The sequence below is a fragment of the Agromyces aurantiacus genome (assembly GCF_016907355.1).
Classification (GTDB): domain Bacteria; phylum Actinomycetota; class Actinomycetes; order Actinomycetales; family Microbacteriaceae; genus Agromyces; species Agromyces aurantiacus.
In genome coordinates, this window is record NZ_JAFBBW010000001.1 from 3832920 (window position 1) to 3884057 (window position 51138).

The following is a 51138-nucleotide window of genomic DNA, read 5'->3' on the forward strand; positions in this document are numbered from 1 at the left end:
TTCGTGATCGAGCTGGTCGAGCGCACCGGCACCGCGGAGGAGCGGCTCGCCCGGCTCTACGACGTCATCGTCGAGCGCATGGGCGAGCGCGGCGGCGAGCGTACGCTCTACATCGGCGCCGGGGCCGACGGCGTCGCCGACGCGGTGGCGCGGGTGACCGAGCGACGCGTCTCGTACGTCGCGCAGCTGCTCGTCGACACCGGCTTCGACCCCGGCGAGGCTCGGCGCCGGGGTGCGGCCGTCGTCGCCGCGGTCATCGGGTTCCAGCAGCTCGCGGCGGGCGGATGGCGCGCGGGCCCGGGCGTCGGCACGCACGAGCTCACGGCGACGCTGCTGGCGATGACGCTCGGCCGCGAGCACGCCTGAGGCCCGTCCGGATGACGCGACGCCCTGCAGTACGCTGGCGTCCTGCCGCGCGGCGGACGAGGAGGCGCACATGACGGACACGGCCCCGAGCAGGCGCCCCGGGCTGCGCCCCTGGTCGATGGTGCTCGGCCTCGGCTTCGTGAGCCTCACGATCGACATGGTCTCCGACGGCGCCATCTCGGTCGGAGGCGCGCTGCTCGAGCAGCTCGGCGCCTCGGCCGCGCTCGTCGGCGTGGTCACGGGTGCGGCGACCGCCATCGCGCTCGTGCTGCGGCTGGTCACCGGGCCGTGGGCCGACCGCACGGGCGGGTACTGGGGCTTCACGATCGCCGGCTACGCGATGAGCGCCGTGAGCGTGCCGCTGCTCGCGCTCACCCCGGTGCTCGGCACGGCCTCGCTCGCGACCGCGAGCACGCTGATCGTCGTCGAGCGCACCGGCAAGGCCGTGCGCGGGCCCGCGAAGACGGTGCTGCTCGCCGACGCGGCGGGAGTCGTCGGCCGCGGCAAGGGCTTCGGCGTGCACAAGCTCCTCGACCAGGTCGGCGCGTTCGCCGGGCCGCTCGTGGTCGCCGCGATCGCCGCGCTCACCGGCGAGCTGTGGCCCGCCTTCCTCGCGCTCGCGATTCCGGCGGTGATCGCGATGGTGCTGCTCTGGTGGCTCCGGTCGCGCGTGCCCGACACGAGCGTGTACCGCGAGGCGCCCGAGCCCGACCAGCTCGGGGCCCAGCCGCGAGAGCGCGAGACCGCGCGCGAGAGCGAGCCGCACGCCGAGCCGTCGCCAGCGAGCCCCGGCGCGGCCGCGGCATCCCGTCGCACCTCACTCGCGTCGCGCCTCGCCGGACTCTCGGCGATCCCCGCGCACGTGCGCACGACGTTCCTGCTCTTCGGCACGTTCGCCGCGCTCACCACGTTCGGCCTGCTGAGCTTCGGCGTGATGTCGTTCCACCTGGTCGCCGCCGACCTCGTGCCCGTCGCGGGCGTGCCGCTCGTCTACGCCGCGGGCATGGCGGCCGCGGCTGTCGGCGCGCTCGCGACCGGATGGGTCTACGACCGCGCGGGTGCGTCGATCCTGCTCGCGGTGCCGCTGCTCACGGCGTTCGTGCCCGGCTTCACGCTCGCCGGCACGCTCGGGCTCGTGGTGCTCGGCGTCGTCGTGTGGGGCCTCGCGACCGGCGTGCAGGACTCGACGGTGAAGGCGCTCGTCGCCGACCTCGTGCCGGCCGAGCAGCGCGGCTCGGCGTACGGCTGGTTCGCCGTCTTCCAGGGGGTCGGCGCGCTCGCCGGCGCCTCGGTCGCGGGCGCCTTGTACGGCAGCGTGCCCGTGCTCATCGGCATCGTCGCCGCCCTGCAGGTGGTCGCGGCGGTGCTCCTCGTCGCGGTGCTGCGCCGTCACCGGGCCGAGCGGATGGCGCAGCCCGCGTAGCGCGAGCGGCTCACGCCAGGGCGGCGACCGCATCCAGCTCGTGCCGCAGCGCCGCGCCGAACACCCCCGCCGAGAGCGCGTCGGCGTCGCAGTGGACGCCGCAGCGCAGCATCCCGTCGTACGACAGCGCGGCGACGCCGAGCCGCACGTTGCCCTGGATCGCGCCGACCGGCCACACGCGCTCGAGCGGCGCCCCCGCGAGGGCGAGCGGATGGCGCGGGCCGGGCACGTTCGTCACGAACGTCACGATCAGTCGCTGGTATCGCACGAAGCGCCGGAAGAGCACGGTGCCGAGGCGCGTGCGGGTGAGCTCGAACTGCCCGCGCGCGCGGGCGTCGGCCTTGCGCGCCCGGGTCAGCGCGGCGATGCGCGCGAGACGCGCCGCGACATCCGGCTCGCCCGTCGGCAGCGGCACGAGCATGACGCCGACCGCGTTGCCCGACCGACCGCGCGCGGCGAGCGCGACCGGCACGCTCACGGGCAGCACCGGCGGCACGGGCTCACCCCGTGCGCGCAGCGCGGCCTCCGCGGCCGCGACGACGGCGGCCAAGAGGGCGTCGTTCACGGTCGCCCCGACCGTCGCCGCGCCCGCGGCGAGCGCGTCGAGCGGCGCGTCGACGAACGCGACGCCGCGGCGGGGGCCGATCCGGCCGAGCAGCACGGTGTGCGGCACGGCCGGGCGGAACACCGCGATGGTGCGCTCGATCCCCGACGCGATCGTCCGCATCCGCTCGCGCGCACCGCGTCGCGCCCGGTCGTCGGCACTCGTCGACGCGGCGTCGTGCTCCGACGACGTCGAGCCATCCGGCCCCGTCGCGCCGACGCCCGGCGCACGAAGCAGCGATTCGACGAGGCGCACGGCGGCGAGCCCGTCGGCCATCGCGTGGTGGATGCGCAGCACCACGCCGACCCGCCGCCGCGCGACCCCCGGCACGAGCAGCACCTCCCAGAGCGGCCGGTCGGTCGGCATCGCCGTGACCATGAGCCGGGCGCACAACGCCTCGAATCCGGCGAGCCCGTCGACCGGCGCGACGAGGCGCACGTGCGCCTCGAGGTCGACCGGCGCGGCCGCCCACGCGAAGCGGCGTCCGTCGGGCACGACGCGCTGCGAGAGTCGGGGCTCCGACGGGATCACGCCGGCGAACGATGCGCGCAGGGCCGCGACATCCACCTCGCCCTCGGTGCCGATCGGGCCGCCCGGGGCCAGCACGCCCGCCATCAGGAACGCATTGACCTGGTCGGGCGCGTCGATCACGATGTTCGACGCATCGGCGGCCGTGAGCCGTTCGCGTCGTGCCGCGCGGCTGCCCACGGCCGCAGTCTACGGGTGCCGGCGCCTCGCGGCCCGTCGTGCGGCGGCGACGCGAACGGAACGCGCGATCGGTAGAATCGAGGCATCCGCACCTCCCCCACCGAACGGAGCACCGCTGTGCCCACCATCGTCGTCGACGTGATGCCCAAGGCCGAGCTGCTGGACCCCCAGGGCAAGGCCGTGGCCGGCGCCCTCGCCCGCACCGGGCACGGCTCCATCTCGGGGGTGCGGGTCGGCAAGCGGTTCGAGCTCACGGTCGACGGGCCCATCGACGACGCGATCAAGGCCGAGGTCGCCGCGCTCGCCGAGAACGTGCTCTCCAACTCGGTCATCGAGGACGTGGTGGGCATCCACTACGAGCAGTCCAACGCCGAGCTCGCCGAGGAGACCGTCGCCGCCCATCACGACGGCTACGACGCCCCCGCGGGCGAGACCCACTGACCGAACCGACCACTCGCCCCGGAGGCCCCCGCATGCGCATCGGCGTCATCACGTTCCCCGGCTCGCTCGACGACCGCGACGCGCAGCGCGCCGTGCGGCTCGCGGGCGCCGAGCCCGTCGCCCTCTGGCACGGCTCGCACGACCTCGAAGGCGTCGACGCCCTGATCCTGCCGGGCGGGTTCAGCTACGGCGACTACCTGCGCTGCGGCGCGATCGCCTCGCTCAGCCCGATCATGACCGAGGTCGTGGATGCCGCGAACAAGGGCCTGCCCGTGCTCGGCATCTGCAACGGCTTCCAGATGCTCACCGAGGCGCACCTGCTCGAGGGCGGGCTGATCCGCAACGACCACGGCTCGTTCATCTGCCGTGACCAGGTGCTGCGCGTCGAGAACACCTCGACCGACTGGACCGGCGAGTTCGAGGCCGGCCAGGAGATCACGATCCCGCTGAAGAACGGCGAGGGCGGCTTCATCGCGTCGGAGGAGACGCTCGACCGCCTCGAGGGTGAGGGCCGCGTGGTGTTCCGCTACGTCGATGTGAACCCCAACGGGTCGCTGCGCGACATCGCCGGCATCTCGAACGAGCGCGGCAACGTGGTCGGCCTCATGCCGCACCCCGAGCACGCGGTCGAGCCGGGCTTCGGGCCCGACACGGCCGCCGCGATGCGGTCGGGCGTCGACGGGCTCGGTTTCTTCACGAGCGTCGTGCGCCGCACCCTCGTCGAGGCCTAGCCGCGCGACTGCGCCCGCAGTCGCGCGGTCGGCGCGGCGTCAGGAGCCGATCATCCCGACGCACGGTCCGATGAGCACCAGCCAGGCGGCGGATGCCACGATCAGGATGCCGACGCCGACGCTGCGGGTCCTGCGACTGAAGAGCAGGCCGATGCCCGCGAGCACGGGCAGCGCGCACGTGATCGTGAACAGGAAGCCGTAGCCGGCCCCCGCCGCCGCCGCGAGGAGCAGCCCGACCATGAACGCGATCCCGGTCGCGGCGCATCCGATGCCGGACCCGATGCCGATGCCGGCGCCGGTGCTCAGCCCCGGGGCGGGCCCGCGCTGGGAGGGCGCCGCACCGACCCAGGGCGTTGCACCCGGGGCCCCTCCACCGCCGGGTACCGGCCCCGGTTGCGGAACGGGCGGGACCCGGCCATCCTCCGCATCGGGCCCCTGAGGTTCGGGCGGCCCCGAGGGGCCTGGCGAAACCTCGTCGCCCGGCCCCGCCTGCCCGTCGTGGTCATCCGTTCCCGGCACCGCCCACCGTCCTTTCCTCGTCGATGTCCCGCTGCTCGTGGAGCGCATGGTTCGCCGCGTCGGGCACCACGCGGTCGAGGAATCGCCCGTGCGCGACCAGCCACGCGATGCGCGCGACGAACAACGGGATGGTCACCACGAGGAACAGCTGCGGTCTGGTCAGACCCATCCACACCACCTCGTTGCCCCGCACGAACTCGACCCAGAACCGGAAGACCGCGTACGCGCCGATGTAGAGGGTCAGGAGTTCGCCGGACGCGATCCGGGTTCGGCGCAGCCACAGCCACAGCACGCAGAAGGCCACCGCGTGGAAGGCGATCTCGTACAGGAAGCTCGGATGCAGCGGCACCCCCGCGGGAGCGGCGAGTCGCGCGGCGGCCTCCGGCGAGAGGACGACGCCCCAGTCGGCACCCGTCGGCGTTCCCGGGCGCTCGGTGAAGAAGCATCCGAACCGGCCGATAGCGAGGGCGACGGCGACGGCCGGTGCGAAGAGGTCGCCGGTGCGCTCCCGGTACCCGGTGAGCCGCTTGGCGACGTGCAAGCCGAGCCACGCACCCACCAGCGCGCTCAGGATCGAGGCGTTGCCGCGCGCGAGTTGCTCGAGGAGCGTGAGGTTCTCGCGGGGGTCGAGGTGCTGGGCCCACGTGCCCAGACGCGAGAACACGGCGGCGCCGAGCAGGGTCCCCGCGAGAAGCGCCGGGATCCGCGGGTCGGCGACCCCGCGGCGCCGCTGCTCTCTGAGGAACACCAGGCCGCCGACTGCGAGTCCGAGGGCGACGAACAGCGCGTGCGTGTCGATCGGGGGCAGTGCGCTCCAGAACGAGCCGAGCGTGGCGGCCACGCGTCAGCCGATCCCGTGGGTGAGCAGCGACATCCACATGCCGACCCAGAGCGGCACGGCCGCGACGGCGAGCACCACGAGCACCACGAGGTACGCGAGCACGTTGCGGGTGTCGCCGAGCTTGCAGCGCGACTGCAGCAGCCCGGCACGGCGGGCGCGGGCGTACCCGCGGATCGCGATGACCGAGAACACGAGCAGCGAGAGCGGCCCGAACACGCAGGTGAGGAGCGCGATCGTCGCGAACACGCACAGGCGCAGCGGGTCGAACGGAAGCCCGACGTGCTCGTCGTACCGGCGCAGCCCCGAATCGGTGGTCATCTCGATCGCCTTACTCCGGCCCGCCGACGGGGATGACCTCGCCGAGTGGTACCGGGGCACGGTCGTCGCCCCAGTCGGCCGCGTTGCGGGCGCTGGCCGTCGAGAGGCGCTGTCGCGCGAGGGGCGCCCAGGCCTGCAGGGCGCAGAACGGGGCGCACTGGTGCGCTCCGTTGTCGTCGTTGACGGTCGCGACGTGGACGCAGCACTGGGTGAGTCGCTCCTCGATCATCGTGTTCATGTCCATGAACGGTTTGACCGTGATCCGCAGGACGCGCTCGCCGAGGAACTTCCGCAATCGCGCGTGCTGGCCGGGCAGGGCCGACGTCGCCAGCTTCGTGAGCGTGCCGATGCCGAGGTCGCAGTTCGTGCAGATGTCGCGCCAGATGGCGGACATCGAGGGGTGCGAGAGGCTCGACTGCTCGCTGAACAAGTCGAGCAGCGAGTGCTTGACCGCCTCCTTCATCCGCGTGTTCACCTCGCTGTCGGCGATGCGGTTGGCGATGAGGTCGGGATTGAGGTCGAGGAAGCCCTTGAGCCGGTCATGCCCCATGATGCTCGTCAGCGATTTCCACTCCTTCGCGTCGTCGAGCAGGAAGTACCCCACCGAGCAGCAGTGCGGGTGCGAGCACGGCAGCGCCGTGAGGTCCCGCCAGGTGATCTCGCCGTTCGTCTGGGGCTCCAACCGCTTCAGCACGCCGCCGTGGGTGAGTCGATCCTCGGCGTCGATGCCCGAGTTGCGACCCGAGCCGAACACCGGCTGGATGGTCACGCCGCCGACGTACGGCGTCGTCATGGCCCGCCGGATGACCGCGCCGATCTCGTCGTCGTTGACGCCCTTCGCCGCGGTCATCGTGAGGGTCATGAAGACGCCGGCCGCGCTCAGCCGCTCGATCGCGCGTTCCTTGAAGCGGCGGATGTCGGCACCCCGATGGAACCGCGACGCCTCGGGGCTCTCGCCGTCGTACTGCAGGTACACCTCGACGCGCTCGCGGTGCAGCTTCAGGAACTCGACGAAGGCGTCGTCGTTCGCGATGCGCAGGCCGTTCGAGTTGATCAGGATGCGGACGATGGGCCGGGCGACCAGGTGCTCGACGAGCTGCTCGAGCCACGGGTAGAGCGTCGGCTCGCCGCCGGAGAGCATGAGCACGTCGAGTCGACCGTGCTCCTTCGCCAGCCGGTCGTCGACCGAGGCCAGCACGTCGGCGAGCGGTGCGGTCGCCGTCGCCGCCGGCCCGGACTCCGCGAAGCACGTGGGGCAGCGCAGGTTGCAGTGGTCGGTGAGGTCCTCGAGCAGGATGCAGGTGTGCTGCGACTGCATCGCCGGGAGCCCGTCGAGGTACGCGCCCGGCACGGGCCTGAAGTTGCGAGCGACGTCGGGGGCGTGCCACTTGGTCGGCGCGGTCCACTGCTCGAGGTAGGCCAGCACTTCGGCGGACTCGTCGTAGAGCGTGCGCACGAGCCCGTGCTCGGGGCATCCGCGCTCGAGCCACACTGAGTCGTCGTCGTAGGCGGCCAGCCAGCCGGAGAGGCGCTGGACGGTGTCGAGGTCCCGCTCGGGATCCTCCTCATGGCATCGCGGGCAGAACGCGTTCACGTACCGGTGGATGCGGTAGTTCCGCAACGTTCCCGCGACGTTCTGCACACCCACGTGAGACCTCCTGCGACGGACGACGAGGAGCCAACGCCCCACTCGGCTGTGACGAGACTAGGGCACCTCTGCCCTACCCGACGGGAGGTCCGCGAGCCGAGCATCGAGTCGCCAGAAATCGACCCATACCTCCGCCGTTGGGTCGATATTCGGCGGGTCGGCGAGGATCCCGGGCGACCTGTGGATGGGGCGAGGCCACCGGAAGCCGTGCTCGGGCATGGTGGGCGGATGCCGCGTCGCGTCGAGCTACCATCCCACCTCGCCGCTCGGGCGTTCTCGACCGCCGAGGCGCGCCGCGAGGGCGTGGGCGATGGGCGCCTGCGGGGCCGCGACCTCGCCAGGCCGTTCCACGGGGTCCGATCCGCCTACGCGCCATCCGACGTGCTGGATCGGTGCCGTACGTACCTGCCCCGACTCCGGAGCGGCCAGTTCTTCTCGCACGACACCGCGGCGCTGCTGTGGGGCATCCCCCTCCCTGGCGATCTCGATTCCGATGCGCCGCTGCACGTCTCGTCGTTCGCTCCGAACCGGCCGCCCCGCACGCGCGGGGTCGTCGGCCATGAACTGCGCACAGGGACGGCACGCGTGATCGACCGGCGGGGCCTGCCCGTCGCCGACGCGGTGTCCACCTGGGTGCAGCTCGCTGGGCACGCATTCGCGGCCTGCACCGTGCTCAGGCAAAGCTCTCGCATAGCGTCGTCGCCGAGCCTCGGATCACGCGGGCGTACCGTCCCGCACCGACGGCGCGAAGGACCGAGATGACCACCACGACCCCTCCGGCGGCGAATCCGCCGCTGTTCCACCCAGCCCCCGGCACCCCTGCCGGCGACACGCCGACCGCCGCGCTGCCGCCCGCGGCGGCGCGCACGCCCTGGTACCGCCGGGCCTGGGTGCTCGCCATCGCCGCGGTGATCCTCGCGCTGCTCTCGTTCGCGGGCGGCTTCGTCGCGGGCAACGCGGCGGCGCTTTTCAACGGCGTGCTCGGCGTGCCCGCGGGCGGTGCGACCCCGCCTGGCTGGAGCGACGGCGACCTCGACGGCGACGGGTTCGGGCCCGGCCGCCCCGGCTTCGGCGACCGCGACTCGCTACCGGGGCAGGGCGACTTCGACGGCGACGGCGACGAGAGCGGCACCACGTCGACGAACTGACGCTTCGCGCCCGCGGGACGCGTAGCCTGATCGGATGAGCCTCACCGAGCTCGTCGAGCTGCCCGGCGGCACGTTCCTCATGGGATCCGATCGGCACTACCCCGAGGAGGCGCCGCAGCACGAGCGCCGCGTCGAGCCGTTCGCGATCGAGCGGCATCCGGTCACGAACGCGCAGTTCGCCGAGTTCGTGGCGGCCACCGGGTACGTCACGGTCGCCGAGCGCGAGCTCGATCCGGCCGAGTTCCCCGGCGCCGACCCTGCCGAGCTCGTGCCCGGGTCGCTCGTGTTCACGCCGACCGAGGGGCCGGTCGACCTCGGCGACTGGCGGCAGTGGTGGCGGTGGGTGCCGGGCGCCCAGTGGCGCCATCCGCTCGGCCCCGGCTCGTCGATCGACGACCGGCTCGACCACCCGGTCGTGCACGTCGCGTTCGAGGACGCGTCGGCCTACGCCGCCTGGGCCGGCCGGCGCCTGCCGACCGAGGCCGAGTGGGAGTACGCCGCGCGCGGCGGGCTGGTCGGCGCCGAGTTCGCGTGGGGCGACGAGCGGATGCCGGGCGGCGCGGTCATGGCCAACACGTGGCAGGGCGCGTTCCCGTACCGCAGCGAGGGCTGGGGCGGCACGTCGCCCGTCGGCTCCTACCCGCCCAACGGGTTCGGCCTGCTCGACATGATCGGTGACGTCTGGGAGTGGACCGTCGACGCGTTCACCCCCCGGCACGTGCCGCCGGGTGCGGCCGCCGTCGACCGCGGCGAGCGGCGCGACCTGCTCGCCGGGCTGCCGGCCTCGCAGGCGATGCACGTCATCAAGGGCGGCTCGCACCTCTGCGCGCCCGAGTACTGCCGGCGCTATCGCCCCGCGGCTCGCTCCGCGCAGGCGGAGGACTCGGCGACGACCCACATCGGCTTCCGCTGCGCGCGCTGAGGCGCCGCGGCATCCGCACGCCGAACCCGGGCAGTGGGCCGGCTCAGCGGTACTCGGGGTTCGGGTGCTCGGGCGTCGGCACGTAGCCGAAGTGCTCGCCAGCGTCCCAGGCCGAGCGCACGTTGCCGATCGCCGGGAGGCCGCCCGCCTGCTTCAGGAGGTGCGCGAGGTGCATGAGGTTGTAGGTCATGAACGTCGTGTTGCGGTTGGTGAAGTCGTTCTCGGGGCCGCCCGAACCCTCGTCGAGGTAGCTCGGGCCAGGCCCTGCCTCGCCGATCCAGCCCGCGTCGGCGGCCGGCGGGATGGTGAACCCGATGTGCTGCAGGCTGTACAGGATGTTCGACGCGCAGTGCTTGATGCCGTCCTCGTTGCCGGTGATGATCGCGCCGCCGACCTTGCCGTAGTAGACGTACTGGCCCTTCGCGTTCTGCTCGGAGCTCATCGCGTAGAGCCGTTCGATGAGGCGCTTGGTGACCGAGGAGTTGTCGCCGAGCCAGATCGGCCCGCCCACGACGAGGATGTCGGCGGCCGCGACCTTCGGCCAGATCGCGTCGGGCCAGGCGTCGGCCGCCCAGCCGTGCTCGCGCATGTCGGGGTACACCCCGGTCGCGACGTCGTGGTCGACCAGGCGGAGGTGCTCGACCGACACACCGTGCTCCCGCATGAGGCGGATGCTGGAATCCATGAGGCCCTGGGTGTTGCTGACCTCGGGCGAACGCTTGAGCGTGCAGTTGACGTAGAGCGCGGTCAGGTCGGAGTAGTCCGGTTCGGCTGCCATGCGCCGAACGCTACTCCTCGGGCGAGCGGATGGCGCGGGCTTCACAGGCGACGCTCACCTCACGCGCCACGGGGCCGGCGCGACCATCGCGCCCCGCCCGGTCCGCGACGGGTCAGTACTGCAGCAGGCTGTGGATCTCGTACCGCCCGCCGAGCCGCTCGCGCCCGCCGAGCGCGGGCAGCTCGATCGCGACCGAGATGCCGGCCACGTGCCATCCGGCCCGCTCGACCAGGCGCGCCGCCGCCTCGACGGTGCCGCCCGTCGCGAGCACGTCGTCGACGATGAGCACGCGCGAGCCCGGCGCGAGCTCGCCCTCGTGCACCTCGAGCGCGGCGGTGCCGTACTCGAGCTCGTACTCCTCGCGGATCACCGCGCGCGGCAGCTTGCCGGCCTTGCGCACGGGCAGCACGCCCGCGCCGCACAGCGCCGACGCGGCGCCCGCGAGCAGGAAGCCGCGCGCCTCGACGCCCGCGAGGTCGTCGAAGCGTCCCGCGAACGGCGCCGTGAGCGACTCGGCGAGCGCGTGGAACGCCGGCCCGTGGGCGAACACGGGCGTGAGGTCGCGGAACACCACACCGGGCTCGGGGAAGTCGGGGATCGTGGCGAGCTTGGACTCGACGAGGGCGCGGACCTCGGATTCGTGCATCCGGCAAGGGTATCGCCCGGCTCAGTGCACGAGCGTGCTGAGCCAGATCACCAGCAGGCCGAGGCTCGCGGTCACGAGCGCGCTGAGCAGGCGCCATCCCCACGGCCCGCCGCGCCGGGCGGCCGTCCACCAGCCGATGACCGCGAGCACGAGCACGCCGACCCAGAGCGCGAGGTAGTACGCGACGTACTCGTCGAGCCAGCCGATCGCCGCGAGGCCGAGGAAGACGGTCGGCAGGATCATGGCGAGCAGGAGGCCCGACGAGTCCGCCGCCGAGCGCCAGGCCGCGCCGACGATCGCCCGCCATCGCGGTCGGCCCGATTCCGGCCCCTCCTCGCGCGCCACCGTGCCCGCGTAGACGTGCGCGAGCCAGAACACGGCCACCGCGCCGAGCGTGAACAGCAGCACCTCGAGGTCGGTGTCGTCCTCCCAGCCGATCGCGATCAGCGTGCTCACGAGCACGACGCCGTAGACCGCCGACTCGGTGCGGTAGGCGCGGAGGACGAGCCGGGCTGGGCGCGCGACCGCCGTGCGTCCGGCGGACTCGTGGTCGTGCATGCGGACCCCCTCCGGCTCCGTGCCGGGCTCGGCGGGCCGTCCATCCTTCGACGGATGCCGCGGTCGCCTGCCCTTGCGAGGATGGAGTCACCCCCCCACCCCAGGAGCATCGTGTCACCCTTGCGTCTCTTCCGCAGCCTCGCGATCGCCGAGGCGATCACCTGGACCATCCTCATCGCCGCGCTCATCCTCCGCGCGACCGCCGGCCTCGACCAGGCCGTGCTCGTCGGCGGATCGATCCACGGCTTCGTGTTCCTCGCGTACGGCGCGGCGGTGCTGCTCGTCGGCGTGAACCAGCGCTGGAGCGTCGGGCTCATGGCACTCGGCGTGGCCACGGCCGTCGTGCCCTACGCGACCGTGCCGTTCGAGCTCTGGCTCGTGCGCCGCGGCCGGCTCGAGGGCGACTGGCGCCGCGAGGCGACCGAGCACCCCGCCGACGGCAACGTCGTGAACCGGCTGCTGCGCTGGGGGCTCGCTCGGCCGGTGCTGCTCACCGTGCTCGCCGTGGTCGGCGTCGCGGCCGTCTTCACGGCGCTGCTGATCGTCGGCCCGCCCGGCGGCCGCGAGGCCTGAGTCCGGCCGGAACGGCCGATCGGGGCGGATGCCGCGCATCCGCCCCGATCGCCGCCCTGCCTACTCGACGGTGACGCGGTCGAGCGTGGTCGTGCCCTTGCCGGCGAATGTCAGGGAGTACCCCTGCACGTCGGTGAGCGTGAGCCCGTCGTCGGGCGCGCCCGCCGGCTGCTCGTCGGCCCGCGTGAACGCGTCGAACGGGATCGTCACCTCGTGCCATCCGGCCGTGCGGTCGACGATGCTCGCCGTGAAGCGCTCGGCGGTGTCGGGCGCCTGGTAGACGCGCACGTAGTCGACCGTCAGCGACTGCGGGAACACCAGGTCGTCGCCGGGCGTGCCACCGAAGTTGCCACCCACGGCGACGTTCGTGATGAGCGAGAACGGGTGGTCGAACACCCACTCGTTCGGGGCGACGTCGGCCGGGTCGGCCTCGTGGTAGACGATGCCGTCGACCTCCCACGTGATGCGCTCGGGCGTCCACTCGACCGCGAAGTCGTGCCATCCGTCGGGCACCGGCTGACCGAAGTCGTAGATGCCGCCGTAGGACTGTCCGCCCGAGTAGCCCGGGCCGTGGATGGTGCCGAAGGTCTCGTTCGGCAGCCGGCCGACGTACTCCATGATGTCGATCTCGCCGGTGTGCGGCCAGCCGACCTCGCGGAAGTCGGTGCCGAGCGACCACACCGCGGGCCAGATGCCGCTGCCCTCAGGCAGCTGCACGCGCGACTCGATGCGGCCGTACTCGAACTCCTGCTTCTGCTCGGTGATCAGGCGCGCCGACGTGACCTCGCACGGGCCGTACCAGCACTCGAGGTCGGTCGTGGCCGGGTCGACCTCGCGGGCCGTGATGACGAGGTTGCCGTCGCCGTCGAGCGCCGCGTTGTCGGTGCTGTCGGTGTAGTACTGGCGCTCGTCGTTGCCCCAGCCCCAGCCGCCGGTCTCGTAGGTCCAGTTCTCGGGGTTGGCGCGGGAGCCGGCCGGGCCGTCGAACTCGTCGCTCCATGCGAGCTCCCAGGTCGCCGGACCCTCGTCGGGCGCCGGGTCGTCCTGGATGCCGACGGTGAGGCGCGTGGGCTTCCCGGTGCCGTTCACCATCAGGCTGATGCCCTCGGCGTCCGACCAGTCCTGGCCGCCCGCGAACTCGCGCGATATCGTCGCCGTGCCGCGGTGCGCGAAGTCCGCGACCTGCTCGTACGCGTCCTGGCCCGGGTAGGCGTCGGCGTCGCCGGCCGCGATCTCGCGCGTGGTCAGCTGGGCGTTGTCGGTCGTGTCGAAGCGCCACGGGGTCGACTCGAAGTCGTCGACGAGGCCGGCGTCGGCCGGGTCGTCGTCCTGGATGCTGACGGTGGCGGTGCGGCCGAAGCCGAGCTCCGCACCCTCCGGCTCGGAGAGCCGCACGACGAACGTCTCGTCGACCTCGTGCTTGGCGTCCTCGAGCGTGGGCAGCTCGATCGAGGCCTCGCGCTGGCCGGCCGGGATCGTGACGGTCCCGCTCGCGGGCGTGAAGTCGCGGTCGGCCGTCGCCGACAGGTCCTCGGTCGCGGTGCGCGCCTCGGTCGCCGACGAGGCCCAGTCGACGGTCACGTCGGTCTCGGCGACGCGGTTCAGGCGGATGACGCCCGTGGCGGCCTGGCCCTCATCGACCTCGTAGCCGGCGCGGTCGAACCCGACCGAGAGGGCGGGCGGCTCGGCCTCGCCGTACACCAGCACGTCGTCGTAGTAGAAGGTCTGCGGCGTCGTCGTGCGCAGCGAGCCGAACGCGTACCCGTGCATCTCGGTGAGCGTCAGCCCGTCGTTCGGTGCGCCGTTGCCGATCTCCTTGCGCGAGAAGTCGTCGAAGTCGAACGTGAGGAAGCGCCATCCGCGCCAGTCGTCGGAGAAGGACACCACGAACCGCTCGGCGTCGTCCTTCGTCGAGCCCGGCGTGCGGTTGTCGAGCAGGTCGAGGAAGAGGTCGGTGCCGGATCCGTTGCCGTACATCCAGAACCCGATGCCCTCGTAGGTCGACCAGTCCTCGGTCGTCCACGCGTCGGCCGCCTCGTTCGTGAAGTTGCGGATGACGACGCCGTACGACGACACGGAGTAGTCGGCGCGCAGCGCGTGGTTGCCGGCGGGCGCGCCGGGAACCGGGGCGGGCGCGGCATCCGTGCGCTCGAAGGCGACCGTGCTGCTCGGGTCCTGCGCGGCGAACCAGCCGACGGGCACCCCGCCGGCCTGGCCCTCGACGAGCTCGGCCTCGTGGTCGTCGACGATCGTGGTGCGCCCGTCGGGCGGACCGACGACCTCGCCGTCGTCGTCGAGGATCGTGACCTCGAACGACGGCGTCGAGCCGAGGTTCGCGCCGCTCGGGTTCGCGAGCCCGAGCGTGAACGTCTCCGAGGGCTCCTCGGCGTCGTCCCCCGTGGTGGCCACCTGCACGGTGCGGCTGGTCTCACCCGGGGCGAACTCGATCGTGGTCGCGGGGTCGACGTAGTCCTCGCCCGCGACGGCCGTGCCGTCGGTCGCACCCAGCTCGACCGTCACGGGGACCGACGCGGCGATGTCCAGGCGCACCTCGACGTTGACCGCGTCGCCCTCGATCGCCGAGGCGGACGGGGCGGTGAACGACACCGACGGCGTGACCTCGGTGTCGGAGTAGACGGCGATGTCGTCGACGCGGATGGTGTCGGAGCCGTTCACCGCGGGGATCGCGTAGCCCCACAGCGAGGTGAGGCCGAGGCCGTCGTTCGGCGCACCGCCCGGCTGGTAATCGGTCGCGCGAGCGAAGGCCGACCACGGCAGGCGCACCTCCTTCCAGCCGTCGGTGTCGTCGACGACCGTGACGTCGAACCGCTCGGACGCGTCGGCGTTCGGGCCGCCGTCGAAGATCTCGACCTGGTACGCCGCGCCGTTGCCCGACCCGTCGACCATGAGGCTGACGCCGTCGAAGGCGCTGTAGTCGCGGGCCCCCGCGAACGTCTGGCCGACGCCGCCGAAGGAGCCGGGCGCCGTGACGTCCCAGCCGTACGAGACGACCTTCGTCGGGTCGGTCTGCCCCGGCTTGGCCTCGGGTGAGCCGGCGGCGACGTCGACGATGCCGAAGCCGGCCGAGCCGTAGGAGAAGAAGCCGTCGGGCGCACCGCCCTCGAAGTCGGCGATGACGGCGACGCTGCCGGCCGCGGATGCCGGGACGGCGGTCGCCAACGGGACGGCGACGACGGCGCCGGCCACCAGCGCTCCCACGCTCCGGCGTGAGAGCGCTCTCATTCTCGAGTCCATTCGTGCTCCATTGCAGTTGAGGGATGGATCGACCGAGGTGGTCTCGGACAGGCTAAACGGGTCGTGCGGCACGGCACAAGCCTGTTGCAAACATTGGCATCGCGGGCGCCGAGCGGTCCGGCGGGCATCCGGCCACGGGAAACCGTTCGCCACATGGCGCAGCTGAGAGAGCGCTCTCACAACAAATGCGCCACGCGCCCGCACGCGAGAATGGCGGCATGCCGATCCTCAACAAGGACATGCAGGTCTGCATCTCGCTCTCGGGCCGCCCGTCGAACCTCGGCACGCGGTTCCACAACTACCTCTACGACGAGCTCGGCCTGAACTTCATGTACAAGGCGTTCACGACCGACGACCTCGAGGGCGCCATCCGCGGCATGCGCGCGCTCGGCTTCCGCGGCTGCTCGGTGTCGATGCCGTTCAAGGAGGCGGTGATCCCCCTCGTCGACGTCATGGAGGAGTCGGCCGCGGCCATCGAGTCGGTCAACACGATCGTCAACGACGGCGGCCGGCTCTCGGCATCCAACACCGACTACGAAGCGGTCGCCCAGCTGATCGCCGAGCACGGGGTCGACCCCGCCGCGCGCGTGCTCGTGCGCGGATCGGGCGGCATGGCCAAGGCGGTCGTCGCGGCGTTCCGCGGCGCGGGATTCGGCGACCTCACGGTGCTGGCGCGCAACCCCGAGGCTGGCCCGGCGCTCGCGGCGAAGTACGGCTACGCGTGGACTCCCGACGAGCTCGCGCCCGAGTTCGACGTCATCGTCAACGTCACGCCCATCGGCATGCAGGGGGCGGATGCCGCGGCGCTCGCCTTCTCCCCCGCGTTCGTCGAGCGGGCCTCCGTCGTCTTCGACGTCGTCGCCTTCCCCGCCGAGACCCCGCTCATCGCGGCGGCGCGCGCCTCCGGCACGCGCGTGATCACCGGCGCCGAGGTCATCGCGCTCCAGGCCGCCCGGCAGTTCGAGCGCTACACGGGCGTCGCGCTCACGCGCGACCAGGTCGACCGCGCCTCCGCCTTCTCGCGCGCCGAGTAGCCTCGCCGTCTCGTCGTGAGGACCGTAGTTGCGGGTGCATCGGCGCCAGCACCCACAACGAGTGTCCACACCTGACGTGGGAGGGGTGCGGGGGCCGGAGCGCGACTGCTCACGTGAGCAGCGCGGGTAGACTCAGTGGGTCCGGCACCCGCCCCGCGGCATCCGCTCGCCGCCATTTTCTGGAGCTCGCCACCCGTGACCACTGAGACCTCGCCCACCGCTGCCAGCACCACCGCGGAGCCGGGCGGCCCGGCCGCGTCCGACGCCGAGCTCATCGAGGCGCCGCGCACCGCCACGCTCGACACCGTCGAGGTCGCCGCCGCGACCCCCGAGAAGGAGCAGCCGTACGCGGCGCTGGGCCTGAAGCCCGACGAGTACGAGCGCATCCGCAACATCCTCGGCCGCCGGCCCACGAGCGCCGAGCTCGCGATGTACTCGGTCATGTGGAGCGAGCACTGCTCCTACAAGTCGAGCAAGGTGTACCTGCGCCAATTCGGCAAGAAGGTCACACCCGAGATGAAGCAGCACCTCATGGTGGGCATGGGTGAGAACGCGGGCGTGCTCGACATCGGCGAGGGCTGGGCCGTCACGTTCAAGATCGAGTCGCACAACCACCCGAGCTACATCGAGCCGTTCCAGGGCGCCGCGACCGGCGTGGGCGGCATCGTGCGCGACATCATCTCGATGGGCGCGCGCCCGGTCGCCGTCATGGACGCGCTGCGCTTCGGCGCGATCGACCACCCCGACACGGCGCGAGTGGTGCACGGCGTCGTCTCGGGCATCAGCTTCTACGGCAACTGCCTCGGCCTGCCGAACATCGGCGGCGAGACCTGGTTCGACCCGGTGTACCAGGCCAACCCGCTCGTGAACGCCCTCGCGGTCGGCGTGCTGCGCCATGAGGACCTGCACCTCGCGAACGCGAAGGGCGCGGGGAACAAGGTCGTCCTCTTCGGCGCCCGCACGGGCGGCGACGGCATCGGCGGCGCGTCGATCCTCGCGTCCGACACGTTCGCCGAGGGCGGCCCGACCAAGCGCCCGGCGGTGCAGGTCGGCGACCCGTTCGCCGAGAAGGTGCTCATCGAGTGCTGCCTCGAGCTCTTCGCGAACGACCTCGTCGAGGGCATCCAGGACCTGGGCGCCGCGGGCATCTCGTGCGCGACGTCCGAGCTCGCCTCGAACGGCGACGGCGGCATGTCGATCGTGCTCGACGACGTGCTGCTGCGCGACCCCACGCTCACGCCCGAGGAGATCCTCATGAGCGAGAGCCAGGAGCGCATGATGGCGATCGTGAAGCCCGAGAAGCTCGCGGGCTTCCTCGAGGTCGTGCAGAAGTGGGACGTCGAGACATCCGTGCTCGGCGAGGTCACCGAGACGGGCCGCCTGAGCATCACCTGGCGCGGCGAGGAGATCGTCAACGTCGACCCGCGCACGGTCGCGGTCGACGGCCCGGTCTACGAGCGGCCCGTCCGCTACCCGTCGTACCTCGACGCGCTGCAGGCCGACACGGCCGCCGACCTGGCCCGGCCGGCCGACGACGCCGGCGACGAGCTGCGCGCGCAGTTCCTGCAGCTCGTGGGTTCGGCGAACCAGGCGGATGCCGCGTGGATCACGAACCAGTACGACCACTACGTGCTCGGCAACACGGCCCTGGCGTCGCCGGATGACGCGGGCATGATCCGCGTCGACGAGGAGTCGGGTCTCGGCGTGGCCGTCGCGACCGACGCGAACGGCCGCTACTGCCAGCTCGACCCGCGCGCGGGCGCGCAGCTCGCGCTCGCCGAGGCGTACCGCAACGTCGCCGCGACCGGCGCGAAGCCCATGGGCGTCTCCGACTGCCTGAACTTCGGCAGCCCCGAGAACCCCGAGGTCATGTGGCAGTTCGCCCAGGCCGTCGAGGGCCTCGCCGACGGATGCCTCGAGCTGGGCATCCCCGTCACCGGCGGCAACGTGAGCTTCTACAACCAGACCGGCGACGTGCCGATCCATCCGACCCCGGTCGTCGCGGTGCTCGGCGTGATCGACGACGTCGCCCGCCGCATCCCGTCGGGCTGGCAGGACGAGGGGCACAACATCTACCTGCTCGGCGACACGTACGCCGAGCTCGACGGCTCGGCCTGGGCGGGCGTGGTGCACGGCCACCTCGGCGGCCGTCCGCCGTACGTCGACCTCGCTCGCGAGAAGCAGCTCGCCGAACTGCTCCAGGCCGCGGCGCTCGAGGGTCTCATCGACTCGGCGCACGACCTCAGCGACGGCGGACTCGCGATCGCGCTCGCCGACGCCGTGGATCGCTTCGGCGTGGGCGCGCGCGTCGTCCTCGGCGAGGTCACCGAGGACGCCGGCATCGACCTCGCGACGGCGCTGTTCTCCGAGTCGACCGGCCGCGTCATCGTGACCGTGCCGCGCGAGGACGACGTGCGGTTCCGCGGGCTCTGCGAGGGCCGCGGCTACCCGGTCCGCCGCATCGGCGTGACGGATGCCGCGTCGAACGCGCTCGAGGTGCAGGGCGCGTTCACCGTCCCGGTCGACGAGCTCCGCGGCGTGAAGCGCGCCCCGCTCGCCGACGCGTTCGGCCCGGTCGTCGGGTACTGATCCACTCGGGCGGCCGACGATGACGACGGAACCGCGGCAGACCTATCCCGCGGCGTACGCCGCGGAGCACGGCACGTTCGCGCTGATCCCGGCCGCCTACGTGTTCCTCGTCGACAGCGACCGCGTGCTGCTGCAGATGCGCGAGGGCACCGGCTACTACGACGGGTGGTGGGCGGCGTCGGCCGCGGGGCACGTCGACCCGGGCGAGTCGCTGATGGCCGGTGCCGTGCGCGAGACGCACGAGGAGATCGGGGTCGAGGTCGCCGAGTCCGAGCTCGAACCCATCACCGCCATGCACCGCACCGCGCCGACCGGCCTGCCGATCGACCAGCGCCTCGACGTGTTCTTCGTCACTCGCACGTGGCGTGGCACCCCGGCGCTGCAGGAGGCCGACAAGGCGAGCGCGCTCGAGTGGTTTCCGCTTGACGGGCTGCCCGAGCGGCTCGTGCACCACGAGCGGTTCGCGCTCGAGGGCTGGCGCGACGGCGGCCTGCCGGCGATCACGGCGTTCGGATTCTGACGTGGACGCGGCGATCGGCATCCTCGCGGCCCTGTTCGCGTCCGCGATCGTGATCGGCATGACGGTTCGGGCGCTGCGCGCGCCGCGCGGCCAGCGGCTGCGCGCCGCGTTCGGGCCGCTGATGGGCGCCGGCGAGACCTACCAGGAGCTGCACACAGGGCAGCGCGGGCTGCAGGACTCGGTCATCGAGTCCATCGCCGAGCAGGAGCAGCGGCCGTCGCGCACCGACGCCGACGACCGCTGAAGCGCGGGCGTCAGGCGCCCTGGGGCGGGTGTGCGAGCAGTTCGACGCGCTCGGCGAGGTACGACGCGAGCGGGATGAGCGCGTCGGCACGCGACGGATCCCAGCGCACGCCCACCTGCGTCGCACCGTCGGCGCCGGTCATAGGCGCGAGCGCGCCCGATGGCGCAGCGAGCGCGTCGGCGTCGAGCGCGAGCGGGACTGCGTCGAACACGACGGTCGCGCCCTCGGGGATGCCGCCCTTGACGGCCGCCGCACGATAGGCGCGCTGCTCGGCGACCGACTCGGCGAGGACGCTCCGGCGCACCTCCCGCTCGGCGCGGACCACGCGCCCGGTCGCGTACAGGCGGCCGTCGGCGTCGAGCAGCAGCACGCCGAGCCGCCACACCGGGCCGATCACGCGCATGCGCGCCGCCCGCGGGATCCCGAGCACGCGCCGCGGCGGCATGTACTCGGCGAGGGTCTCGGTGCGAGCGGATGCCTCGGCGAGCGCACGCACGGCCGCGTCGACCGCGTCGCGCGCTGCCGCCGCCGCGGCATCCGTGGCCTCCATGCGACGAGCCTATCGACGTGCCTTTGGTCCCATGGCCCCGGCGGGTCTGGCCGATACCGTCGATCCGACGTGGGCGTGGCCCTCACATCCACGCGGGAAAGGGGAACGCCGTGCTCTACTCCGGGTCCAACACCTTCTGGGACTTCCTGGTCTGGCTCTTCTGGTTCTACGTGATCATCTCCTGCATCTGGATCTTCATCACGGTGTTCATCGACATCTTCCGGGATTCGACGCTCAACGGCTGGGCGAAGGCGCTGTGGGTGCTCTTCCTGGTCTTCTTCCCGTTCCTCGCGGCCTTCATCTACCTGATCGCGCGCGGCCGGAGCATGACGCAGCGGAACCTGGAGCGCGCGCAGGCGATGAACTCGCAGCAGGCCGAGTACATCCGATCGGTCGCGGGATCCGGTCAGTCGGCGGCCGCCGAGATCGAGTCGGCCAAGAAGCTGCTCGACAGCGGCGCGATCACGCAGGCCGAATACGAGTCGCTCAAGGCCAAGGCGCTCCAGGGAGCCTGAGCGACCGACGAACGGGCTCGCGGCGACCCGGGAACGGGCTCCGCGAGCCCTTCGTCACGGGCGGATGCCTCGGTGCGGGCCGGTCGGCCCGGGCCGGCGAACCGGAGGTCAGCGCGTGCGCTCGATCAGCGCGAGCAGCGCCATCCCGTACGCCTCGGCGGCGTCGGGGTGCTCGAACCGGCGCTCCTGCCCGGCCAGCTCGATCTCGACCTCGAACGCGTCGGGCAGGCGCCGCAGCACCCGGAAGGTCGCGCGGAGCAGGTCGCGCAGCTGGTCCTCGCGGGGCAGCCAGACGGCGTCGGCGAGCGCGACGGAGTCGAGCGCCCACTCGGTGGTGCCGTTGAACGCGAGGATCGTGCCCGTGGGATAGCGCCGGGTCTCGATCGTCATCTCGCTCACGGTGAAGGTGTCTGCTTCGACGTCGGACTCGACGTCGCTCGGCAGGTCGAGCTGGAAGCGATCGCCTGACTCGGGGTGCCAGACCAGCCCGGCGTCGCGCAGCTGCAGTGCGAGGTCGCGACTGATCATCGCGGCTCCCCCGAGTCGTCGGACCGCCGGCGGATGCGCGCGGGGCCGAGCCCCGCGGCGAGTCCGACGACGATGATGCCCGCGAACAGCAGCCCGTACCGCGCGGTCAGGACGCCGATGAGTCCGAGCGCGGCGCCGGCGACGACCATGACGCGCGTGATCCGGAGCCGCGTGCGCGGACTCGACCACCAGCGCCCCAGGGCGCCCCGGATCACGACCCCACCTGCCGGGCGTCGAGCCTCACGCCGGTCGCCTCCTCGGCGAACGCCCACACGCGCGCACCGATGCGGGGGTCGCGCGACGTCCGCGTCGGCGTCGCGAGCCGCGGCTCGCCCTTGGTCAGGAACCGCGGGCCCCAGAACTGCCCGCCCTCGACGTCGTCGGCGACGACGGCGTGCACGACCGGCTCGGCGCCGCGGTGCTTGCCCTGCGCGAACGGCGCCTGCAGCGCGTCGAGGAACCGGTCGATCCGGGGCGGCGCGCTCACGCCCGGGACCGACGGCGTGCGGCCCGAGATCGCGTAGCCCGGGTGGGCGACCACGCTGTGCACGCGGGGCGTCGCGGATGCCGCGCCGACCGCCTCCGCGGCGTCCTCCGCGGCACGCCGCAGGCGCCGGTCGAGCTCGAACGCGATCGAGGTCGCCGCGATCTTCGACTGGGCGTACGCGCGCCACGCGTCGTACGAGCGCCGCAGTTCCAGGTCGTCGACACGGAAGGTCGACAGCCGGGTCGACAGCGAGCCGAGGGTCACCACGCGCGCGCCCGCCGCGAGGTGGGGCAGCAGCCGCGCGATGAGGGCGAAGTGCCCGAGCACGTTGGTCGCGAGCACGAGCTCGTGCCCGTCGACGCTCTCGTGCCGCGACCCGGGCGTGTGCACCATGCCCGCGTTCAGCACCACCGAGGTGAGCGGGGCCCGGTCGAGCAGCCGCTCGACGCCGGCGTGCACGGACTCGAGCGACGACGTGTCGATGACGAGCGTGTCGACGGCGGCCCGCGGCATCCGGTGCCGGAGCGCGACGACGGCGGCCTGGAGCCGTTCGGGGCTGCGCCCCGAGAGCGTCACGTGGGCGCCGGCCCGCGCGAGCCGCGCGGCCGTGAAGAAGCCCAGGCCCGCGTTCGCGCCGGTCACGAGCACCGAGCGGCCCGCCTGCGACGGGATCGGCACCGGGTACCAGCTCACAGGCCCTCCGAGCCGGTCGTGTCGGCGAGCTCCTCGTGGTGGCGGATGACCTCCGCCACCACGAAGTTGAACCACTTCTCGGCGAACGCCGGGTCGAGGTGCGCGTCCTCGGCGAGGGCCCGCAGCCGGGCGATCTGGCGCTTCTCGCGCTCGGGATCGCTCGGCGGCAGGCCGTGCATCGCCTTGAGCCGCCCGACCTGCTGCGTGAACTTGAACCGCTCGGCGAGCAGGTGGATCAGGGCGGCGTCGATGTTGTCGATGCTCGAGCGGATGCCGAGCAGCTCCGTCATCGCGGCGTCTCGCTCGTCGATCGGGGCGGCGGGGGTCTCGGCGGTCATGCTTCGACCCTACGGCCACTCAGGGCCGGTCGCCTCCGACGGCGGAACGGAAGGCGCGCAGGCGAAGGCTGTTGCCCACGACGAACACGCTCGAGAACGCCATCGCCGCACCGGCGAGCATCGGGTTCAGCAGCCCGAGCGCCGCGAGCGGGATCGCCGCGACGTTGTACGCGAACGCCCAGAACAGGTTGCCCTTGATGACGCCGAGCGTGCGGCGCGACAGCCGGATCGCGTCGACCGCGGCGAGCAGGTCGCCGCGCACGAGCGTGAGGTCGGCCGCCTCGATCGCCACGTCGCTGCCCGTGCCCATCGCGATGCCGAGATCGGCCTGCGCGAGCGCGGCGGCGTCGTTGACGCCGTCGCCCACCATCGCGACCGACCGGCCCTCGCCCTGCAGCCGCGCGACGACGTCGGCCTTGTCGGCGGGGAGGACCTCGGCGATGACCCGGTCGATGCCGACCTCCGCGGCGACCTGCCGCGCGACCGTCGCGTTGTCGCCCGTGAGCAGGATCGGCTCGAGCCCCAGGGCGCGCAGGCGCGCGACCGCGTCGGCACTCGTGGGCTTCACGGCGTCGGCCACGGTGAGCGCGCCGCGCACGGCGCCGTCCCACGCGACGACGACCGCGGTGCGGCCCTCGGCCTCGGCGGTGGCGACGGATGCATCGACGCGCGCGTCGGGCTCGATCGCCCACTCCGCGAGCAGCGCCGGCCGGCCCACGAGCACGAGGTGCCCGTCGACGACGCCGTGCACGCCGAGCCCCGGACGGTTCTCGAACGACTCGGGCGTCGGCAGGGTGCCCACGCGTGCGGCCGCGCCATCCGCGATCGCCTTCGCGATCGGGTGCTCGGACGCGTGCTCGAGCGCACCGGCGAGGCGGAGCAGGTCGGCCTCGTCGACGCCGTCGGCCGGGAGGACGCCGGCGAGCGACATCCGCCCGCTCGTGACCGTGCCGGTCTTGTCGAGCACGATCGTGTCGACGCGGCGCGTGGACTCGAGCACCTCGGGCCCCTTGATGAGCACGCCGAGCTGGGCGCCGCGACCCGTGCCGACGAGCAGCGCCGTGGGGGTCGCGAGACCGAGCGCGCAGGGGCACGCGATGATCAGCACCGCGACCGCCGCCGTGAACGCGGCCGAGAGCGGGAAGCCGCCCCCGATCCACGCGCCGAGCGTGGCGACCGCGATGAGGATCACGACGGGCACGAAGACGCCCGCGACCCGGTCGGCGAGTCGCTGCACCTGGGCCTTGCCGGCCTGGGCGTCCTCGACGAGCCGCGCCATCTGGGCGAGCTGCGTGTCGGCGCCGACGCGAGTGGCGCGCACCACGAGCCGCCCGCCCGCGTTCACGGTCGCGCCGACGACCGCGTCGCCCGCCTCGACCTCGACCGGCACCGACTCGCCCGTGACGAGCGACGCGTCGACGGCGCTGCGGCCTTCGACGACCACGCCGTCGGTCGCGATCTTCTCGCCCGGGCGCACGACGAACTCGTCGCCCACCGCGAGCTGCTCGACCGGGATGCGGGTCTCGACGCCGTCGCGGAGCACCGCGACATCCTTCGCGCCGAGTTCGAGCAGCGCTCGCAGGGCCGCGCCGGCGGCGCGCTTGGACCGCTTCTCGAGGTATCGGCCGAGGAGCACGAACATCGTCACGCCCGCGGCGACCTCGAGGTAGAGGTTCGCGGCGCCGTCGCTCGGGGCGACGGTGAGCTCGAACGGGTGCACCATGCCCGGCTCGCCGGCGGTGCCGAGGAACAGCGCGTAGAGCGACCAGAGGAACGCCGACGTCACGCCGAGCGAGACGAGGGTGTCCATCGTGGCGGCACCGTGGCGCAGGTTCACGAGCGCCGCGCGGTGGAACGGCCAGGCTGCCCACGTGATCACGGGCGCGGCGAGCGCCAGCGACGCCCACTGCCAGTAGGTGAACTGCAGCGCGGGGATCATCGAGATGAGGATCACCGGGAGCGAGAGCACGACCGAGGCGATCAGGCGCGTGCGCAGCGAGCGCAGCTCGAGGTCGGCGCGCGTCTCGGCGGGCGCGCCGGCCGTGCCGGCCGCGCCGCCGCCCGTCCCCGCCGGAGCCGGCGGTGCGGGCACCGAGGCACGATAGCCCGCGGCCTCGACCGTCGCGATGAGCTCGTCCTGGTCGACGCCGGCGGGCGCGGTCACGCGCGCCTTCTCGGTCGCGTAGTTCACGGTCGCGGTGACGCCGTCGAGCTTGTTGAGCTTCTTCTCGATGCGCATGGCGCACGACGCGCACGTCATGCCGCCGATCTCGAGCTCGACCGTGCGGGCGTCGGCGCCGGAGGTGGCGAGGTCGGTCGTCATCAGTGGCCCTCCCCGTGCGAGTCGGTGTCGCCGTGCGTGTCGGTGCCCTCCTCGGCCGGCGCGTCGTGCGACTCGCCGCCGTCGTGGGCGTGGTCGCCCGCGGCATCCGTCGACCCGGCCGAGGCCGTGAGGACGAAGGGCACCGTGCGCACCTGCCCGTCGAGCTGGAGGTCGAGGTAGAGGAGGTACCGGCCCGCGGTGGGGGCGGTCGCCATGAAGGCGATCTCGGGGCCGGGCTCGGTCTCGCCGTCGCCCGGCTCTCCCATGGGGTGCACGTGCAGGTAGGCGAGGTCGCCCTGGCGGAGCGCCACGAGGTGCCCGTACGCGCCGAGGTACGGCTCGAGCGTCGTGACGGGCTCGCCGTCGCGGGTCACCGTGAAGGTGAGCTCGCTCTCGGCGCCCGAGACCAGCTCACCCTCGACCTCGACGGTCAGGCCGTCGACGGTCGTGATGGCGCGGTCGGCCGTGATGGGGGCGGGGGCGAAGCCCCCCGCGACGTCGACGGTGCTGGTCAGCGTCACGGTCTCGCCGTGCTCGCTCGGCACGAAGTCGGCGAACACCCGGTAGGTGCCGGCCGCGTCGAAGGCGAACGGGATGCTCCATCCGCCGTCGCCGTCGTGCCGGGGGTGCACGTGGCGGAAGTTCGCGCCATCGGCGCGCACCACGATGAGGTGCAGGTCCTTCTCGTGCGAGGTCTCGTAGTCGGTGAGCGGATCACCCGCGGCATCCGTGATGCGGAAGGCGAGCTCGCCCTGCTCGCCGGCTTCGCCCGGCGCGCTCAGGGACGTGAGGGTGTAGCCGGAGTGCGAGACCGAGAGGCCCCGCACGTCGTCGGCGGGCGAGGCGGATGCCGCGGCGGCGCCGTGACCGCCGTGCCCGGCGTCGGTGGTGTCCATGTGTTCGTCCTCGTTCGAGGTCCAGGCGGCCGATGCGTCGGCCGGGATGATGAGGGGGGCGGCGGTGAGCGCGACGGCGAAGACCGCCGCCGCGCCCGCCGCGTACAGCCCCAGCTTGGCTGCCGTGTGCATGTCGACTCCCGTCAGACGCGCACGGCGGCGTAGCCGGCCTCCTCGACCGCGGCGATCACGCCCGCGTCGTCGAGGTCGGCCGGGGCGGAGATCGTGAGCCGGCCCGCGGCGGCGGACACCTGGATGTCCGTCACGCCCGGGAGCTGCTCGACCTCTTCGCGCACCGACATCTCGCAGTGGCCGCAGGTCATGCCGGTCACCTGGTACTCGCGCTCGCTCATCGTGGACTCCCTCGTGGATCTCGTCGGTTCATGGTACCCGGATGGGGTATGTCACTTCCCAACGTTATACCCCCTAGGGGTATTCCACAAGCCGGCACCCACCGCAGCGCGCACGACGAAGGGCGCGTCACCCGCTCCCCCGAACGGATGCCGCGCCCTGCGAGCCGCGCCCCCTATCGCGGCGTCGCCCGCCGGATCACGAGGAATCCGGCGACGGCCCACGCCGACGCGACCGCCAGCAGGACCGTGAACCCGCCGACCAGGCCGACCGAGGCGAGCCAGGCGCCGATCCGCCCCCACGACTCGGTGAACGTCAGCAGGGCGATGATCGCGAGAATCAGGGCCATGCCGCCGAACGCCAGCGTGAGCATGCCCTTCATGCGCCACCGCATGAACACGGTCGTCACCCCAGCCCCGATGAACAGCACGAGCAACTGCAGCGCGAAGGTCGTGTAGAACGCGGTGAACCAGTCGGCACCGACGTACCAGAGCGCGTCGAACATGCCGGCGCCGATGCCCCAGCCGCCGGTGGCGCGCTCGATCATGAGCAGCGTCGCGACCACGACCGAGTACAGCACCGACGCGAGCACGAACATCAGGCTCGTGCCGAGCCAGTAGTCGCGACGCGTGGCCCCGAAGCCGAGCGCGAACGGGAACGTGTACGACACCGCCTGGACGCCGACCACGACGAGGTACCACTGCGGCGAGAGCACCGCCCAGCTGTACTGGAACCCCGTGTTCTCCATCGGCACGCCGGCGCCGTTGAGGATCAGCGCGATCACCATCGTGATCGCCCACGCGCCGCCGAGGACCATGGCCGGCACGCCGAAGAAGATCGACGGGTTCACCGTGTGCAGGCGGACGATCCGCCAGATCTCGTTCGGCCGCACGCGCGAGACGGACTGGCCGACGGGTGCGGGAGCGTTGACGACGGCGGTCATGCCGCCACCTCCTTCTCGGGCGTGCCGGTGAGTTCGGTACCGGTCAGGTGGACGATGAGCTGCTGGAGCGAGACCGCCGCGAGCTCGAGGCCGAGCTCGGCAGCCCGGGCGCGATCGGCGCGGTCGAGCCGCCCGTCGATCGTGACGGAGGCCAGTCCGCCGATGCCGTCGCGGCCGATGACGGGACGATCGGCGACGAACCGCTCGACGACCTCGCGAGGGCCGGCGACCGAGGTGGCCGAGCCGCGCACCTCCTCGGCATCGCGGTCGAGCAGGATGCGACCCTCGTCGATCAGGATGACGTGCTCCAGCAGGTTCGCGACCTCGTCGATCAGGTGCGTGGAGAGCACGACCGTGCGCGGGTGCTCCGCGTAGTCCTCGAGCAGGCGGTCGTAGAAGATGTGCCGCGCGACCGCGTCGAGTCCGAGGTAGGGCTCGTCGAAGAAGGTCAGGGGCGCCCGTGACGCCAGGCCCACGACGACCCCGACGGCCGACAGCTGGCCGCGCGAGAGCTTCTTGATGCGCCGCTTGACCGGCAGGCGGAAGTCGGCGACGAGCCGCTCGGCGAACGCGGCATCCCAGTGCTCGAAGAACCACGGCGCCGCCCGCAGTACGTGCGCCGGAGTGAAGTCCTCGGGGTAGCGCTGGGCCTCGGCGATGAAGCAGAGGCGGCGCAGCACGTCGGCGTGCTCGGCGGGCGGACGCCCGAACACCTCGAGCCGCCCCGCGTTGGGGAAGAGCTGACCGGTCAGCATCTGCATGACGGTGGTCTTGCCGGCGCCGTTGCGCCCGAGCAAGCCGTAGATCCGGCCCTCCTCGAGCGCGAGGTCGATGCCGTCGATCGCGGTGAACGACCCGTAGCGCTTCACGAGCCCCTGGGCTCGGACGACGGTGCTGGTCATGAGAGGATCCTTTCCCCGCGGAGCATGCCCGCGAGCTCGTCGACCCCGATGCCGAGCTTGGCGGCCTCGGCGATCAGGGGTCGGAGGTAGTCGGCGGCGAACTCGTCCCGCCTGCGGGCGACGAGCCGCTCGCGCGCGCCCGGCACCACGAACATGCCGACGCCGCGGCGCTTGGCGACGACGCCCTGCTCGACGAGCCGGTTGACGCCCTTCAGCGCGGTGGCGGGATTGATGCGGTGGAACGCCGCGAGTTCGTTGATCGACGGGATCGCGGCATCCTCGGCGATGGCGCCGACGACGATTTCGTTCTCGATCTGCTCCGCGATCTGGAGGAAGATCGGCCGGGTCTCGTCCATCCGGCTCCCGTCTCGAGTGGGTTGGTTAGGTACTTGAGTAACTAACCAACCAGCTCACGGAGCCCGTGTCAAGCCCTGGACGGCACCGACCGGTCAGGCGCGCGCGGGCGCGCGGCGCGACATCCGGATGCGACCCTGCGTGAGCAGGATCCCCACCATCACGACGAGGGCGCCGAGCGGCTCGTTCCACGAGAGCGGCTCGCGCAGGATCAGCACGCCGAGCAGCACGCCGACGACCGGCGTGACGTATGTCACCGTCGACGCGTTCGTCGGGCCCCACGCGCGGATCACGCCGATGTTCCACACGTACGCGAGGCCCGTGCCGAACACGCCGAGGATCGCCAGGCACACGATCACCGCGACATCCAGCCGCACCGGGCCGACGGCGAGCAGCGGCGTGAGCAGCAGCATGACCACGCCGCCCGTGCCCACCTGCAGGAACGCGAAGGTCGTCTGCGCGATCGGCCGGCCACTGAGGAACCGGCGCGTGTAGCCGAACATGACGCCGTAGCACGCGGTCGCGCCGAGGCACGCGAGCTGGCCCGCGATGCTGCCCGCGAGCGCGGCCTGCCACGGCGCGATGATGATGACGACGCCCACGATGCCGACGAGCACCCCGAACCACCGCGAGGCGTCGAGCTTCTCGACGCGGAACGCGAGCGTCGCGATGAGCGCCGTCATGATCGGCGTGGTCGCGTTGAGGATCGACGCGAGGCTCGAGGTCACCGACTGCTGCGCCCACGAGAAGAGCAGGAACGGGATGACGCAGCCCACGACGCCGATGACGAGGAAGTGCAGCCACACGATCGGCTCGCGCGGCAGCATCGGGCCGCCGTCGACCCGCGGCCGCACGGCGAGCACCACGAGCCCGAGCGTCAGCGCACCGAGTACCGTGCGCGACCACGCGACCTGGGTGAACGACACCCCCGTCAGCGCCACCGTCATGAACAGGAAGCTCGCGCCCCAGACGAGCCCGGCGCCGAGGAACTGGGCCCAGGTGCGCAGGCCGCCGGCGGCGCGACGGTCGGCGGATGCCGCGGGCGGGGCGGATGCCGCAGGCGCGGCCTGCGGCCGGGTGGCGGCGGAGTCGGTGCGCGTGTTCACCGGTTCACGGTACGTCCGCACCCGCGCCCGCCACGAGGGTTCCCGAACGCGATGTCCGGAACCCGCCGAACGTTGGCAGGAGGGCGCGCTCGCGCGGCTGCGCCGTCCCCGCCCTGTCCGCGCGGGGCGAGCCCGCCTAGGCTGGGCCGCATGACCAGCCATTTCGATGTCGTCGTCCTCGGCGCCGGCCCCGGCGGCTACGTCGCGGCCGTCCGCGCCGCGCAGCTCGGGTTGAAGACCGCCGTGATCGAGGAGAAGTACTGGGGCGGCGTGTGCCTGAACGTCGGGTGCATCCCGTCGAAGGCGCTCCTGCGCAACGCGGAGCTCGCCCACATCTTCCACGCCAAGGCCGCCGAGTTCGGCATCTCCGGCGAGGCCTCCTTCGACTACGGCGTCGCGTTCGATCGCAGCCGCAAGGTCGCCGACGGTCGCGTCAAGGGCGTGCACTTCCTCATGAAGAAGAACGGGATCACCGAGATCGACGGGCGCGGCGCGTTCCGCGACGCGAACACCATCGACGTGACCAAGGCGGACGGCACGACCGAGTCGGTCACGTTCGCGAACGCCATCATCGCGACCGGCTCGCGAGTGCGGCTGCTGCCGGGCGTCGAGCTCAGCGCCAACATCGTCACGTACGAGACCCAGATCCTCGAGCGCGAACTGCCCCGGTCGATCGCGATCGTCGGCGCGGGCGCAATCGGCATGGAGTTCGCGTACGTCATGCGCAACTACGGCGTCGACGTGACGATCATCGAGTACCTCGACCGCGCGCTGCCCAACGAGGACGTCGACGTCTCGAAGGAGATCACCAAGCAGTACCGCAAGCTCGGCGTGCCCATCCTCACCTCGACGAAGGTCGAGACGGTCGTCGACCAGGGCTCGTCGGTCACCGTGACCTACACGGGCGCCGACGGGCAGCCGGGATCGCTCGAGGTCGACCGCGTGCTCATGGCCGTCGGCTTCGCGCCGAACGTCGACGGCATCGGGCTCGAGGCGGCCGGGGTCGCGCTCACCGAGCGCGGGGCGATCGCCATCGACGACTACATGCGCACGAACGTGCGGCACATCTCGGCGATCGGCGACGTGACCGCCAAGCTCATGCTGGCGCACGTCGCCGAGGCGATGGGCGTCGTCGCGGCCGAGGCGATCGCCGGCGCCGAGACCATGCCCTTCGACGACTACCGGATGATGCCGCGCGCGACGTTCTGCCAGCCCCAGGTCGCGAGCTTCGGCCTCACCGAGCAGCAGGCGCGCGACGAGGGCTACGACGTGAAGGTCGCGACCTTCCCCTTCAGCGCGAACGGCAAGGCGCACGGCCTCGGCGAACCCACCGGGTTCGTCAAGCTCATCGCCGACGCGAAGCACCTCGAACTGCTCGGCGGCCACCTCATCGGCCCGGATGCCTCGGAGCTCCTGCCCGAGCTCACCCTCGCGCAGAAGTGGGACCTCGGCGCCCTCGAGCTCGCCCGCAACGTGCACACGCACCCGACGCTCTCGGAGGGGCTGCAGGAGGCGTTCCACGGGCTCGTGGGGCACATGATCAACATGTAGCGGATCCGGGCGGATCGTGGACACCGAGCTGTTCGTGCACTTCGCGGAGATCGCGGGCATCTTCGTGGGCTTCGGGGCGCTGATCGGGCTGCGCAGCAGGGAGGGGCTCGACCTCCACGACGTCGTCTACCTGAAGTCGGTGCTCGCGATGGGTGTGTGGGTGGTGATCTTCGCCCTCGTCCCGATCGCCGTCGAGCGCTACGGAGTCGACGGTCACCCCCTCTGGCTCTGGTGCGCCGTTGCGGCGCTCGGCATCTGGCTGATCACCGTGTTCGGCTTGAACAGCACCGCCGACCTGCGGGCCTTCAACCGGAGCCGGGACCTCGAACGTGTGGACCGGCTCTTCCCCGTGGTCGGACTCCCCCTCCACCTCGTCATCGCGGGCAGCCTCGTCGTCATCGTCATCGGGGTGTGGCCCAGTGCCGAGGAGGCGCTGTACGTGACCGCGCTGACCGCCGGCGTCGTCTTCGCCGGCTACACACTCCTCGTGAGCGTCCTGAGCCGCAGGCACGTGTCCGGCCCGGAGCGCGAGGGGTCGTAGTGGTGCGCGTCGGAGCGGCAGGCCTCGCCGATCCGGGTCTCGAAGTACGCGCGGCGTCGTCACCTCACGCCGTCGGCAGCGGGTCGTAGCAGTCGTACGCCTCGATGCGGCGGATGAGGCCATCCTCGAAGCCGAGGCTGAGGACGCTGTAGGTGTGCAGTTCCGCGCCCTCGGGCACCGCCCCGAGCGGGACCGCGAGGACCGCGTGCCACTCGAGTTGGAGGACGAGGTCGTCGCCGGACTCGACCGCGCGGACCTCGCGGTAGCGCTGCGAGCGGAGCAGCCCGACCCCCGCGGCGCTCGCCTCGATCATCGCGTCGAGGCCGCGCCGACCGACGGTCGGCGCGACCAGGCTGGGGTACTCCACCTGCTCGACGGACGGATGGAAGAACGACCGGAGCTCCTCGCCGTGCGTTCCGGACTCGAGTGCGCGCATGAGCCGGCGCGCGGTGGCGTGGTTGACGCTGGGTTCGCTCTGCATATGCACAACCTTAGTTGCACAACTTCAGTTGTCAATGCCACGCTGGGACGATGAGCGTCGATCTCCCCTCGCTGATCTCCCTGGCCGCCGGCGCCCTCGAGCAGCGCGTCCTCGATCGGCTCGCCGCCGCCGGGCACCCGGCGCTCCGCGTCGCGCACGGGTACGTCTTCCAGGTGCTCCTCGTCGGCGAGACCTCGGTGACCGAGTTGGGGCGGCGCCTCGGCATCACCCAGCAAGGGGCCTCGAAGACCGTGAGCGAACTCGAGCGCCTCGGCTACGTGGCACGCCGACCGGACCCCTCCGACGCCCGCGCCCGCCGGCTCGCCCTGACCGACCGGGCCCGAGACGCGATCGCCGTCGCACGCGACGCCAGGGCCGAGTTCGTCTCGGCCCTCGAGGCGCGGATCGGCGCGGACCGCGTGCAGGAGGCCGCGCTCGCGCTCGAGGCGGCGACGGAGCTGCTCGGCATCGATCACGACATCCGACTGCGGTCCGTCCGGATGCCGGCCGGGCAGCACTGATCGCGCGCGCCACTGATCGCGCGTGCCGTTCGAGCTCGCCCGCGTGGTGCAGACCCAGCCCGGCCCGGCCGGATGGCCGCACGACGCGTTTCGCGGGCCCGTGGGGGAGATGATGAACGTGTCATCCGCCTGCTGCGGGTGAGGACGACGGGGAGGAGAGCACGAATGAACGGGTTCCTGATCGGCCTCGGCGCGCTCATGATCGTGGTCGGCGGGGTGTGGACGCTGCAGGGCGTCGGCGTGCTGCCCGGCTCCGTCATGAGCGGCGTGGCGCTGTGGGCGTTCCTCGGGCCGATCGTCGCGCTCGCCGGCGCAGCCGTGCTCGCGTGGGGGTTCATCCGCCGACGGCGCGGCTCGAGCGGGTAGGGCGGCGGGCCGGCTCGTCGGCGCGGCGCAACGACATGCGGTCCTGTTCGACCACGGGACGCAGCGCAACGAGGGCGGATGCCGGACTCGAAGTCCGCGGCATCCGCCCCCGTCGTGCCGGCGACGAGGCCCGGGCAGGCGTTCCCGCCCCGTCGCAGTCGTTCCCGGCGGCCGCCGCTGCTTCCCGGACAGCGGCGCCCGCCGGAGCTCCTAGTGCTGCACCGCCTTCTCGGCGCCGAGGCCGGTGAGCGAGCGCACCTCCATCTCGGCCTGCTTGACCGGGTCCTCGCGGCGCTTGTCGAGCACGCTCACGATCCAGCCGAGGAGGAAGGCCAGCGGGATCGAGATGATGCCGGGGTTCGACAGCGGGAAGATCGCGAAGTCGATCGCCTCCGTCTTCAGCATCGACGTCTCGGAGCCCGAGACCACCGGCGAGAGGGCGATGAGCACGATCGCCGAGATGAGTCCGCCGTACATGCTCCAGAGGGCGCCGCGCGTCGTGAAGCCCTTCCAGAAGAGCGAGTACACGATCGTGGGCAGGTTCGCCGAGGCGGCGACCGCGAACGCGAGTGCCACGAGGAACGCGACGTTCTGGCCGTTGGCGCCGATGCCGCCGATGATCGCGACGATGCCGATGATGACCACCGTGCGGCGCGCGACCTTCACCTCGGCGCCCGGCTCGGGACTGCCCTTCTTCACGACCGACGCGTAGATGTCGTGCGCGAAGGAGGCCGCCGCGGTGATGGTGAGGCCGGCGACGACCGCGAGGATCGTCGCGAATGCGATCGCCGAGATGAGCCCGAGCAGCAGCGGGCCGCCGAGCGAGAACGCGAGCAGCGGAGCCGCCGAGTTCGGGCCGCCGGGTGCGGCAGCGATGACCTCGGGGCCCACGAGGGCCGCGGCGCCGTAGCCGAGCACGAGCGTGAACACGTAGAAGATGCCGATGAGCCAGATCGCCCAGACGACCGACTTGCGGGCCTCCTTCGCGGTGGGCACCGTGTAGAAGCGCATGAGCACGTGCGGGAGCGCGGCGGTGCCGAGCACGAGTGCGAGGCCGAGCGAGACGAAGTCGATCTTCGAGACATCCGACACGCCGTACTTCAGGCCGGGGTCGAGGATCGCCGGGTTCCCCGCCACCTCGACCGCGCGGTCGAGCAGCGACGAGAAGTTGAACCCGAACATCGCGAGCACCCAGACCGTCATGACGCCGGCGCCCGCGATGAGCAGCACCGCCTTGATGATCTGCACCCACGTGGTGCCCTTCATGCCGCCCACGAGCACGTAGAGGATCATGAGCGCGCCGACGACCGTGATGACCACGGCCTGCCCGACGCCGTCGCCGACGCCGAGCAGCAGCGAGACGAGCCCGCCCGCCCCGGCCATCTGCGCGAGCAGGTAGAAGAAGCAGACGACCAGGGTCGTGGTCGCGGCCGCGATGCGCACGGGGCGCTGCTTCAGCCGGAACGAGAGCACGTCGGCCATCGTGAACTTGCCCGTGTTGCGCAGCAGCTCGGCGACGAGCAGCAGCGCGACGAGCCACGCGACGAGGAAGCCGATCGAGTAGAGGAACCCGTCGTACCCGGTCATCGCGATCGCGCCGACGATGCCGAGGAACGACGCCGCCGAGAGGTAGTCGCCCGCGATCGCCGAGCCGTTCTGGCCGCCCGTGAAGGAGCGGCCGGCCGCGTAGTAGTCGGCCGCGGTCTTGTTGTTCCGGCTGGCCCGGAACACGATGACCATCGTGATGGCGACGAACGCGCCGAAGATCCCGATGTTGAGCCAGGGGTTGCCGGGCGAGGTGCTCGCCGCTTCGAAGTGCAGCATCAGCGGGTCACCCCCTCGCCGTTCGCCGCGAGCCGCTCGGCGAACACGCCGGTCTCGATCTCGTCGCGGATGCGCTCGGCCTGCGGGTCGAAGTGCCGGTTCGCGAAGCGCACGTACCACATGGTCACCGCGAACGTCGTGACCACCTGCGCGAGGCCGAGGAGCATGGCCACGTTGATGCTGCCGAACACGCGCGTCGACATGAAGTCGACCGCGTACACGGCCAGCAGCACGTAGGCGAAGTACCACACCAGGCACGCGCCCAGCACGGGGAAGACGAAGCTCCGGTGGGTCCGGCGGAGCTCCTGGAACTCTGGTGATTGCTGCACGGCGGGGTAGTCGACGTGGCTCAGGTCGACATCCGCGCTCTGGGCGTCGTTGCCCATGGCGTCTCTCCTTCGAGGGGGTCGCGGCCGGGGCTGGCCCCGCGCCGCTGCGGTCGCAATGCGTCCATGGTGGTCGGGCGGATGTCGCGACGGGGCGCTCGACCGTTCGTCGTCGCCGAACGGCGGGAGCGGTGCGACGAACGGCGGGCGGGCACGACGAACGACGGCGACGACGCCGGGCGCGACCTCTAGAGTGACGTGCATGCCCGAGTCGATGCTGCTCGTCGCCGCCGCCGGCGTCGTCGCGGGCGCGCTCGCGGTGGGCGTCGTGGTGCTGCTGCGGCGGCTCGTGGTGCAGTCGCGCGAGCTCGGCACGGACGCCGAGCAGGCGACCTACCAGACCCTGCACCTGGCATCCCGGGCCGCGAAGCACCTCCGGGGTGACATGACCGAGTCCGATGCGGCGCGCGCCGCGCGTCAGCTGCGCGCGATGCTCGGCGCCGACACGCTCGCGCTCGTGATGGCCGGCGGCCCGGTCGCGGTCGACGGCGACGAGACGCTCGTCGCAGCGGCCGAGCGATTGGCCGACGAGGCCGTCGCGTCGGGCCGGCCGCAGGTCGAGCGGCGCGTGCCGACCCCGTCGGGCGAGACGGATGCCGCGGCCGCGCCGATCCGCGCGGGCGACGAGGTCGTCGGGGCCGTCGTGGCCTTCGCGCCGCGCGTGCGCGCGGGCCTCGTGCGCGCGACGGGCGAGGTCGCGGAATGGGTCGCCGCGCAGGTCGAGCTCGGCGAGCTCGACGCATCCCGCGCGGCGCTCGCCGAGCTCGAGGTGCGCGCGCTGCGCGCGCAGATCAGCCCGCACTTCATCTACAACTCGCTCAACGCGATCGCGTCGTTCATCAACACCGACCCGGCGAAGGCGCGCGAGCTCGTACTCGAGTTCGCCGACTTCACGCGGTACTCGTTCCGGCGGCATGGCGACTTCACGACCGTCGCCGAGGAACTGCGCTCGATCGACTCCTACCTCGAGCTCGAGCGGGCGCGGTTCGGCGACCGGCTGAAGGTGACCCTCCAGGTGGCGCCCGAGGTGCTCTCGACCGTCATCCCGTTCCTGTCGATCCAGCCGCTCGTCGAGAACGCCGTGCGCCACGGCCTCGAGGGCAAGGAGGGCGGCGGGCGTATCACGATCACCGCCGAGGATCGCGGCGCCGATGCCGAGATCACGGTCGAGGACGACGGCGTGGGCATCGACCCCGAGGTCGTCGCCGAGGTGCTCGCGGGCGGCACGCCGGGCGAGCACGTGGGCCTGCGCAATGTCGACCTGCGCCTGCGGCAGGTGTACGGCGACGAGCACGGACTCGTCGTCGAGACGAACGTCGGTGCGGGCACGCTCGTGCGGATGCGCGTGCCGAAGTCGCAGCCCGGCCGCAGCGCGGCATCCGTCGACGTCGGCGGCCGTGGCGCGGATGGGAGACTGGTGCCGTGATCTCGGTCCTCATCGCCGACGACGAGCAGCCCGCGGTGGACGAGCTGGCGTTCCTGCTCGGCCAGGATCCCCGGATCGGCACGATCCACCGCGCGACGTCGGGCTCCGAGGCGATCCGGATCCTCACGCGCGAGCCCGTCGACGCCGCGTTCCTCGACATCCACATGCCCGGCCTCTCGGGCTTCGACCTCGCCCGGGCGCTGCAGCGCTTCGAGCACAAGCCCGCGTTCGTGTTCGTCACGGCCGACGAGGAGGGCGCGCTCGAGGCGTTCGACCTCGCCGCGGTCGACTACCTGCTGAAGCCCGTGCGCACCGAGCGGCTGCAGCGATCGGTCACGCGCATCGTCGAGGCCATGCGGCAGGCCCAGCCCGGGACGACGGATGCCGCGGCCGCGCGCCCCGAGATGATCGCCGTGACCCTCGGCGGCACCACGCGCATGATCCGCCGCGACGACGTGCGCTACGTGCAGGCGCAGGGCGACTACGCGCGCCTGCACACCGACGAGGCGAGCTACCTCGTGCGCGTCCCGATGAGCGACCTCGAACGGCAGTGGGCGGATGCCGGGTTCGTCCGTGTGCACCGGTCGTACCTCGTCGCGCTCCCCCACGTGACGCGCGTGCGGCTCGGCGGCGAACGGCCCACCGTGGTCGTCGGGCAGGCCGAGCTGCCGGTGAGCCGGAGGCTGCTGCCCGGACTGCGCGACCGGCTCGAGCAGGCGACCCCCCGGGCCCGCCCATGAGCGAGCCCGACGCGCCGGAGCCGCCCCAGCACGGCGCGCCCGGCCCTAGGGCCGACGCCGAGGACCCCGCCGCCCGGCGCCCCGAGACGCCGGCTCCGCGACCGGCGCCACCCGGGCGCGTGCGCGTGACGGCGCCGCGCACCGAGGCGGCCGCGGCATCCGCCCGCCGTTCGACGGCCCGCCGCCGCAGCTCCGCGCCCGGCGCCGGGCCGACGAGCGACGTTCAGGCCGTGTACGTGCGCTCGCTCATCCGCTCGCAGCTGCGGCTCGCGATCGTCTGCGCGGTCGCGTTCGTCGGCGCGACCGCGGTGTTCGCGATCGGCGTCGCCGCGCTGCCCGCGCTCGACGAGACGTTCGTCGCGGGCGTGCCCGTGTCGTGGCTGCTGCTCGGGCTCGGGGTCTACCCGCTCGCGATCACGGTGGCCGCCCTGTACGTGCGCGCGGCGGCGCGGAACGAGGCGCGCTACCGGGCGCTCGCGGAGGACTCGTGAACCCCGCGGTCGGCTACGCCGCGATCGCGACGGTGGCCGCGGCATCCGTGCTCATCGGGGTCTACGGCCTGCGGATCTCGCGCACGACCAGCGACTTCTACGTCGCCTCGCGCACGGTGCGACCGTGGTGGAACGCCTCGGCGATCGGCGGCGAGTACCTCTCGGCGGCGTCGTTCCTCGGCATCGCGGGGCTCATCCTGCTGACGGGCGCGTCGGCGCTGTGGTTCCCGATCGGCTATACCGCGGGCTACCTCATGCTGCTGCTGTTCGTCGCGGCGCCGCTGCGGCGCTCGGGCGCGTACACGATCCCCGACTTCACCGAGGCGCGGCTCGAGTCGGGCGCGGTGCGCCGGGTGACGAGCGTGCTCGTCGTCGTGATCGGATGGCTCTACATCGTGCCGCAGCTGCAGGGCGCGGCGCTCACGGTGCGCATCACGACGGGCCTGCCGAGCTGGGCTGGGTCGGTCGCGGTGGCCCTGCTCGTCGCGGTCGTGGTCGCCGCCGGCGGCATGCGCTCGATCACGTTCGTGCAGGCGTTCCAGTTCTGGCTGAAGCTCGCGGCGCTCGCGATCCCGGTCGTCGCCCTGCTCATCGTCACGGGCGCGGTCGAGCCCGCGCTCGCACCGTCGGCGGCCTTCCCGGCCGAGGCCGGGCCGGCCGGCCTCGAGGTGTACCGCACGGTGTCGCTCATGGTCGCCCTGCTCTTCGGCACGCTCGGCCTGCCGCACGTGCTCGTGCGCTTCTACACGAACCCGGATGGCCCGGCCGCGCGCCGCACGACGGTCATCGTGCTCGCGCTGCTCTCGGCGTTCTACCTCTTCCCCACGCTGTTCGGCCTGCTCGGCCGCTCGTTCGCGCCCGACCTGGCGAGCGCCGGCGAGGCCGACGCGCTCGTGCTCGTGCTGCCCGACCGCCTCGTTCCCGGCCTCGGCGGCCAGCTGCTCACGGCGCTCGTGATCGGCGGCGCGTTCGCGGCGTTCCTCTCGACCTCGTCGGGCCTCGTCGTCTCGGTCGCGGGCGTCATCTCGCAGGACCTCCTCGGCGGCAGCGTGCGCGGCTTCCGGATCGCCGCGTTCGCCTCGACCGCGGTGCCGCTCGCGGTCGCGCTCGCGACCGAACCGGCGGGGCTCGCGGGCAGCGTCGGGCTCGTGTTCGCGTTCACGGCGTCGACGCTCGGCCCGGTGCTCATCCTCGGCATCTGGTGGCGCGGACTCACCGCGCGCGGCGCGATCGCGGGCATGGCGACGGGCGCGCTGCTCTCCGGTGCGGCGATCCTCGGCGGAGCGCTCGTCGCGGCGTCGGCGCCCGCCATCCGCCCGCTCGTCGAGCAGCCCGCGGCATGGACGGTGCCGATCGCGGTGCTCGTGACCGTGCTGGTATCGCGCGCCGACCGACGGCGCGTGCCGCGCGGGGTCGACGCGTTCCTCGCACGCCTCCACCTGCCGGAGCGCGGCGGCGCCTGAGCTTCTCCCACGCGCCGCGCCAGGCTGCGCGATGCGGGCTGCGCGATGCAGGCCGCGCGATCGGGCCGCGCGATCGGGCCGGTGCGAAGCAGACCGCGCGATCGGGCTGGTGCGAAGCAGACTGCGCGATCAGGCTGCGCCCCGCAGGCTGCGCGATCAGGCTGCGCCATCGGGCTGGTGCGATGCAGACCGCGCGATGCGGGCTGCGCCCTGCAGGCTGCGCGATCAGGCTGCGCAATCAGGCTGCGCGATCAGGCTGCGCACTGCAGGCTGCGCACTGCGGGCTGCGCAATGCGGGTGGGGAGCGCGTGTCGCCCGCGTGTCGGCTGGCTGTGGAGCCAGACACGCGCTCCGCACCTGCGTTGCGCAGGCGCGTGAGGCGGCAGCTCGGCCGCGACCTGCGGGGAGCGGATGCCGCGCTACGGCGCCGCGACGGCGCGTGCGAGCTCGACCGGGCGCTCGCCGCGTTCGGCCAGGCGGGCCTCGAGGCCGGCCCGCACCGCGGGCCACTCGTCGGCGAGGATCGAGTACACCGCGGTGTCTCGCCACGACCCGTCGGGGCGGCGCTGCACGCGGCGGAGCACGCCCTCGAAGCGCCCGCCGAGCCGCTCGATCGCCGCGCGCGAGCGGGCGTTCAGGGCGTCGGCCTGCAGCTTCACGCGGCCGAACCCGTGGTCGAACGCGAGCCCGAGCAGCAGCAGCTTGGCCTCGGGGTTCACGGCCGTGCCCCAGACGCGCGGGTCGTAGGCGGTCCAGCCGATGTGCGCCGACTCGTTGTGCAGGTCGAGATCCCCGAGCTTCGTCCCACCCACGATCGTGCCGTCGTCGGCACCGCCCCGGAGCCGCACGGCGAACGGCAGGGCGTCGTCGGCCGGCGTGTACGAGCGCGCGAAGAACTCCGCGAACGCGTCGGCGTCGGCCGGCAGGCCCGAGGGGCCTCCGCCGAACCCGTTCGCGAACACCTCGGGCCGGCGGATGGCGCGCTCGAGCGCGACCATGTCGGCCTCGGTCATGGGCGTGAGCGTGACGAAGCGGCCGATGAGCGGCGCGGACCGTGGGCGGCGAGCGGGCATGCCCCGAGTCTCGCACGTGCGCGATGGACGGCCCATGGCCCGGAGGCGTCGAGCAGGTCGACGCTGACCCGATAACCGAATGTTGCCTGTGGAAGCGGTGCGCGCACCATCCGACGCCCGTACGATGACCCCGGAACCGCCTACCGTCGCAGAGAAGGGACCCGGGGGAAATGGGAGCACTGGACGACCTCGCCAAGAACGCGCAGGAGTTCGTGGAGCAGAACAAGGACAAGATCGACGAGGCGCTCAACAGCGAGCAGGCCGAGGACATCAGCGACAAGGTCCTCGACGCGGTCTCGGACACCGCCAAGAAGGTCCTGCCCGACGAGCACGACGCCAAGGTCGACGAGGTGCGCGCCAACATCGACAAGTCGATCGGCACCGAGCCGTAGGCCGGCACTCGATCACGTGAGAGAAGGGCGGATGCCACGCGGCATCCGCCCTTCATCGATTCCCGGGTTCGGGCGGGTTCACCCGCACAATCACGGGACTCGCGAGACCAGACCCACGGGGACGGCGCCGCACGCCGCGCGCACCACCCACCGAACCCGAGTTTGCGCGAGTGCACCCACGCAAACACGGGACTCGCGCCCGACGCACACCCGTACCGCACACCGCGTGCGCCGCACACCCACCGACTCCCGGGTTCGGGCGGGTTCACCCGCACAAACGCGGGACTCGCGAGACCAGACCCACGGCGACGGCGCCGCACGCCGCGCGCAACACCCACCGAATCCCGAGTTTGCGCGAGTGCACCCACGCAAACACGGGACTCGCGCACGACGCACACCCCGACCGCACACCGCGTCCGCCGCACACTCACCGAATCCCGGGTTCGGGCGGGTTCACCCGCACAAACACGGGACTCGAGAGACCAGACCCACGGGGACGGCGCCGCACGCCGACGGCGCCACGCGCCGCATCCGCCGCACACCCACCGAATCACGGGTTCGCGTGGGTGCACCCGCGAAAACACGGGACTCGCGCAACCGCGGGACGCGGGAACACCCCGGCCCGCACCTGCCCGCACCTACCCCCGGCGCAGCGCGGCGCGGCGCGGCGGCTCAGTCGAGCAGGTCGTGCAGCTGCACGATCTCGTCGCGGCCCGGCCCGACGCCGATCGCCGAGAACCGGGCGCCCGACATCGCCTCGAGCGCGCGCACGTAGCTCTGCGCGTTGGCGGGCAGGTCCTCGAACGAGCGCGCCCCCGAGATGTCCTCGGTCCAGCCGGGGAAGTCCTCGTACACGGGCTTCGCGTGGTGGAAGTCGGACTGCGAGACCGGCACCTCGTCGACGATCGTGCCGTCGACGTCGTACGCGACCGCGACGGGGATCCGCTCGATGCCGGTGAGCACGTCGAGCTTGGTGAGCACGAAGTCGGTCACGCCGTTGATGCGTGCGGTGTAGCGTGCGATGGGCGCGTCGTACCATCCGGTGCGCCGGCGGCGGCCCGTCGTGGTGCCGTACTCGTGGCCGGTCTCGGCGAGGAACTCGCCCCAGTGGTCGAACAGCTCGGTCGGGAACGGGCCCGAGCCGACGCGCGTGGTGTACGCCTTCACGATGCCGATGACGCGGTCGATGCGGTTCGGCGCGACGCCCGACCCGGTGACGGCGCCACCCGAGGTCGCGTTCGACGACGTCACGAAGGGGTACGTGCCGTGGTCGACGTCGAGCATGGTCGCCTGGCCGCCCTCGAAGAGCACGGTCTCGCCGGCCTCGAGCGCACGGTGCAGCAGCAGCGAGGTGTCGGTCACCATCGGGCGCAGCCGCTCGGTGTAGCTCAGCAGCTCGTCGACGACCTCGTCGACGCCGATCGCGCGCCGGTTGTAGACCTTGACGAGCAGGTGGTTCTTCTGGTCGAGGGCGCCCTCGACCTTCTGCCGCAGGATGTTCTCGTCGAAGAGGTCCTGCATGCGGATGCCGACGCGGTTGATCTTGTCGGCGTAGGTCGGGCCGATGCCGCGGCCGGTCGTGCCGATCTGGCGCTTGCCGAGGAAGCGCTCGGTGACCTTGTCGAGCGTGCGGTGGTACTGCGTGATCACGTGCGCGTTCGCGGAGATCTTCAGCTTGGACGTGTCGACGCCGCGCGACTCGAGCCCCTCGATCTCCTCGAAGAGCACCTCGATGTCGACCACGACGCCGTTCGCGATCACGGGCGTGACGCCCTTGGTGAGGATCCCGGAGGGCAGCAGGTGCAGGGCGTACTTCTCGTCGCCCACGACGACGGTGTGCCCGGCGTTGTTGCCTCCGTTGAACTTGACCACGTAGTCCAGGCGCGAGGAGAGCAGGTCGGTCGCCTTGCCCTTGCCCTCATCGCCCCACTGTGCTCCGATCAGCACGACCGCGGGCATATCAGTCCTCTCCTGCCGCGTCGGCGGCGATCGGTTCGGCGACGGGGTCGCCGGTGTGCGCCTCGGCGCCGACGGCGGGGGCGAACGCGCCCGCGCCGGCACCGACGACGGTGATGAGCTGGGTGGGCGTGAACTCCGACGCGATGCGCGCGGGCGCCTCGGGATCGGCCGCGGCGAGATCGTCGGCGGCGCGCTCGGCGCGCGCGTCGAGGCCGAGGCGCTCGGCTGCGCGGCGCTCGGCGTCGAGGGCGCGCAGGTACGCGCGGTTGGGCTCCTCGGACCACGGCACGGGCGTGCCGGGGCTCCATCCGGATGCCGCGAGCTGCTCGCGCGCGAGGTCGACGGCGACGACGGCGTACGCGAAGGCGTCGAGCGCGCGCCCCTCGGAGTCGGCGAGGTCGGCCAGCTCGGCCCAGGCGAGCGGCGACGACGGGTGCTCCGCGACGACTCCGGCGACGCGGCCCCGGTCGGCGTCGGTCAACGCCTGCCGGACCTCGGGTTCGTCGGCGAGCACCGCCTCGCCCTCCACGGGGGTCTGTTCCTGAGTCACACTCAACGGTATCGCATGGGCATTCCGCGGCCCGGGCTCAGGGGAGCCCGCGCCGTCATCCGGTGCGCACGACCGGCTGCACCCCGGCGAGCGTGGGCCCGAGTCCGAGGTCGACGAGCATCACGCGCCCAGCGACCTCGACCGCGGGTCCGGACAGCAGCCCCGCCTTCACCGCGCCCATCGTGACGGTGACATCCGCGGGCAGCACCGTCGGGTCGGGCACGCTCCCGTCGTCGGGCGAGATCCCGCTCGGCAGGTCGACGGCGACGACGAGCGGATGGCGCGGCGCGCGCCCCGCACGTGCGCCCCACTCGGGCCCGAGCCGATCGAGCACGCGCGCCACGACCTCGCGTGCACGACCCCGAAGCGCGGGGCTCGCCGCGGCGCCGATCCCGAGGATGCCGTCGACGAGCACGTCGGCCCGCTCGACGACCGCGTCGAACCCGGGGTCGGCGTCGGGGTCGAGCTCGGTCGCGCCCGCGCGGCGCGCCGCCTCGGCGCCGGCCTCGTGCAGGCGCGAGCCGACGGCGACGATCCGCACGTCGGCGCCCCGGTCGGCGAGGTGCGCGCCGGCGAAGAGCGCGTCGCCCCCGTTGTCGCCCGACCCGGCGAGCACGACGACGAGCGGGCGCGGCGCGCCATCCGTCGCCGCGCCACCGTCCGCGGGGGTAGCGTCGCGGTCGCCCGCGGCGGTCGCTTCACGGTCGCCCACCGGGCTCGCGTCGCCGTTGCCGGCGGCGTTCGCCTCGCGGTCCCCCACGGGGGTCGATTCGCGAAGCGCGGACGGCGTCGGGCCCGTCGCGCTGTCGGGAAACGACCCTCCTGGGGCGGAACCGAGCAGCCGCCCGACCTCGTCGGCGAGCGCGCGGGCCGCGCGCTGCATGAGCGGCTCGCCGGCCGCGATCAGCGGGGCCTCGGCGGCCCGCACCTGCGCGGCCGTGTAGCCCTCGCGCGGCGATGGCGCATGCGGCATGGCGGCATCGATGCTCACGCGGCCGAGCCTACGCCGCCGCGTCATCCGTTCCGAGCCGCCGCGTCATCGTGGGCGGCCGGCACGGCAGAGGGGCCGGGCCCGCAGGCCCGACCCCTCACGCTCGCGTGGTCAGCGTGTCACTTGACGACGTTGTACGCGTTGACGTTGCCGGCTCCGTAGAAGCCGTTGCGCTCGCCGCCCGTGCAGGTCGCCGGGTAGCCGGGACGCGGCTCGTAGACGCCGTCGGGGCAGTCGAGCGGCGTCGCGGTGCGCTCGAGGAACGAGGCGAGCTGGCCGGGGTTCATGCCCGGGTGCGCCGAGAGCGCGAGCGCCGCGACGCCGGCCGCGTGCGGCCCGGCCATCGAGGTGCCCTGCTTGTAGCCCCATCCGTTGCCGGTCGTGGGGCTCCACGTGGTCGACAGGACCGCGTCGGTGATGGTCGACGACGCGCCGCCCGTCCGGAAGCGCGTGTCGCCACCGGGAGCGGTCACGTCGACCACGCCCTGGCCGTACGACGAGTAGTAGCTCTTCTGCTCGGTCGGGCCGACGGCCGAGACCGTCACGACGCCGGGCGCCTCGGCGGGGAGGTCACGGCACGCGCCGGTGATGGTGCGGTCCTCGACGGGGTAGCTGCCGTCGTTGGGGCTCTCCGAGTCGACGAACTTGTGCTGCAGGTCGACGTTGCTGTTGCCGGCCGAGGCGACGGTGAGCGTGCCCTTCGACTGCGAGTAGCTCAGCGCGCGCTGCACGGCCTGCCACACCGGACGCTGGCGCGGGTCGTTCACGCAGTTGAACTCCCACGGGTCGATGAAGTAGCTGTTGTTCGTGATCGGCATGCCGTGGTCGGCGGCCCAGAGGAAACCGCAGATGGCGGCCTCGGGGTAGATGTAGCCGTCGTCGTTGACGACCTTGACCGAGGCGACCTTCACGCCGGGCGCGACGCCCGCGATGCCGACGCCGTTGATCGCCGCGGCGATGGTGCCGGCGACGTGCGTGCCGTGGTCGGAGGTCGTGGGGTTCCATGCCGCCTCGTCGGTGTCGACGACGCCGCCGATGCACGACGCGCTCTGGTCGAACGCGATCTGCGACGCGAGGTCGGGGTGCGTCGACGAGATGCCCGAGTCGAGCACGCCGACCACGACCGACGAGTCACCGGTCGTGACCGCGTGCGCTTCGGGCACGTCGATCTGCTCCATGTCCCACTGGGAGCCCCAGAGCGGCTCGGCGGTGGGATCGCCGGTGGCCTGGACGGACGACTCGTCGAGCGCCGCGACGGTCTCGTCGTCCACCAGCTCGGTGCCGAGCCCGTCGGTCGATGCGACCGACTGCACGCCGGCACCCTGCACCGCGGTCTCGAACGCCGTGTTCGTCGACGTCGCCACGAGGACGCCGATCTGGTCGTAGCTGGCGACGACGGTGCCGCCGGCTGCCGCGACGCGCTTGGCGGCCGCGGTCGTGTTCGCGCCTTGCGGCGCGAGCACGAGGTAGGTGCTCTCCGGGCCGGCCGCGGCGGCGGGCACGGCGGCAGCCGTCCCGATCAGCCCCACGGCCAGGGCGACGGCGGATGCCGCGCCGATCACCTTGTGGTTCCTCATCCTGTCTCCGTTCGGTGTGGAGTTCCCCGCCGGACGCGGTCGACCGACGGGTCCGGCCGGTCCAGTGGTTGCGACGCGACGCAGCGACGGTGGTGCCGCGCAGCCGGTAGCGGCGAGCCTATCGATGCCCCCAGTCCGAGGGATAGACCCGGCGGGCCGGCATTCGATGAGCCTTCCTCGAGGCATGGCGGAACCCCCGTCGTCTCGTGCGCATCGACGCAAGTAGGCTTGAGGCCATGTCGAAGGTCCTCACCTCCCTGCCCGCCGGCGAACGCGTCGGCATCGCCTTCTCGGGAGGTCTCGACACCTCCGTGGCGGTCGCGTGGATGCGTGAGAAGGGCGCCATCCCCTGCACCTACACCGCCGACCTCGGCCAGCCCGACGAGCCCGACGTCGAGGCCGTGCCGGGCCGCGCGCTCGAGTACGGCGCCGAGCTCAGCCGCCTCGTCGACGTGAAGACCGCGCTCGTCGAGGAGGGCCTCGTCGCGCTGCAGTGCGGCGCGTTCCACATCCGCTCCGGCGGCAAGACGTACTTCAACACCACGCCCCTCGGTCGCGCGGTCACGGGCACGCTGCTCGTGCGCGCCATGATGGAGGACGGCGTCGACATCTGGGGCGATGGGTCGACCTACAAGGGCAACGACATCGAGCGGTTCTACCGCTACGGCCTCATGGCCAACCCCCGCCTGCGCATCTACAAGCCGTGGCTCGACAGCGCGTTCGTCACCGAGCTCGGTGGCCGCACCGAGATGAGCGAGTGGATGCAGTCGCGCGACCTGCCCTATCGGGCCTCGGTCGAGAAGGCGTACTCGACCGACGCGAACATCTGGGGCGCCACGCACGAGGCGAAGAAGCTCGAAGACCTCGACGCGGGCATCACCATCGTGGAGCCCATCATGGGCGTGCGCTTCTGGGATGAGTCGGTCGCGATTCCGGCCGAGGATGTCGCGGTCCGCTACGAGCAGGGCCGCCCCGTCGCGCTCAACGGCGTCGAGTTCGACGACCCGGTCGAGCTCGTGCTTGAGGCGAACCGCATCGGCGGGCGCCACGGCCTCGGCATGAGCGACCAGATCGAGAACCGCATCATCGAGGCGAAGTCGCGCGGCATCTACGAGGCGCCCGGCATGGCGCTGCTGCACATCACGTACGAGCGGCTGCTCAACGCGATCCACAACGAGGACACGATCGCCAACTACCACCAGGAGGGCCGTCGCCTGGGCCGCCTGATGTACGAGGGCCGCTGGCTCGACCCGCAGTCGCTCATGCTGCGCGAGTCCATCCAGCGCTGGGTCGGCTCGGCCGTGACGGGCGAGGTCACGCTGCGCCTGCGCCGCGGCGACGACTACACGATCCTGAACACCGAGGGTCCCGCGCTCAGCTACCACCCCGAGAAGCTCTCGATGGAGCGCGTCGGCGACCAGGCCTTCGGCCCGGAGGACCGCATCGGCCAGCTCACGATGCGCAACCTCGACATCGCCGACTCGCGAGCGCGCCTCGAGCAGTACGCGCAGCTCGGCATCGTGGGCGGCGCGACCGCACAGCTCGTGGGTGAGATCGCGTCGGGACAGGCCGCGCAGATCGCGGCGGGCGAGGCGACGACCGAGCTCGGCGTCGAGACGGATGCCGCGAACGAGGCCGCCGCGTTCGACCTCGGCACCGACTGAGCCGAAGGTCCTGACACCGGCGCGCGCCCGGTGCGATACTCGGGCATCGGCCGCACGCACCGACCCCCGGGCTGCGGGACGCAGACCTTCGGGGAGGGCGCGATGACCGTGCAGCTGTGGGCTCGAGCGAGGACCCGCGCGTGAGCGGCGGCGAGTGGACGGCGGTCATCGGCGGCATCGCCATCCTTCTCGACTGGATCATCCGCATCGTCGCGCTCGTGATCATCCCGCGCGACCGCAAGCCGACCGCGGCCATGGCGTGGCTGCTCGCGATCTTCCTGATCCCCTTCGTGGGCATCGTCCTCTACCTGTTGATCGGCAACATCCGGCTGCCGAAGCAGCGGATGGCGCGCCAGCAGGCGGCCGACCGGATGATCGCCGAGCGGGCGGCGGGCGTCGACCTCGTGGCCGATCACGACGCGTGGCCGGACTGGTTCGCGTCGACGGTCGCCCAGAACACGCGCCTCACGGGACTCCCCGTCACGTCGGGCAATCGCGCGAGGCTGATCGACGACTACCAGGGGTCGATCGACGCGATGGCGGCGGATGTCGCGACCGCGACCCGATTCGTGCACGTCGAGTTCTTCATCGTCGCGTTCGACGACACGACCCGCGACTTCTTCGCGGCGATGGAGGCGGCCGTGCGGCGCGGCGTGAAGGTGCGGCTGCTCATGGACCACATCGCCTCGGGCAAGGTGCCGCTGCACAAGGCCACGGTGGCCGAGCTCGACCGGATCGGCGTCGAGTGGCACTACCTGCTGCCGGTGCGGCCGTTCAAGGGCCAGTGGCAACGACCCGACCTGCGCAACCACCGCAAGATCGTGGTGGTCGACGGCGTGGTCGGCCACATGGGCTCGCAGAACCTGATCGATCGCACGTACGACTCGCCGAAGAACGTCAAGCGCGGGCTGATGTGGCAGGAGCTCGTCGCGCGCGTCACGGGCCCGGCGGTCGCCGAGCTGAACGCCGTGTTCCGCTCCGACTGGTACGCCGAGACGGGCGAGGTGCTCGGCGAAGAATGGAACACGCCCGCGACCGCCATCCCGGTCGCCACCGGGCCCGATGCACTCGACTGCCAGGTGGTCCCGAGCGGTCCGGCGTTCGAGAGCGAGAACAACCTCCGGCAGTTTCTGACGCTCGTGAACTCGGCGCAGGAGCGGGTCATCATCACGAGTCCGTACTTCGTGCCCGACGAGGCGATGGTCTACGCGATCACCTCGGCGAAGCTCCGCGGCCTCGACGTGCAGCTGTTCGTGTCGGAGATCGGCGACCAGGGCGGCGTCTGGCACGCGCAGCGGTCGTACTACCGGGCGCTCCTGACGGCGGGCGTGCGGATCTTCCTCTACCCGGGGCCCTACATCCTGCACGCCAAGCACCTCTCGATCGACGACGACGTCGCGGTCATCGGGTCGAGCAACATGGACATCCGCTCATTCGCACTGAACTTCGAGGTCACGCTGCTCGTGCGAGGGGCGTCGTTCGTGGCCGACATGCGCGAGGTCGAGGCGAAGTACCGCGAGCTGGGCCGTGAACTCACGCTCGAGGAGTGGGAGCGCGAGCCCGCGAGTGCGACGTTCCTCGACGGGATCGCGCGGCTCACCTCGGCCCTGCAGTAGGCGAGCGCGACCCCGCCCGGCCCCGCTCCGCAGCGAGCAACGAGGCTGGGCGTTCGCCGAGCGTCGGGCAGAACTTGCACACTGATGTGCAAGTTCGTCGTAGGCTGGTCGCATGCCGTCCGTCACCGACGCGGGCCGTCGCGTGCCACGTCGGGACGCGGCCGAGAACCGCGAAGCCCTGCTCACCGCCGCCGTCGGCGTGCTCGCCGCGACGCCCGACGCGTCGCTCGAGGCCATCGCCACGGCCGCCGGGCTCAGCCGGCGCGCGCTCTACGGGCACTTCGCCAACCGCGACGAGCTGATCGTCGCGCTCATCGAGCGCGGCGCCCAGCGCCTCAACCTCGCCGCCGTCGGCACCGACCACCCCGACGCCCCGGCCGCGATCGCGCTGCTCGGCGCCCGGCTGTGGGACGCGGTCGAGCACGTCCGCGTCCTCGCGCAGGTCGCGCTGCGCCCGCCGTACGTCGACCGGGTCGCCTCGGCGCTCGCGCCGGTGCGCGCCCGCCTGGCCGAGCTCGTCGAGCGCGGCGCCGCCGACGGCACGGTGCGCGGCGACATCCGCCCTCCTGTGCTCGCGCGCCTCATCGAGGAGTCGGCGATCGCCGTGCTCGAGGAGGCGGCACGGAGCGACCTGGCCGACGCCGAGGGCCGGCGACTCGTCGTGCTCGCCGTGCTCGGCACCGCGGGCCTGTCCTGGCGCGAGGCGGGCGCGCTCGTCGCGACCACCCCCGAACTCACCACTGCACCGACCGAGGAACCATGAGGATCGATCTGCGCGGCGTCGCCAAGGGACGCCGGGGCACCGCGCTGCCCGCCACCACCGTCGCCTTCGAGTCGGGGCGCGCGACGCTCGCGACCGCCGAGACCGAGCAGCGCCCCACGGTGCTCGGCCTGCTCGCGTCGGGCCGGATGCGGCCCGACGCCGGCAGCGTCGAGATCGACGGTCGAGCGGATGCCTCGGACCTCCGCCGCCGCGTCGCGCTCGTCGACGCGCCCGGCGTCTCCGATCCCGCCCCGAACGTGACCGTCGCGGGCGTCGCGGCCGAGGAGCTGATGTTCGCGGGCATCCCCTCGAACCCGATCTCGGTCGCGCGCTGGCTCGGCGACCTCGGTCTCGCGGACCTCGCACGCACGCCCATCGCCGACGTGGAGCCGGGGCCGCGACTGCGACTGCTGACCGAGCTCGCGCTCCTGCGCGACGGCGTCGAGGGCCTCGTCATCGTGGCACCCGACCGGCACGGCGGCACGCCCGACGCCTGGTGGGGCCTCGCGCGCGGACTCGCCGGGCGCGGGTACGCGGTGCTCGTCGTCGCGGGCGATGCCGCGGCGTCGGCGATCGCGGCATCCGACCTGCTCGACCGGCTCGCCGGCGCCGACGCTGACGCCGACGACGCCGACGACGCGCTCGCGCTCGCCGAAGGGGGCCTGGCGTGAAGGTCCCGCAGATGATCGCCGCCGAGCTCCGCCGCCTCACCTCGACGCGCATGTCGGTGCTCGCGCTGCTCGCGCTGCTCGCGGTGCCCGTGCTCTACGGCGGCCTCTACCTCTGGGCCAACCAGGACCCGTACGCGAAGTTCCCCGACGTGCCCGTCGCGCTCGTCGTCGAGGACGAGGGCACGCCGGCGACCGGCGACCAGCCCGCGCGCAACGTCGGCGACGAGGTGGCGGACCAGC

Annotated in this window: 55 protein-coding genes and 1 pseudogene (1 of these 56 cut by a window edge); 27 read left to right on the forward strand and 29 right to left on the reverse strand. The window is 72.6% G+C overall.

Going from position 1 to position 51138, the window contains the following annotated elements:
- On the forward strand, positions 1 to 366 hold the 3' portion of the coding sequence (locus JOD46_RS18105) for a TetR/AcrR family transcriptional regulator (protein ID WP_204395911.1). 195 nt of this gene lie to the left of the window's left edge; the window shows 366 of its 561 coding nt (coding positions 196-561); the start codon falls outside the window, past its left edge; its stop codon occupies positions 364 to 366.
- A 70-nt stretch (positions 367 to 436) separates the two neighbouring features.
- Positions 437 to 1789, forward strand: a complete 1353-nt coding sequence (locus tag JOD46_RS18110; protein ID WP_239562883.1) for an MFS transporter — start codon at positions 437 to 439, stop codon at positions 1787 to 1789.
- A 10-nt stretch (positions 1790 to 1799) separates the two neighbouring features.
- Here the strand turns inward: JOD46_RS18110 and JOD46_RS18980 are convergent, their stop codons facing one another.
- A complete protein-coding gene (locus JOD46_RS18980; protein ID WP_204395912.1) occupies positions 1800 to 3101 on the reverse strand; it encodes a wax ester/triacylglycerol synthase domain-containing protein in 1302 nt (433 codons plus the stop codon).
- 117 nt (positions 3102 to 3218) lie between these two features.
- Here JOD46_RS18980 and purS point away from each other — a divergent pair, with 117 nt between their 5' ends.
- Both purS and purQ read left to right on the forward strand, forming a co-directional pair.
- Positions 3219 to 3542, forward strand: a complete 324-nt coding sequence (purS, locus tag JOD46_RS18120; RefSeq protein WP_204395913.1) for a phosphoribosylformylglycinamidine synthase subunit PurS — start codon at positions 3219 to 3221, stop codon at positions 3540 to 3542.
- 32 nt (positions 3543 to 3574) lie between these two features.
- Positions 3575 to 4273, forward strand: a complete 699-nt coding sequence (gene purQ, locus JOD46_RS18125; protein WP_204395914.1) for a phosphoribosylformylglycinamidine synthase subunit PurQ — start codon at positions 3575 to 3577, stop codon at positions 4271 to 4273.
- Positions 4274 to 4312: 39 nt separating this feature from the next.
- Here the strand turns inward: purQ and JOD46_RS18130 are convergent, their stop codons facing one another.
- From JOD46_RS18130 to JOD46_RS18145, 4 genes are all read right to left on the reverse strand, one after another.
- Positions 4313 to 4513 (reverse strand): hypothetical protein, encoded by a 201-nt coding sequence (locus JOD46_RS18130; RefSeq protein ID WP_204395915.1) that lies wholly within the window; start codon positions 4511 to 4513, stop codon positions 4313 to 4315.
- A 262-nt stretch (positions 4514 to 4775) separates the two neighbouring features.
- Positions 4776 to 5633, reverse strand: coding sequence for a prolipoprotein diacylglyceryl transferase (locus JOD46_RS18135; protein ID WP_204395916.1), 858 nt, complete (start codon positions 5631 to 5633; stop codon positions 4776 to 4778).
- A gap of 3 nt (positions 5634 to 5636) precedes the next feature.
- Positions 5637 to 5951, reverse strand: coding sequence for a hypothetical protein (locus JOD46_RS18140; RefSeq protein WP_204395917.1), 315 nt, complete (start codon positions 5949 to 5951; stop codon positions 5637 to 5639).
- Between the two features lie 10 nt (positions 5952 to 5961).
- Entirely contained in the window at positions 5962 to 7599 is a 1638-nt protein-coding gene (locus JOD46_RS18145) for a radical SAM protein (protein ID WP_307835092.1), read from the reverse strand.
- Between the two features lie 228 nt (positions 7600 to 7827).
- Between JOD46_RS18145 and JOD46_RS18150 the strand changes: the two genes are divergently transcribed.
- Genes JOD46_RS18150 through JOD46_RS18160 form a run of 3 tightly spaced genes read left to right on the forward strand, consistent with a single transcriptional unit; the run spans position 7828 to position 9669 of the window.
- Complete coding sequence (locus JOD46_RS18150) at positions 7828 to 8361, forward strand: hypothetical protein (protein ID WP_204395918.1); 534 nt, start codon at positions 7828 to 7830, stop codon at positions 8359 to 8361.
- Entirely contained in the window at positions 8358 to 8747 is a 390-nt protein-coding gene (locus tag JOD46_RS18155) for a hypothetical protein (RefSeq protein WP_204395919.1), read from the forward strand. The genes JOD46_RS18150 and JOD46_RS18155 overlap by 4 nt, the downstream gene beginning before the upstream one ends.
- A 34-nt stretch (positions 8748 to 8781) precedes the next feature.
- Complete coding sequence (locus JOD46_RS18160; RefSeq protein ID WP_204395921.1) at positions 8782 to 9669, forward strand: formylglycine-generating enzyme family protein; 888 nt, start codon at positions 8782 to 8784, stop codon at positions 9667 to 9669.
- A 43-nt stretch (positions 9670 to 9712) separates the two neighbouring features.
- Here JOD46_RS18160 and JOD46_RS18165 read toward each other — a convergent pair whose 3' ends face one another.
- From JOD46_RS18165 to JOD46_RS18175, 3 genes are all read right to left on the reverse strand, one after another.
- Positions 9713 to 10447 (reverse strand): flavodoxin family protein, encoded by a 735-nt coding sequence (locus JOD46_RS18165; RefSeq protein ID WP_275588177.1) that lies wholly within the window; start codon positions 10445 to 10447, stop codon positions 9713 to 9715.
- A gap of 112 nt (positions 10448 to 10559) precedes the next feature.
- A complete protein-coding gene (locus JOD46_RS18170) occupies positions 10560 to 11093 on the reverse strand; it encodes an adenine phosphoribosyltransferase (protein ID WP_204395922.1) in 534 nt (177 codons plus the stop codon).
- A 21-nt stretch (positions 11094 to 11114) separates the two neighbouring features.
- Positions 11115 to 11651 carry a hypothetical protein gene (locus JOD46_RS18175; RefSeq protein ID WP_204395924.1) on the reverse strand — a complete coding sequence of 179 codons (537 nt, stop codon included), beginning with the start codon at positions 11649 to 11651 and terminating at the stop codon, positions 11115 to 11117.
- A 111-nt stretch (positions 11652 to 11762) separates the two neighbouring features.
- Between JOD46_RS18175 and JOD46_RS18180 the strand changes: the two genes are divergently transcribed.
- Complete coding sequence (locus JOD46_RS18180) at positions 11763 to 12224, forward strand: DUF3817 domain-containing protein (RefSeq protein ID WP_372432730.1); 462 nt, start codon at positions 11763 to 11765, stop codon at positions 12222 to 12224.
- Positions 12225 to 12284: 60 nt separating this feature from the next.
- Here the strand turns inward: JOD46_RS18180 and JOD46_RS18185 are convergent, their stop codons facing one another.
- Entirely contained in the window at positions 12285 to 15431 is a 3147-nt protein-coding gene (locus JOD46_RS18185; protein WP_204395933.1) for a carbohydrate binding domain-containing protein, read from the reverse strand.
- A gap of 266 nt (positions 15432 to 15697) precedes the next feature.
- Here JOD46_RS18185 and JOD46_RS18190 point away from each other — a divergent pair, with 266 nt between their 5' ends.
- The 4 genes from JOD46_RS18190 to JOD46_RS18205 all read left to right on the forward strand — a co-directional run bounded on the left by JOD46_RS18190 (position 15698) and on the right by JOD46_RS18205 (position 19866).
- A complete protein-coding gene (locus JOD46_RS18190; protein WP_204395945.1) occupies positions 15698 to 16513 on the forward strand; it encodes a shikimate 5-dehydrogenase in 816 nt (271 codons plus the stop codon).
- 273 nt (positions 16514 to 16786) lie between these two features.
- Positions 16787 to 19102, forward strand: coding sequence for a phosphoribosylformylglycinamidine synthase subunit PurL (gene purL, locus JOD46_RS18195; protein ID WP_204396861.1), 2316 nt, complete (start codon positions 16787 to 16789; stop codon positions 19100 to 19102).
- 19 nt (positions 19103 to 19121) lie between these two features.
- Entirely contained in the window at positions 19122 to 19622 is a 501-nt protein-coding gene (locus JOD46_RS18200) for an NUDIX hydrolase (RefSeq protein ID WP_204395947.1), read from the forward strand.
- Position 19623: 1 nt separating this feature from the next.
- Entirely contained in the window at positions 19624 to 19866 is a 243-nt protein-coding gene (locus JOD46_RS18205; protein ID WP_204395948.1) for a hypothetical protein, read from the forward strand.
- Positions 19867 to 19876: 10 nt separating this feature from the next.
- Here the strand turns inward: JOD46_RS18205 and JOD46_RS18210 are convergent, their stop codons facing one another.
- Positions 19877 to 20416 carry a hypothetical protein gene (locus JOD46_RS18210; protein ID WP_204395950.1) on the reverse strand — a complete coding sequence of 180 codons (540 nt, stop codon included), beginning with the start codon at positions 20414 to 20416 and terminating at the stop codon, positions 19877 to 19879.
- Positions 20417 to 20526: 110 nt separating this feature from the next.
- Here JOD46_RS18210 and JOD46_RS18745 point away from each other — a divergent pair, with 110 nt between their 5' ends.
- Positions 20527 to 20931 carry an SHOCT domain-containing protein gene (locus JOD46_RS18745; RefSeq protein WP_307835093.1) on the forward strand — a complete coding sequence of 135 codons (405 nt, stop codon included), beginning with the start codon at positions 20527 to 20529 and terminating at the stop codon, positions 20929 to 20931.
- Positions 20932 to 21039: 108 nt separating this feature from the next.
- Here JOD46_RS18745 and JOD46_RS18220 read toward each other — a convergent pair whose 3' ends face one another.
- The 11 genes from JOD46_RS18220 to JOD46_RS18270 all read right to left on the reverse strand — a co-directional run bounded on the left by JOD46_RS18220 (position 21040) and on the right by JOD46_RS18270 (position 29852).
- A complete protein-coding gene (locus JOD46_RS18220) occupies positions 21040 to 21459 on the reverse strand; it encodes a pilus assembly protein CpaE (RefSeq protein WP_204395954.1) in 420 nt (139 codons plus the stop codon).
- On the reverse strand, positions 21456 to 21674 hold the full coding sequence (locus JOD46_RS18225) for a hypothetical protein (RefSeq protein ID WP_204395956.1): 219 nt from the start codon (positions 21672 to 21674) through the stop codon (positions 21456 to 21458). Before JOD46_RS18225 ends, JOD46_RS18220 begins: the two co-directional genes overlap by 4 nt.
- Entirely contained in the window at positions 21671 to 22639 is a 969-nt protein-coding gene (locus JOD46_RS18230; RefSeq protein ID WP_204395963.1) for an SDR family NAD(P)-dependent oxidoreductase, read from the reverse strand. The genes JOD46_RS18225 and JOD46_RS18230 overlap by 4 nt, the downstream gene beginning before the upstream one ends.
- Positions 22636 to 22977: a chorismate mutase gene (locus tag JOD46_RS18235; protein WP_204395964.1), complete on the reverse strand. Its 342-nt coding sequence runs from the start codon at positions 22975 to 22977 to the stop codon at positions 22636 to 22638. Before JOD46_RS18235 ends, JOD46_RS18230 begins: the two co-directional genes overlap by 4 nt.
- A 19-nt stretch (positions 22978 to 22996) precedes the next feature.
- Positions 22997 to 25300, reverse strand: a complete 2304-nt coding sequence (locus tag JOD46_RS18240) for a heavy metal translocating P-type ATPase (RefSeq protein ID WP_204395965.1) — start codon at positions 25298 to 25300, stop codon at positions 22997 to 22999.
- Positions 25300 to 26328, reverse strand: a complete 1029-nt coding sequence (locus JOD46_RS18245) for a DUF8832 domain-containing protein (protein ID WP_204395967.1) — start codon at positions 26326 to 26328, stop codon at positions 25300 to 25302. Before JOD46_RS18245 ends, JOD46_RS18240 begins: the two co-directional genes overlap by 1 nt.
- A gap of 11 nt (positions 26329 to 26339) precedes the next feature.
- The gene (locus JOD46_RS18250) at positions 26340 to 26549 is read right to left on the reverse strand and encodes a heavy-metal-associated domain-containing protein (RefSeq protein WP_204395968.1); all 210 of its coding nucleotides are present in this window, start codon (positions 26547 to 26549) and stop codon (positions 26340 to 26342) included.
- A gap of 173 nt (positions 26550 to 26722) precedes the next feature.
- Entirely contained in the window at positions 26723 to 27490 is a 768-nt protein-coding gene (locus JOD46_RS18255; protein WP_204395969.1) for a hypothetical protein, read from the reverse strand.
- On the reverse strand, positions 27487 to 28392 hold the full coding sequence (locus JOD46_RS18260) for an ABC transporter ATP-binding protein (protein ID WP_204395970.1): 906 nt from the start codon (positions 28390 to 28392) through the stop codon (positions 27487 to 27489). Before JOD46_RS18260 ends, JOD46_RS18255 begins: the two co-directional genes overlap by 4 nt.
- The gene (locus tag JOD46_RS18265; protein WP_204395974.1) at positions 28389 to 28748 is read right to left on the reverse strand and encodes a GntR family transcriptional regulator; all 360 of its coding nucleotides are present in this window, start codon (positions 28746 to 28748) and stop codon (positions 28389 to 28391) included. The genes JOD46_RS18260 and JOD46_RS18265 overlap by 4 nt, the downstream gene beginning before the upstream one ends.
- A gap of 93 nt (positions 28749 to 28841) precedes the next feature.
- Entirely contained in the window at positions 28842 to 29852 is a 1011-nt protein-coding gene (locus JOD46_RS18270) for a DMT family transporter (protein WP_307835094.1), read from the reverse strand.
- 150 nt (positions 29853 to 30002) lie between these two features.
- Between JOD46_RS18270 and lpdA the strand changes: the two genes are divergently transcribed.
- Together lpdA and JOD46_RS18280 are read left to right on the forward strand one after the other, a co-directional pair.
- Positions 30003 to 31403: a dihydrolipoyl dehydrogenase gene (lpdA, locus tag JOD46_RS18275; RefSeq protein ID WP_204395976.1), complete on the forward strand. Its 1401-nt coding sequence runs from the start codon at positions 30003 to 30005 to the stop codon at positions 31401 to 31403.
- Positions 31404 to 31419: 16 nt separating this feature from the next.
- Entirely contained in the window at positions 31420 to 31944 is a 525-nt protein-coding gene (locus JOD46_RS18280; protein WP_204395978.1) for a hypothetical protein, read from the forward strand.
- Positions 31945 to 32008: 64 nt separating this feature from the next.
- Here JOD46_RS18280 and JOD46_RS18285 read toward each other — a convergent pair whose 3' ends face one another.
- The gene (locus JOD46_RS18285) at positions 32009 to 32425 is read right to left on the reverse strand and encodes a nuclear transport factor 2 family protein (protein ID WP_204395979.1); all 417 of its coding nucleotides are present in this window, start codon (positions 32423 to 32425) and stop codon (positions 32009 to 32011) included.
- Positions 32426 to 32475: 50 nt separating this feature from the next.
- Here JOD46_RS18285 and JOD46_RS18290 point away from each other — a divergent pair, with 50 nt between their 5' ends.
- Together JOD46_RS18290 and JOD46_RS18295 are read left to right on the forward strand one after the other, a co-directional pair.
- Positions 32476 to 32946, forward strand: a complete 471-nt coding sequence (locus JOD46_RS18290) for a MarR family winged helix-turn-helix transcriptional regulator (protein ID WP_204395980.1) — start codon at positions 32476 to 32478, stop codon at positions 32944 to 32946.
- Between the two features lie 165 nt (positions 32947 to 33111).
- The gene (locus JOD46_RS18295; protein ID WP_204395981.1) at positions 33112 to 33312 is read left to right on the forward strand and encodes a hypothetical protein; all 201 of its coding nucleotides are present in this window, start codon (positions 33112 to 33114) and stop codon (positions 33310 to 33312) included.
- Positions 33313 to 33522: 210 nt separating this feature from the next.
- Here the strand turns inward: JOD46_RS18295 and JOD46_RS18300 are convergent, their stop codons facing one another.
- A complete protein-coding gene (locus tag JOD46_RS18300; protein ID WP_204395982.1) occupies positions 33523 to 35136 on the reverse strand; it encodes a monocarboxylic acid transporter in 1614 nt (537 codons plus the stop codon).
- Complete coding sequence (locus JOD46_RS18305) at positions 35136 to 35522, reverse strand: DUF485 domain-containing protein (RefSeq protein ID WP_204395984.1); 387 nt, start codon at positions 35520 to 35522, stop codon at positions 35136 to 35138. The genes JOD46_RS18300 and JOD46_RS18305 overlap by 1 nt, the downstream gene beginning before the upstream one ends.
- A 202-nt stretch (positions 35523 to 35724) precedes the next feature.
- On the opposite strand from JOD46_RS18305, the gene JOD46_RS18310 reads away from it, so the two are divergent.
- Genes JOD46_RS18310 through JOD46_RS18325 form a run of 4 tightly spaced genes read left to right on the forward strand, consistent with a single transcriptional unit; the run spans position 35725 to position 39642 of the window.
- A complete protein-coding gene (locus tag JOD46_RS18310) occupies positions 35725 to 36948 on the forward strand; it encodes a sensor histidine kinase (RefSeq protein ID WP_204395985.1) in 1224 nt (407 codons plus the stop codon).
- Positions 36945 to 37688 (forward strand): LytR/AlgR family response regulator transcription factor, encoded by a 744-nt coding sequence (locus JOD46_RS18315; protein WP_204395987.1) that lies wholly within the window; start codon positions 36945 to 36947, stop codon positions 37686 to 37688. The genes JOD46_RS18310 and JOD46_RS18315 overlap by 4 nt, the downstream gene beginning before the upstream one ends.
- Entirely contained in the window at positions 37685 to 38179 is a 495-nt protein-coding gene (locus JOD46_RS18320; RefSeq protein ID WP_239562887.1) for a DUF485 domain-containing protein, read from the forward strand. Before JOD46_RS18315 ends, JOD46_RS18320 begins: the two co-directional genes overlap by 4 nt.
- Positions 38176 to 39642, forward strand: a complete 1467-nt coding sequence (locus JOD46_RS18325; RefSeq protein WP_204395990.1) for a sodium/solute symporter — start codon at positions 38176 to 38178, stop codon at positions 39640 to 39642. Before JOD46_RS18320 ends, JOD46_RS18325 begins: the two co-directional genes overlap by 4 nt.
- Positions 39643 to 40061: 419 nt before the next feature.
- Here JOD46_RS18325 and JOD46_RS18330 read toward each other — a convergent pair whose 3' ends face one another.
- Complete coding sequence (locus JOD46_RS18330) at positions 40062 to 40715, reverse strand: GNAT family N-acetyltransferase (protein ID WP_204395992.1); 654 nt, start codon at positions 40713 to 40715, stop codon at positions 40062 to 40064.
- Between the two features lie 170 nt (positions 40716 to 40885).
- Here JOD46_RS18330 and JOD46_RS18335 point away from each other — a divergent pair, with 170 nt between their 5' ends.
- Positions 40886 to 41107, forward strand: coding sequence for an Rv0909 family putative TA system antitoxin (locus JOD46_RS18335; protein WP_204395994.1), 222 nt, complete (start codon positions 40886 to 40888; stop codon positions 41105 to 41107).
- A gap of 672 nt (positions 41108 to 41779) precedes the next feature.
- Here JOD46_RS18335 and JOD46_RS18340 read toward each other — a convergent pair.
- The 4 genes from JOD46_RS18340 to JOD46_RS18355 form a co-directional block, all read right to left on the reverse strand.
- Positions 41780 to 43066 carry an adenylosuccinate synthase gene (locus JOD46_RS18340; protein ID WP_204395996.1) on the reverse strand — a complete coding sequence of 429 codons (1287 nt, stop codon included), beginning with the start codon at positions 43064 to 43066 and terminating at the stop codon, positions 41780 to 41782.
- Between the two features lies 1 nt (position 43067).
- On the reverse strand, positions 43068 to 43616 hold the full coding sequence (locus tag JOD46_RS18345; protein WP_307835095.1) for a DUF3151 family protein: 549 nt from the start codon (positions 43614 to 43616) through the stop codon (positions 43068 to 43070).
- Between the two features lie 55 nt (positions 43617 to 43671).
- Positions 43672 to 44607, reverse strand: coding sequence for an NAD(P)H-hydrate epimerase (locus JOD46_RS18350; RefSeq protein WP_204396006.1), 936 nt, complete (start codon positions 44605 to 44607; stop codon positions 43672 to 43674).
- A gap of 119 nt (positions 44608 to 44726) precedes the next feature.
- Positions 44727 to 46184: a S8 family peptidase gene (locus tag JOD46_RS18355; protein ID WP_204396007.1), complete on the reverse strand. Its 1458-nt coding sequence runs from the start codon at positions 46182 to 46184 to the stop codon at positions 44727 to 44729.
- Positions 46185 to 46420: 236 nt separating this feature from the next.
- Here JOD46_RS18355 and argG point away from each other — a divergent pair, with 236 nt between their 5' ends.
- The 5 genes and pseudogenes from argG to JOD46_RS18380 all read left to right on the forward strand — a co-directional run.
- Entirely contained in the window at positions 46421 to 47848 is a 1428-nt protein-coding gene (argG, locus tag JOD46_RS18360; RefSeq protein ID WP_204396017.1) for an argininosuccinate synthase, read from the forward strand.
- Between the two features lie 140 nt (positions 47849 to 47988).
- Positions 47989 to 49464, forward strand: a complete 1476-nt coding sequence (gene cls, locus JOD46_RS18365) for a cardiolipin synthase (protein ID WP_204396865.1) — start codon at positions 47989 to 47991, stop codon at positions 49462 to 49464.
- 112 nt (positions 49465 to 49576) lie between these two features.
- Positions 49577 to 50227, forward strand: coding sequence for a TetR/AcrR family transcriptional regulator (locus JOD46_RS18370; protein ID WP_204396022.1), 651 nt, complete (start codon positions 49577 to 49579; stop codon positions 50225 to 50227).
- Entirely contained in the window at positions 50224 to 50898 is a 675-nt protein-coding gene (locus JOD46_RS18375; protein ID WP_204396025.1) for a hypothetical protein, read from the forward strand. The genes JOD46_RS18370 and JOD46_RS18375 overlap by 4 nt, the downstream gene beginning before the upstream one ends.
- A pseudogene (locus tag JOD46_RS18380) lies at positions 50895 to 51138 on the forward strand (YhgE/Pip domain-containing protein); the annotation flags it as partial. The gene JOD46_RS18375 and the pseudogene JOD46_RS18380, both read left to right, overlap by 4 nt.

Bases quoted from the DNA above. Each gene is read 5' to 3' on its own strand.
- JOD46_RS18110 (WP_239562883.1), top strand. From the start codon at position 437: ATGACGGACACGGCCCCGAGCAGGCGCCCCGGGCTGCGCCCCTGGTCG.
- purQ (WP_204395914.1), top strand. From the start codon at position 3,575: ATGCGCATCGGCGTCATCACGTTCCCCGGCTCGCTCGACGACCGCGAC.
- JOD46_RS18130 (WP_204395915.1), bottom strand. From the start codon at position 4,513: ATGGTCGGGCTGCTCCTCGCGGCGGCGGCGGGGGCCGGCTACGGCTTC.
- JOD46_RS18140 (WP_204395917.1), bottom strand. From the start codon at position 5,951: ATGACCACCGATTCGGGGCTGCGCCGGTACGACGAGCACGTCGGGCTT.
- JOD46_RS18150 (WP_204395918.1), top strand. From the start codon at position 7,828: ATGCCGCGTCGCGTCGAGCTACCATCCCACCTCGCCGCTCGGGCGTTC.
- JOD46_RS18155 (WP_204395919.1), top strand. From the start codon at position 8,358: ATGACCACCACGACCCCTCCGGCGGCGAATCCGCCGCTGTTCCACCCA.
- JOD46_RS18160 (WP_204395921.1), top strand. From the start codon at position 8,782: ATGAGCCTCACCGAGCTCGTCGAGCTGCCCGGCGGCACGTTCCTCATG.
- JOD46_RS18165 (WP_275588177.1), bottom strand. From the start codon at position 10,447: ATGGCAGCCGAACCGGACTACTCCGACCTGACCGCGCTCTACGTCAAC.
- JOD46_RS18170 (WP_204395922.1), bottom strand. From the start codon at position 11,093: ATGCACGAATCCGAGGTCCGCGCCCTCGTCGAGTCCAAGCTCGCCACG.
- JOD46_RS18175 (WP_204395924.1), bottom strand. From the start codon at position 11,651: ATGCACGACCACGAGTCCGCCGGACGCACGGCGGTCGCGCGCCCAGCC.
- JOD46_RS18190 (WP_204395945.1), top strand. From the start codon at position 15,698: ATGCCGATCCTCAACAAGGACATGCAGGTCTGCATCTCGCTCTCGGGC.
- JOD46_RS18200 (WP_204395947.1), top strand. From the start codon at position 19,122: ATGACGACGGAACCGCGGCAGACCTATCCCGCGGCGTACGCCGCGGAG.
- JOD46_RS18210 (WP_204395950.1), bottom strand. From the start codon at position 20,416: ATGGAGGCCACGGATGCCGCGGCGGCGGCAGCGCGCGACGCGGTCGAC.
- JOD46_RS18220 (WP_204395954.1), bottom strand. From the start codon at position 21,459: ATGATCAGTCGCGACCTCGCACTGCAGCTGCGCGACGCCGGGCTGGTC.
- JOD46_RS18235 (WP_204395964.1), bottom strand. From the start codon at position 22,977: ATGACCGCCGAGACCCCCGCCGCCCCGATCGACGAGCGAGACGCCGCG.
- JOD46_RS18240 (WP_204395965.1), bottom strand. From the start codon at position 25,300: ATGACGACCGACCTCGCCACCTCCGGCGCCGACGCCCGCACGGTCGAG.
- JOD46_RS18245 (WP_204395967.1), bottom strand. From the start codon at position 26,328: ATGCACACGGCAGCCAAGCTGGGGCTGTACGCGGCGGGCGCGGCGGCG.
- JOD46_RS18250 (WP_204395968.1), bottom strand. From the start codon at position 26,549: ATGAGCGAGCGCGAGTACCAGGTGACCGGCATGACCTGCGGCCACTGC.
- JOD46_RS18255 (WP_204395969.1), bottom strand. From the start codon at position 27,490: ATGACCGCCGTCGTCAACGCTCCCGCACCCGTCGGCCAGTCCGTCTCG.
- JOD46_RS18260 (WP_204395970.1), bottom strand. From the start codon at position 28,392: ATGACCAGCACCGTCGTCCGAGCCCAGGGGCTCGTGAAGCGCTACGGG.
- JOD46_RS18265 (WP_204395974.1), bottom strand. From the start codon at position 28,748: ATGGACGAGACCCGGCCGATCTTCCTCCAGATCGCGGAGCAGATCGAG.
- lpdA (WP_204395976.1), top strand. From the start codon at position 30,003: ATGACCAGCCATTTCGATGTCGTCGTCCTCGGCGCCGGCCCCGGCGGC.
- JOD46_RS18285 (WP_204395979.1), bottom strand. From the start codon at position 32,425: ATGCAGAGCGAACCCAGCGTCAACCACGCCACCGCGCGCCGGCTCATG.
- JOD46_RS18290 (WP_204395980.1), top strand. From the start codon at position 32,476: ATGAGCGTCGATCTCCCCTCGCTGATCTCCCTGGCCGCCGGCGCCCTC.
- JOD46_RS18295 (WP_204395981.1), top strand. From the start codon at position 33,112: ATGAACGGGTTCCTGATCGGCCTCGGCGCGCTCATGATCGTGGTCGGC.
- JOD46_RS18300 (WP_204395982.1), bottom strand. From the start codon at position 35,136: ATGCTGCACTTCGAAGCGGCGAGCACCTCGCCCGGCAACCCCTGGCTC.
- JOD46_RS18305 (WP_204395984.1), bottom strand. From the start codon at position 35,522: ATGGGCAACGACGCCCAGAGCGCGGATGTCGACCTGAGCCACGTCGAC.
- JOD46_RS18310 (WP_204395985.1), top strand. From the start codon at position 35,725: ATGCCCGAGTCGATGCTGCTCGTCGCCGCCGCCGGCGTCGTCGCGGGC.
- JOD46_RS18320 (WP_239562887.1), top strand. From the start codon at position 37,685: ATGAGCGAGCCCGACGCGCCGGAGCCGCCCCAGCACGGCGCGCCCGGC.
- JOD46_RS18330 (WP_204395992.1), bottom strand. From the start codon at position 40,715: ATGCCCGCTCGCCGCCCACGGTCCGCGCCGCTCATCGGCCGCTTCGTC.
- JOD46_RS18335 (WP_204395994.1), top strand. From the start codon at position 40,886: ATGGGAGCACTGGACGACCTCGCCAAGAACGCGCAGGAGTTCGTGGAG.
- JOD46_RS18340 (WP_204395996.1), bottom strand. From the start codon at position 43,066: ATGCCCGCGGTCGTGCTGATCGGAGCACAGTGGGGCGATGAGGGCAAG.
- JOD46_RS18355 (WP_204396007.1), bottom strand. From the start codon at position 46,184: ATGAGGAACCACAAGGTGATCGGCGCGGCATCCGCCGTCGCCCTGGCC.
- argG (WP_204396017.1), top strand. From the start codon at position 46,421: ATGTCGAAGGTCCTCACCTCCCTGCCCGCCGGCGAACGCGTCGGCATC.
- JOD46_RS18370 (WP_204396022.1), top strand. From the start codon at position 49,577: ATGCCGTCCGTCACCGACGCGGGCCGTCGCGTGCCACGTCGGGACGCG.
- JOD46_RS18375 (WP_204396025.1), top strand. From the start codon at position 50,224: ATGAGGATCGATCTGCGCGGCGTCGCCAAGGGACGCCGGGGCACCGCG.